Source organism: Nonomuraea sp. K271 (genome assembly GCF_009908215.1).
Lineage (GTDB): Bacteria > Actinomycetota > Actinomycetes > Streptosporangiales > Streptosporangiaceae > Nonomuraea > Nonomuraea longispora.
In genome coordinates, this window is sequence record NZ_JAAAHR010000036.1 from 1 (window position 1) to 56784 (window position 56784).

At 71.8% G+C, this 56784-nt stretch carries 50 protein-coding genes and 3 tRNA genes (1 of these 53 only partly in view); 27 read left to right on the plus strand and 26 right to left on the minus strand.

Annotated elements, in window-relative coordinates:
• Both GUY59_RS15190 and GUY59_RS15195 read left to right on the plus strand, forming a co-directional pair.
• Positions 1-709: hypothetical protein (locus tag GUY59_RS15190; protein ID WP_201760906.1), on the plus strand; the 709-nt coding region annotated here is incomplete at its 5' end.
• Between the two features lie 206 nt (positions 710-915).
• Positions 916-1698, plus strand: a complete 783-nt coding sequence (locus tag GUY59_RS15195) for a hypothetical protein (protein WP_138200437.1) — start codon at positions 916-918, stop codon at positions 1696-1698.
• A gap of 246 nt (positions 1699-1944) precedes the next feature.
• Here the strand turns inward: GUY59_RS15195 and glgC are convergent, their stop codons facing one another.
• Positions 1945-3180 (minus strand): glucose-1-phosphate adenylyltransferase, encoded by a 1236-nt coding sequence (gene glgC / locus GUY59_RS15200; protein ID WP_138200438.1) that lies wholly within the window; start codon positions 3178-3180, stop codon positions 1945-1947.
• Positions 3181-3389: 209 nt separating this feature from the next.
• Here glgC and glgA point away from each other — a divergent pair, with 209 nt between their 5' ends.
• A complete protein-coding gene (glgA, locus tag GUY59_RS15205; protein ID WP_138200439.1) occupies positions 3390-4559 on the plus strand; it encodes a glycogen synthase in 1170 nt (389 codons plus the stop codon).
• Between the two features lie 221 nt (positions 4560-4780).
• Here the strand turns inward: glgA and GUY59_RS15210 are convergent, their stop codons facing one another.
• Positions 4781-5185, minus strand: a complete 405-nt coding sequence (locus GUY59_RS15210; protein ID WP_138200440.1) for a nitroreductase family deazaflavin-dependent oxidoreductase — start codon at positions 5183-5185, stop codon at positions 4781-4783.
• A 216-nt stretch (positions 5186-5401) separates the two neighbouring features.
• Between GUY59_RS15210 and GUY59_RS49995 the strand changes: the two genes are divergently transcribed.
• On the plus strand, positions 5402-11584 hold the full coding sequence (locus GUY59_RS49995) for a CHAT domain-containing protein (RefSeq protein ID WP_138200441.1): 6183 nt from the start codon (positions 5402-5404) through the stop codon (positions 11582-11584).
• Here GUY59_RS49995 and GUY59_RS15220 read toward each other — a convergent pair.
• Positions 11524-11835 (minus strand): hypothetical protein, encoded by a 312-nt coding sequence (locus GUY59_RS15220; protein WP_138200442.1) that lies wholly within the window; start codon positions 11833-11835, stop codon positions 11524-11526. The two genes, GUY59_RS49995 and GUY59_RS15220, sit on opposite strands and share 61 nt — an antisense overlap.
• A gap of 18 nt (positions 11836-11853) precedes the next feature.
• Positions 11854-12366 carry a hypothetical protein gene (locus GUY59_RS15225; protein ID WP_138200443.1) on the minus strand — a complete coding sequence of 171 codons (513 nt, stop codon included), beginning with the start codon at positions 12364-12366 and terminating at the stop codon, positions 11854-11856.
• Between the two features lie 100 nt (positions 12367-12466).
• Here GUY59_RS15225 and GUY59_RS15230 point away from each other — a divergent pair, with 100 nt between their 5' ends.
• The gene (locus tag GUY59_RS15230; protein WP_201760907.1) at positions 12467-12994 is read left to right on the plus strand and encodes a hypothetical protein; all 528 of its coding nucleotides are present in this window, start codon (positions 12467-12469) and stop codon (positions 12992-12994) included.
• Here GUY59_RS15230 and GUY59_RS15235 read toward each other — a convergent pair.
• Together GUY59_RS15235 and GUY59_RS15240 are read right to left on the minus strand one after the other, a co-directional pair.
• Positions 12991-13542 (minus strand): GNAT family N-acetyltransferase, encoded by a 552-nt coding sequence (locus GUY59_RS15235; RefSeq protein WP_138200444.1) that lies wholly within the window; start codon positions 13540-13542, stop codon positions 12991-12993. The genes GUY59_RS15230 and GUY59_RS15235 overlap by 4 nt on opposite strands.
• Before the next feature lie 43 nt (positions 13543-13585).
• Positions 13586-14293: a sirohydrochlorin chelatase gene (locus GUY59_RS15240; RefSeq protein ID WP_252374897.1), complete on the minus strand. Its 708-nt coding sequence runs from the start codon at positions 14291-14293 to the stop codon at positions 13586-13588.
• A gap of 290 nt (positions 14294-14583) precedes the next feature.
• Here GUY59_RS15240 and GUY59_RS15245 point away from each other — a divergent pair, with 290 nt between their 5' ends.
• Positions 14584-15879, plus strand: coding sequence for an MFS transporter (locus GUY59_RS15245; protein ID WP_161714553.1), 1296 nt, complete (start codon positions 14584-14586; stop codon positions 15877-15879).
• Here the strand turns inward: GUY59_RS15245 and GUY59_RS15250 are convergent.
• Positions 15876-16808, minus strand: a complete 933-nt coding sequence (locus tag GUY59_RS15250; protein WP_138200445.1) for an SPFH domain-containing protein — start codon at positions 16806-16808, stop codon at positions 15876-15878. The genes GUY59_RS15245 and GUY59_RS15250 overlap by 4 nt on opposite strands.
• Positions 16809-16875: 67 nt before the next feature.
• Positions 16876-18210, minus strand: coding sequence for an MFS transporter (locus GUY59_RS15255; protein ID WP_165959741.1), 1335 nt, complete (start codon positions 18208-18210; stop codon positions 16876-16878).
• Positions 18211-18312: 102 nt separating this feature from the next.
• Between GUY59_RS15255 and GUY59_RS15260 the strand changes: the two genes are divergently transcribed.
• The 3 genes from GUY59_RS15260 (at position 18313) to GUY59_RS15270 (ending at position 19986) form a co-directional block, all read left to right on the plus strand.
• Positions 18313-18984, plus strand: a complete 672-nt coding sequence (locus tag GUY59_RS15260) for a GntR family transcriptional regulator (protein ID WP_246064151.1) — start codon at positions 18313-18315, stop codon at positions 18982-18984.
• A gap of 9 nt (positions 18985-18993) precedes the next feature.
• Positions 18994-19353 (plus strand): DUF2203 domain-containing protein, encoded by a 360-nt coding sequence (locus GUY59_RS15265; protein WP_138200446.1) that lies wholly within the window; start codon positions 18994-18996, stop codon positions 19351-19353.
• Positions 19354-19416: 63 nt separating this feature from the next.
• Positions 19417-19986, plus strand: a complete 570-nt coding sequence (locus tag GUY59_RS15270; protein WP_252374898.1) for a CGNR zinc finger domain-containing protein — start codon at positions 19417-19419, stop codon at positions 19984-19986.
• Positions 19987-20035: 49 nt separating this feature from the next.
• On the opposite strand, the gene GUY59_RS15275 is transcribed toward GUY59_RS15270, so the two are convergent.
• Positions 20036-21334, minus strand: a complete 1299-nt coding sequence (locus GUY59_RS15275) for an MFS transporter (protein WP_138200447.1) — start codon at positions 21332-21334, stop codon at positions 20036-20038.
• Between the two features lie 170 nt (positions 21335-21504).
• Between GUY59_RS15275 and GUY59_RS15280 the strand changes: the two genes are divergently transcribed.
• Positions 21505-22134, plus strand: a complete 630-nt coding sequence (locus GUY59_RS15280) for an alpha-ketoglutarate-dependent dioxygenase AlkB (protein WP_138200448.1) — start codon at positions 21505-21507, stop codon at positions 22132-22134.
• 79 nt (positions 22135-22213) lie between these two features.
• On the opposite strand, the gene GUY59_RS15285 is transcribed toward GUY59_RS15280, so the two are convergent.
• From GUY59_RS15285 to GUY59_RS15305, 5 genes are all read right to left on the minus strand, one after another.
• Entirely contained in the window at positions 22214-23269 is a 1056-nt protein-coding gene (locus GUY59_RS15285; RefSeq protein ID WP_138200449.1) for a WD40/YVTN/BNR-like repeat-containing protein, read from the minus strand.
• 10 nt (positions 23270-23279) lie between these two features.
• Positions 23280-24188: an alpha/beta fold hydrolase gene (locus GUY59_RS15290; RefSeq protein WP_138200450.1), complete on the minus strand. Its 909-nt coding sequence runs from the start codon at positions 24186-24188 to the stop codon at positions 23280-23282.
• On the minus strand, positions 24185-24448 hold the full coding sequence (locus tag GUY59_RS48680; RefSeq protein WP_236667180.1) for a hypothetical protein: 264 nt from the start codon (positions 24446-24448) through the stop codon (positions 24185-24187). The genes GUY59_RS15290 and GUY59_RS48680 overlap by 4 nt, the downstream gene beginning before the upstream one ends.
• Before the next feature lie 341 nt (positions 24449-24789).
• Positions 24790-25665 (minus strand): D-alanyl-D-alanine carboxypeptidase family protein, encoded by an 876-nt coding sequence (locus tag GUY59_RS15300; RefSeq protein WP_138200451.1) that lies wholly within the window; start codon positions 25663-25665, stop codon positions 24790-24792.
• Between the two features lie 121 nt (positions 25666-25786).
• Positions 25787-26965, minus strand: coding sequence for a glycosyltransferase family 4 protein (locus tag GUY59_RS15305; protein WP_138200452.1), 1179 nt, complete (start codon positions 26963-26965; stop codon positions 25787-25789).
• Between the two features lie 271 nt (positions 26966-27236).
• On the opposite strand from GUY59_RS15305, the gene GUY59_RS15310 reads away from it, so the two are divergent.
• Both GUY59_RS15310 and GUY59_RS15315 read left to right on the plus strand, forming a co-directional pair.
• The gene (locus tag GUY59_RS15310) at positions 27237-27941 is read left to right on the plus strand and encodes a DUF6348 family protein (protein ID WP_161714554.1); all 705 of its coding nucleotides are present in this window, start codon (positions 27237-27239) and stop codon (positions 27939-27941) included.
• Between the two features lie 95 nt (positions 27942-28036).
• Positions 28037-29068 carry a LacI family DNA-binding transcriptional regulator gene (locus tag GUY59_RS15315; protein WP_442938988.1) on the plus strand — a complete coding sequence of 344 codons (1032 nt, stop codon included), beginning with the start codon at positions 28037-28039 and terminating at the stop codon, positions 29066-29068.
• Here GUY59_RS15315 and arfA read toward each other — a convergent pair.
• Positions 29055-30545: an arabinosylfuranosidase ArfA gene (arfA, locus tag GUY59_RS15320; protein WP_138200454.1), complete on the minus strand. Its 1491-nt coding sequence runs from the start codon at positions 30543-30545 to the stop codon at positions 29055-29057. The two genes, GUY59_RS15315 and arfA, sit on opposite strands and share 14 nt — an antisense overlap.
• Before the next feature lie 340 nt (positions 30546-30885).
• On the opposite strand from arfA, the gene GUY59_RS15325 reads away from it, so the two are divergent.
• The 4 genes from GUY59_RS15325 to GUY59_RS15340 all read left to right on the plus strand — a co-directional run bounded on the left by GUY59_RS15325 (position 30886) and on the right by GUY59_RS15340 (position 35682).
• Positions 30886-32220, plus strand: a complete 1335-nt coding sequence (locus GUY59_RS15325) for an extracellular solute-binding protein (protein WP_138200455.1) — start codon at positions 30886-30888, stop codon at positions 32218-32220.
• Positions 32221-32275: 55 nt separating this feature from the next.
• Positions 32276-33199 (plus strand): carbohydrate ABC transporter permease, encoded by a 924-nt coding sequence (locus GUY59_RS15330; RefSeq protein WP_132334703.1) that lies wholly within the window; start codon positions 32276-32278, stop codon positions 33197-33199.
• Complete coding sequence (locus GUY59_RS15335; RefSeq protein ID WP_138200456.1) at positions 33196-34029, plus strand: carbohydrate ABC transporter permease; 834 nt, start codon at positions 33196-33198, stop codon at positions 34027-34029. The genes GUY59_RS15330 and GUY59_RS15335 overlap by 4 nt, the downstream gene beginning before the upstream one ends.
• 315 nt (positions 34030-34344) lie before the next feature.
• Positions 34345-35682, plus strand: coding sequence for an APC family permease (locus tag GUY59_RS15340; protein ID WP_201760909.1), 1338 nt, complete (start codon positions 34345-34347; stop codon positions 35680-35682).
• Between the two features lie 57 nt (positions 35683-35739).
• On the opposite strand, the gene GUY59_RS15345 is transcribed toward GUY59_RS15340, so the two are convergent.
• The 4 genes from GUY59_RS15345 to GUY59_RS15360 form a co-directional block, all read right to left on the minus strand.
• Positions 35740-35814 (minus strand) — tRNA-Val (locus tag GUY59_RS15345).
• 1 nt (position 35815) lies between these two features.
• Positions 35816-35889 (minus strand) — tRNA-Cys (locus tag GUY59_RS15350).
• A 14-nt stretch (positions 35890-35903) separates the two neighbouring features.
• A tRNA-Gly gene (locus tag GUY59_RS15355) sits at positions 35904-35975 on the minus strand.
• A 15-nt stretch (positions 35976-35990) separates the two neighbouring features.
• Positions 35991-36665, minus strand: coding sequence for an ACT domain-containing protein (locus tag GUY59_RS15360; protein ID WP_138200458.1), 675 nt, complete (start codon positions 36663-36665; stop codon positions 35991-35993).
• A 267-nt stretch (positions 36666-36932) separates the two neighbouring features.
• On the opposite strand from GUY59_RS15360, the gene dusB reads away from it, so the two are divergent.
• Positions 36933-38042 (plus strand): tRNA dihydrouridine synthase DusB, encoded by a 1110-nt coding sequence (dusB, locus tag GUY59_RS15365; protein WP_252374899.1) that lies wholly within the window; start codon positions 36933-36935, stop codon positions 38040-38042.
• A 19-nt stretch (positions 38043-38061) separates the two neighbouring features.
• Here the strand turns inward: dusB and GUY59_RS15370 are convergent, their stop codons facing one another.
• Positions 38062-38841: a phytanoyl-CoA dioxygenase family protein gene (locus GUY59_RS15370; protein WP_132342073.1), complete on the minus strand. Its 780-nt coding sequence runs from the start codon at positions 38839-38841 to the stop codon at positions 38062-38064.
• An 86-nt stretch (positions 38842-38927) separates the two neighbouring features.
• Between GUY59_RS15370 and GUY59_RS15375 the strand changes: the two genes are divergently transcribed.
• The gene (locus GUY59_RS15375; RefSeq protein ID WP_201760910.1) at positions 38928-39881 is read left to right on the plus strand and encodes an AraC family transcriptional regulator; all 954 of its coding nucleotides are present in this window, start codon (positions 38928-38930) and stop codon (positions 39879-39881) included.
• Here the strand turns inward: GUY59_RS15375 and GUY59_RS15380 are convergent.
• The 4 genes from GUY59_RS15380 to GUY59_RS15395 form a co-directional block, all read right to left on the minus strand.
• Complete coding sequence (locus GUY59_RS15380; protein ID WP_138200460.1) at positions 39848-40351, minus strand: DUF2087 domain-containing protein; 504 nt, start codon at positions 40349-40351, stop codon at positions 39848-39850. The genes GUY59_RS15375 and GUY59_RS15380 overlap by 34 nt on opposite strands.
• A 401-nt stretch (positions 40352-40752) precedes the next feature.
• Positions 40753-43260, minus strand: a complete 2508-nt coding sequence (locus GUY59_RS15385; RefSeq protein WP_138200461.1) for a DEAD/DEAH box helicase — start codon at positions 43258-43260, stop codon at positions 40753-40755.
• Positions 43257-43808, minus strand: coding sequence for a GNAT family N-acetyltransferase (locus tag GUY59_RS15390; RefSeq protein ID WP_138200462.1), 552 nt, complete (start codon positions 43806-43808; stop codon positions 43257-43259). Before GUY59_RS15390 ends, GUY59_RS15385 begins: the two co-directional genes overlap by 4 nt.
• Before the next feature lie 46 nt (positions 43809-43854).
• A complete protein-coding gene (locus GUY59_RS15395) occupies positions 43855-45135 on the minus strand; it encodes an acyltransferase family protein (protein WP_138200463.1) in 1281 nt (426 codons plus the stop codon).
• 185 nt (positions 45136-45320) lie between these two features.
• On the opposite strand from GUY59_RS15395, the gene GUY59_RS15400 reads away from it, so the two are divergent.
• Together GUY59_RS15400 and GUY59_RS15405 are read left to right on the plus strand one after the other, a co-directional pair.
• A complete protein-coding gene (locus GUY59_RS15400; protein ID WP_138200464.1) occupies positions 45321-46568 on the plus strand; it encodes a sensor histidine kinase in 1248 nt (415 codons plus the stop codon).
• A complete protein-coding gene (locus GUY59_RS15405) occupies positions 46559-47206 on the plus strand; it encodes a response regulator (protein WP_132340193.1) in 648 nt (215 codons plus the stop codon). The genes GUY59_RS15400 and GUY59_RS15405 overlap by 10 nt, the downstream gene beginning before the upstream one ends.
• Positions 47207-47354: 148 nt before the next feature.
• On the opposite strand, the gene mihF is transcribed toward GUY59_RS15405, so the two are convergent.
• On the minus strand, positions 47355-47660 hold the full coding sequence (gene mihF / locus GUY59_RS15410; protein WP_132340195.1) for an integration host factor, actinobacterial type: 306 nt from the start codon (positions 47658-47660) through the stop codon (positions 47355-47357).
• A gap of 638 nt (positions 47661-48298) precedes the next feature.
• Positions 48299-49525, minus strand: coding sequence for an ROK family protein (locus tag GUY59_RS15415; RefSeq protein ID WP_201760911.1), 1227 nt, complete (start codon positions 49523-49525; stop codon positions 48299-48301).
• A 22-nt stretch (positions 49526-49547) separates the two neighbouring features.
• Here GUY59_RS15415 and GUY59_RS15420 point away from each other — a divergent pair, with 22 nt between their 5' ends.
• From GUY59_RS15420 to GUY59_RS15450, 7 genes are all read left to right on the plus strand, one after another.
• Positions 49548-50792, plus strand: a complete 1245-nt coding sequence (locus tag GUY59_RS15420; RefSeq protein ID WP_289513793.1) for an MFS transporter — start codon at positions 49548-49550, stop codon at positions 50790-50792.
• A 154-nt stretch (positions 50793-50946) separates the two neighbouring features.
• Positions 50947-52011, plus strand: coding sequence for a LacI family DNA-binding transcriptional regulator (locus GUY59_RS15425; RefSeq protein ID WP_138200468.1), 1065 nt, complete (start codon positions 50947-50949; stop codon positions 52009-52011).
• Positions 52008-52922: a carbohydrate ABC transporter permease gene (locus GUY59_RS15430; RefSeq protein WP_138200469.1), complete on the plus strand. Its 915-nt coding sequence runs from the start codon at positions 52008-52010 to the stop codon at positions 52920-52922. Before GUY59_RS15425 ends, GUY59_RS15430 begins: the two co-directional genes overlap by 4 nt.
• Positions 52919-53737, plus strand: a complete 819-nt coding sequence (locus GUY59_RS15435) for a carbohydrate ABC transporter permease (protein ID WP_138200470.1) — start codon at positions 52919-52921, stop codon at positions 53735-53737. Before GUY59_RS15430 ends, GUY59_RS15435 begins: the two co-directional genes overlap by 4 nt.
• 9 nt (positions 53738-53746) lie before the next feature.
• Positions 53747-55045, plus strand: coding sequence for an ABC transporter substrate-binding protein (locus tag GUY59_RS15440; protein ID WP_138200471.1), 1299 nt, complete (start codon positions 53747-53749; stop codon positions 55043-55045).
• On the plus strand, positions 55042-56004 hold the full coding sequence (locus GUY59_RS15445; RefSeq protein WP_138200472.1) for an ADP-ribosylglycohydrolase family protein: 963 nt from the start codon (positions 55042-55044) through the stop codon (positions 56002-56004). Before GUY59_RS15440 ends, GUY59_RS15445 begins: the two co-directional genes overlap by 4 nt.
• Positions 56005-56010: 6 nt before the next feature.
• Positions 56011-56784, plus strand: partial view of an ADP-ribosylglycohydrolase family protein gene (locus GUY59_RS15450; RefSeq protein ID WP_138200473.1) — the 5' portion only. It continues 264 nt past the right edge of the window; only the first 774 of its 1038 coding nucleotides appear in the window; its start codon is at positions 56011-56013; its stop codon lies beyond the right edge, outside the window.

Sequence of the window (56784 nt, forward strand, 5' to 3'; positions counted from 1 at the left end):
GTCCACAGGGTCGTCCGAGAATCCCTCCGATGACGCCTTCGCCGGTGGATCCCTCGGCTCGTACGGTACGGCGGCGCGCGGGCCGTGGGTCGTGTCGGGGCGGGCGGCGATGCGGTGGGACGGTTCGGGCTGGCCGGCGTACCGGCTGCCGTCCAGGGCGGGAGCCGTCGGGGGAGAGGGCGCGAACGTGTGGACGGTGAGCGGACCGCCCGTCCCGGGTGAGCCGGCCGCCGCTCGCTGGAACGGCTCGGCCTGGCAGGCGGTCGGCGTACCGGAGCTCGGCTTCCCGCGCGACGTCTCCTCGCCCAGGGTCCGGCTCGCCGACGTGGCCGTGCTCGGGCCCGGCGACGTGTGGGCGGTCGGCGGAGTGTCGTGGCTGGTGCCGGGGAGGTACGACGCGGAGGGGGAGCCGCTGGAGCGGTCGCGCCCGGTGGCGCTGCACTGGGACGGCGGAGCGTGGCGCTGCCGGTGGGGCCCGGTGGGCACCACGTTCACCCAGGCGGAACCGGACGGCGCCGGCGGCATGTGGGTGCTCGACGCGACGGGCTCCCGTCTGCTGCGTCAGGTGGCGGGCCGCTGGACGTCCGCCGAGGTGGACGGCGTCGTCGCGGCGCTGGCGTGGCGTCCCGGCACCAGTGAGGTCTACGCCGCCGGCTCGGTCCCCGGTGACGGCGACCTCACCAGGGCCGCGCTCTGGCGGCACGGGTAGGACGTCCCGCGGCCCGACGGCCAGCCCGGCGCCTCTGGAATCGGCGAGATGGTCACAGCGAGGGGGACGCGGTGACATAAGCGCGATCTTGTCCCAAGACATCCGGCAAAGCGGTGAGACGTTCCTCGCGTGGCGTTACACAACGTTACGAGAGTGACTACATAGAGTGATTGAGCCTTGTCACATCGTGATAACAGGGGGAGATCGTGAGAAGTAAGCTCATAGCCACAGGTGGCGCTCTCGCCACCGCCGCCGCGCTCGTCGCCATAGCCGGTCCTGCCCACGCTGAAGAAGAGGTCACCTGCGGCCTGAGCGTGTCCGACGCCACCCACACGCTTCGCATCGACCGCTGGGGCGTCTACGCGTCCCGTCGCGACGCCGACGCCTGCACCGACCGTCGCGAGCGGAGGGCGTACCGTTACGGCGACACGACGGCCCGTACCGCGGAGACCGAGGAAGCCGCGGAGAGCGGGGAGGCAGCCGAGTCGGAGGAGGCCGCGGAGTCGGAGGACGCTGAGGGCTCCGAGGAAGCCTATGAGGCCGAGGACGCGGAGACGTCGGAGGAAGCCGCTGAGTACGAGGAGGGATGGCACTCCGAGGAGGGCGAGCACGCTCATGAGGCTTGGCATTCCGAGGAGGCTGCGGAGTCGGAGGAGGGGTGGCACGCCGAGGAGGCTGCCGAGTCCGAGGAGGGGTGGCACGCCGAGGAGGCTGCCGAGTACGAGGAGGGATGGCACTCCGAGGAGGGCGAGCACGCTCATGAGGCCTGGCAGTCCGAGGACGCCGAGCACGCTGAGGAGCACGACACCACCGACCTGGAGGCCGTGGAGGACGACAGGTACGCCCAGGACGCCTGGAGCCGTGAGCACGGTGACAGGGCCCACCACCATGGCTACCACCCGTACCACCGTTGGGGCTGGCCGCAGTACGGCTACCGCGCCTGGGGACACCCCTACGCCTGGCCCGCCCCCTGGTACGGCCAGCACTAGGCGGACGATCTGGTCAGGCCGGCGCTGAGAAGGACGGCCCGACGCTGTTCGGGCCTGCTCCGTATGGTCCCGGGTCACCGTTGCGTGGCCCGGGACCGCTTCCCCGGCCTCCTCACCGATCGGCGACCCTGACTGACAACCGACCCCGTGGTACTCGGCCCCTGTGACACCCGTTGCCCGGCGCTCCGGCACCGCGCCGGTCGCCCTCACGGGAACACCTCCGCGGCCGCCTCCGGAATGTTCCGGCTACCGGTCGACGATCTCGTTCTTCCCGATGACCACGACCCCGCCCCGCGTCAGCGCGAACCTGGTGCGGTCGTACTCCAGGTCGAAACCGATCCGCGCACCGTCGGGGATCACCACGTTCTTGTCGATGATCGCTTTGCGCACCACCGCGCCCCTGCCGATCTTGACGTTCTCCATCAGCACGGAGTCCTCCACCAGTGAGTGGGAGTGGAGCACCACTTTGGGCGACAGGACCGATCGGATCGCCGTACCGCCGGAGACGATCACGCCGGGGGAGACCAGCGAGTCGATCGCCCGCCCCACCCGGTCACCGTCGTTGTGCACGAACTTGGCGGGCGGCAGCGGGTCGTGCCCGGTGTAGATCGGCCACTTGTCGTTGTAGAGGTTGAACACCGGATGGGCCGAGATGAGGTCCATGTGGGCGTCGTAGTAGGCGTCGAGCGTCCCCACGTCGCGCCAGTAGCCGCGGTCGCGTTCGCTGGAGCCGGGGACGATGTTGTGCGCGAAGTCGTACACATCGGCGCCGCCCGACTTGACCAGCATCGGTATGATGTTTCCACCCAAGTCGTGTTTGCTCGTGGGGTCGAGCGCGTCCTCGCGCAGCGCGTCGATCATCGACTGCGTCTTGAACACGTAGTTGCCCATCGACGCGAACACCTCGTCGGGAGAGTCGGCCAGCCCCACCGCGTCTTTCGGCTTCTCCCTGAAAGCGACGATCCGGCGGCCCTCGGGGTCGGTCTCGATCACGCCGAACTGGTCGGCCAGCGACAACGGCTGCCGGATCGCCGCGACGGTGACGTCGGCGCCGGAGTCCTCGTGCTGCTCGACCATCTGCTGCGGATCCATGCGGTAGATGTGGTCGGCCCCGAAGACGATCACGTGCTCGGGCATCTCGTCGTAGATCAGGTTCAGGTTCTGGAACAGGGCGTCCGCCGAACCCGAGAACCAGCGCGGGCCGAGCCGCTGCTGCGCCGGCACGGGGGTGACGTAGTTGCCCAGCATCGCCGTCAGCCGCCAGGTGCGCGACACGTGCCGGTCGAGGCTGTGGTTCTTGTACTGCGTGAGCACGACGATCTTCAGGAAGCCGCCGTTGGCCAGGTTGGACAGCACGAAGTCGATGAGCCGATACATCCCCCCGAACGGCACGGCCGGTTTGGCCCGATCCGCCGTGAGCGGCATGAGCCTCTTGCCCTCTCCACCTGCCAGCACGACCGCAAGCACCTTCCGGGACCTCATGTTCTGGACGCTACCCTCAAATGGCCGATCTATCGACGAAAGCCCGCACGGTGGCCTTCGCGCGTGTCCGGATTTGCGGATCAATGTGCCCGCGGGAGTATCCCGGTCAGAGGCTCGCCGACGTGTCGTGGGCCGGCGGAAGCGGTCAACGGTGCAACACTCGCTCCTTGTGGTGGTCCGCCGGACGTGGACCGCCATAAGGTCGTGTCATGCGTGTTGATCTGCTCAGCCGTGAATACCCGCCGGAGGTTTACGGCGGAGCCGGTGTGCACATGGAATACCTGGCCAGGGAGCTGCGGAAACTGGCCGACGTGCGGGTGCGCTGCTTCGGGGCCGGGCGCGCCGAGGCGGGGGTGTCGGCCTACCGCGTGCCGGGCGGGCTCGAAGGCGCCAACCCCGCACTGCAGGTGCTCGGCGTCGACCTGCAGATGGCCGCCGCCTGCGAGGGCGCGGACGTCGTTCACTCGCACACTTGGTACGCCAACTTCGCCGGGCATGTCGCGAAGATGCTGCACGGCATCCCGCACGTGGTCACCACGCACAGCCTCGAGCCGCTGCGGCCGTGGAAGGCCGAGCAGCTCGGCGGCGGCTACACGATCTCGTCGTGGGCCGAGCGCACCGCCCTGGCGTCCGCCGACGCGGTGATCGCGGTGTCGGAGGCCATGCGACGCGACGTCCTGGCCGCCTACCCCGAGATCCCGCCCGGCAGGGTCACCGTCGTGCACAACGGCATCGACACCACGGAATACGCCCCCGACCCCGGCCTCGACGTGCTGAGGATGCACGGCGTCGACCCCGCCAGGCCCTACGTCGTGTTCGTCGGCCGCATCACCCGCCAGAAGGGCCTGGTCCACCTGCTGCACGCGGCGCACTCGTTCGACCCCGGCGCCCAGCTCGTGCTCTGCGCGGGGGCGCCCGACACGCCGGAGATCGCCGCCGAGGTGACCGCGCTGGTGCGCGGCCTCGACCGCGACGGCGTCTTCTGGATCCAGGAGATGCTGCCCAAGCCCGAGGTGATCCAGCTGCTGACGCACGCGACGGTGTTCGTGTGCCCGTCGGTCTACGAGCCGATGGGGATCGTCAACCTGGAGGCGATGGCCTGCGAGACGGCCGTGGTGGCGACGGCGACGGGCGGCATCCCCGAGGTGGTGGCCGACGGCGAGACGGGACTGCTGGTGCCCATCTCGCAGAGCGGCGACGGCACGCCGCACGACCCGGAACGCTTCGCCGCGGACCTGGCCGAACGCGTCAACACCCTGCTCGGCGACCCTGCTCGCGCCGAGGCGATGGGCCGGGCCGGCCGCGCCCGCGCGGTCGACCACTTCTCCTGGTCACGCATCGCCCACCGCACCCGCGACCTCTACGCCGCGCTTGTGTGAAGGTCGAACCCTTCCATCCGGTACGGCGGAGCCGGCGGCACGCCACCCGCCGCACCACGCTGGGGGCCTCCAGGGAGACGGCCTCTGACCCGCACAGGGCCGAGCACCGTAACGGCGCCCGGCGGGCCGCTTCCGTGGTGGGTCGTGGGCCGTGCCGGCGACGCCCGATCACCGGCCGTCCCGGTCATGGCCGGCGGCGGGCCGTCTCCGCGCCTCGCGGGTCAGTGGATGCGTTCGAGGACGACGACCGGGATCTCGCGATCGGTCTGGCGCTGGTAGTTGTCGTAGTCCGGCCAGGTGGCCGTCATCAGCCGCCAGAGCTCCGGCTTCTCCTCAGGGGGCGCCGTGCGGGCGCGGGCCTTGAACCGCTGGTCCTTCACCTGCACGTCGGCGTCCGGGTTGGCGACGAGGTTCTTGTACCACTCCGGATGGTCGGGGTCGCCGCCCTTGGAGGCCACGATCACGTAGGCGTCGCCGTGGCGCTGGTAGATGAGCGGCGTCGTGTACGGCCGGCCCGACTTGCGGCCTTTCGTGGTGAGGAGGAGCACCGTGGTGTTGTTCCAGTCGTGTCCCTCGGCGCCGTCGGTTTCCTGATAACGCTGGACATGTTCCTTGCCGTAGAGCATGCACCGTGACTACCCGCCACCGGCGTGACCTCACCGTTACGCGCCGGGGTCCGTACCAGAAGTTGGCGACGCCGGCACGCTGCGTTTGTGCGGGGCTCAGACGACGGGCCGGTCACGCTGACGTTCGACCTGCCGATGCCGGGCGTCCCCCTGATCGAGCCGACACCGTGATCAGCACTTCTGTACGCGGGCGCACGCTGGTGAGAGCCTTTGGCCATGACCGACCCGGCCGAGGCACTGGCCGCCCGCATCGAACGCTTCGAGCAGGCCGCCGATCCCGACCTGATCTGGGATCCGGCGGCGCTGTCCGAGGCGGAGGAGGCGATGCGCGCGTGCGCCGGCGACCGCTCCGACGCCACCGCATGGCGCCTGATCGGCATGCTGCACCTGGCCCGCTACCGGCTCGACCAGCGGATCACCCAGCACGCCGCGGTCGCGGGCGCGTTCTTCGCCGCCGTGGCGCTGCTCGACCCGGGCCGGCTGCCCGAACGGCTGCGCGGCTCCCGCCTGCCGGCCGGCGACTCCGCCGCCGGCTGGGCCGGGCTGGTCGAGGAGATCTTCCGCATGGTGGATCCGGGCGCATACCCGCACGTGGGGCTGCTGGTCCAGGCCCTGGTCCGGCACGCGATGACACGTCCGGGGGCGGACGAGGTCGCCGAGCGGCTGGGCGAAGTGCTCCTGCAGGAGTCCGTACGCCCGCCCGTCCCGGAAGACCCCGTCGGCTCGGACGCCCCTGAGGCGTCGCCCGGCTCCGTGGCGACGGGCGACCCGGGCGACCCGGGCGACATGGATGACACGGACGACACGGATGACACGGATGACACGGACGACACGGACGACACGGACGACACGGAGGGCCCGCCGGGATCCGGCGGTTCGCCCGGCCCGGCCGACTCACCGGAACCAAGCGGCCCTTCCGGAACGGGCGGTGGCGCGCGGCGGGACGCGCCCGCGCGGGGATCCCGCTCGGGCGAGCGTGTGCGTGCGACCGGCCCCGTGTGGGCGCCCGGCGCGCTGGCCGCGCTGGGCGGCGGACTGGTGCGGCTGCACGAGGAGACGGGTTCGCCCGAGGCCGCCGACGACGCCGTGCACCTGCTGTTCCGCGCGGCCCTCGCCGATCCCGCCACGCACCTGGGCGAGCTGGCGGATGCGCTCAGCCGCGCGGCGCCCGGTGACGAGGACCTGGTCAGGGCCTACCTGAGAGCGGCGCGGAGCCCTGCGGCCAGCCAGAGCAGGTCACAGTCGCTGCGCGCGCTCGTCGACCTCACCCGTGAGCGGGCCGACCGGTCGCTGTCGGACGGCGACCTGCTGGCGTTCATCAGGGTGGGGCAGTGCGCGCTGGACTTCTGGCACGAGCCGTGGGCCACGTCCGGGGTACTGGCCCCGTTCGCGAGCGGGCTGGTGGAGTGGTTCGTGGTCACGGGGGACGAACGCTCGCTCGAAGCCGGCATGGAGATGCTGGAGGCGATGCGCATGACGCCCGGCGAGACGATCCGAGGGCTCGGCGAGGACCCCGTCGCGCGGCTCGTTCTGCTGGGCGAGCGCCGCCGGAGACGCTACGCCGTCACCGGAGACCTCGCCGACCTGGACGCCGCCGTCAAGGCGGCAGGCGAGGCGGCCGCGCTCGCCCCCGCCGGACACCCCGAGCGTGCCCGGCTGCTCGCCGGCCTGGCGAACGCGCTGCTCAAGCACGCCGTCGCCACCGGAGGTGATCCGGCCGAGCCGGTCGCGGCGGCCCACGCCGCGCTCGCCGCCCAGGACCGCTACGACGCGGCCAGGCCCGAGGTGCTGGTGCTGCTCGGCCGCGCGCTGACGCTGCGTCTCACCGCCGAGAGCGCCGACGAGGCCGTCGCCACGCTGCGCGAGGCGCTCGCTGCCGGTGACCGGCCGGCGTTGCGGGCGGAGGCGTACGAGCTGATGTCCGAGGTGCTGCGGTGGCGTGCCACGCGGGCGGGACGGCAGGAGGACCTCGACGACGCCGTCGAGTCCGCCCGCCAGGCCCTGGAGCTCGCCATGAAGAGCGCCCGCGACCCGGCGCCCGCCCAGCACATCCTGGGCGAGGCCCTGCTGGCCCGCTTCTCCGCACGCGGCGACACGGACGACCTGAGCGAAGCCCTGATCCTGGCCACCCCCGCCGACGCCGGCGGGCCGCCGGCGCGGCTCGGGGACCTGCTGGAGGACCTGATCGAGCAGCCGGACCCGGTTCCCGTGGACGAGCGGCTGGCGCAGGCCGCGACCGGGCTGGCCCTGCGCTCGCCGGACGAGGAGCTGGCGGGAAAGCTCCTGCGGCTGGCCGAACGGCAGGCGCGAGCGCCGGAGGAGCGTGGCGAGCACCTGCTCCAGGTGGCGTCGCGGCTCACCGAACTCGGCCGTCCGCGCCTCGCCGGCGACGTGCTGCGGCGGGCCTCCACGGCGTTCGACCAGGCCGGGTCGCGCGCGCGGATGGCGTACGCGCTGTACCGGCAGGGAGCGGGCGAGGAGGACGCCGGCCTGCTCGACCGGGCGCTGGAGTCGTACGAACGCTCGGCCGCGCTCTACGGCGAGCTGGGCGAGCCGAGCTCACAGGCGCGACAGCTCGGCAACAAGGCAGCCGTTCACCTGCGGCGCGGCGATCCCGCGCGTGCCGTCGAGGAGCACCTGCGCGCCGTCGCCCGGTGCGAGGACGCCGGGCTGGCCGCCGAGGAGGCCTCCCATCAGGAGCGCGCGGCCGAGGCCCACCTGGCCGCGGGGAACCCCGCGGCGGCCGTGGTCCGTACGGCCAGGGCCCGCGAGCTGTACCTGGAGCTGGGCGAGACCCAGCGGGCGGCCATGGCCCTGGTGCCCGCCGCCAGGGCGGCCGTCGACCAGGACGACCTCACGGCGGCCGGTGAACGCATCACCGCCTGCGCCATCGAGCTGGAGGCGGCAGGAGCGTGGGAGCGAGCCTGCGGGACGCTCGACGCGCACGCCGTCATGCTGGCCGCGCGCGGCCACCGCGCGCAGGCGGCCGCCTGCGAGACCCGGCTGGTGGAGATCGTACGGCGGAGGGGGCGGCGTCGCGAGCCCGCCGACGAGTGGTACCGCATCGCGCGCCGCCGCCGTGAACGCGGCGACGTCGACGGCGCACGTTTCGCCTTCGAGCTGGCCGGACGCGACTACGAAGCCGCCGGCCACGACGACGGGGCCGGGTCCGTCAGGTACAACCTGGGCGCGCTCGCGTACGCGGAGGGCGAGTCCGTGCGGGCGCTGGAGGGCTTCGGGGCCGCGGCGGAGGCCTTCGCCCGGCTGCGCGCCCCCGCCAAGGAGGCGACGGCCCTCACCATGCGGGCCGCCTGCCTGACCGCGCTCGACCGCGCCGAGGACGCCTCGGCGGACCTCGACCGGGCCATGGAACTGGCCGCCGTCGCGGATGACTCCGAGGCGCTCCTGGCCGCCACTCTGGGCCGGGCCGCTCTGGACGTGCGGCTCGGCGAGCTGCGCGAGGCGGGCGAACACCTGCGCTCGGCGCTCGGGCCGGCCGCGGGAGACCCGCTCAAAGAGGCCGTCGTACGCGACCGGCTGGCGGCGCTGGCCGCGCGCACCGGTGACGTGGCCGCGCAGGTGCCGGCGCTGGAACAGGCCATGGCCGGCTATCGGGACAGCGGCCAGGACCGGCTGGCGGCCCTCGCCTCCGTCAGGCTCGGCTTCGCCCTGGAACGACAGGGCGAGTTCCGCCGCGCCAGGGCCGCGCTCGAGACCGGCCTCACGGAGCTGGAGACGGCCGGGGACGTGGTGGGGGCGCCGTTCGAGGTGATCGCGCCCATGGCGGGGGAGCTGGACGCCGAGATCCTCGCGCGGCTGGCCGCCGTCCAGCTGACCCTCGGGGACGTGACCCGCGGCCGTACCACCCTCACCCAGGCGGTCACCACCCTGCGGGCGGGCGGCACCCCGGATGACAGGGCGGAGCGGTTGGAGCTCTGGCTGCGCGTCGAGGAGGCAAAGGCAGCGGGTGACCTGCGTACGGCCCGCACCCTCGCCGAAGAGGCACTCGCCGCCTGGCCACCCGCCGTCACCTCGGCGGGCGCCGAGGGGGCGGAGGAGCGCTCGTATCTGCTGGCCAGGCTCTCCGCGATCTGCCGAGCCCTGGGAGACCCGATGGCCGCCTACGACCACGCGGAGCGCGGTCACAGGCTACGCGACGGCCGCCGCGCCGAGCACCTGCGGAATCTGGGAGCGGCGGCCGGCGACCTCGGACGCGCGGACGAGTCGGTCCGGCACCTCACCCACGCCGCCGACCTGGCCAGGGCGACGGGATCAGCGCTCCCGGCCGAGCTGGTCCGCACCTTCGACCTGCTCGGCCGTGCCCTCACCGCCCAGGCCCGCTGGCAGGAGGCCGCGGACGCGTTCGACGAGGGTCTCGCCCTGGTCGAGGCCCCGGTATGGCGAGCCCTGCGCGCCCCGCTGCTCGCCGGGCGGGCCGCCCTCCACCTCAGGCTCGGCGAACTGGACGAGGCGGCGGCCCGCTACCGCCAGTCCCTCGCCATCGGTGAGGAACTGGGCGGAGGGACCGGGCTCGCGGACGCCTACGGTGACCTCGCCCAGGTCCACCTGCTGCGCGATGAGCCCGGCGAGGCCAAGCCGCTCGCCGAGCGTTGCCTGGCGCTCGAACGCGCCCGCGGCAGGGGGCACGGCCTGGTGCGCGCCCTGATCACCCTGGCCCGGCTGGAGGGCTCGGCGCGTGCGGTGCTGCTGCTGGAGGAGGCGCTGGCCCTGGCGGAGGAGCTCGGCCACCGTCCCGGCGCGGCGCTCGCCATGAGCCGCCTGGGCGCGCACGACCTCACGACCGGCTCGTACGCCCGCGCCCGCCGCCGGTTGTCCACGGCCGTCGACCTGCTGACCGACCTCGGACACGACCTGGAACTGGGCCTCGCCTGCCACCACCGCTCCCTGGCCGCGGAGGCGCTCGGCGACCTGCCCGCCGCCCTGGCCGACGCCGAACGCGCCTTCGAGCTCGCTCACGCGCCCGCCCGCGGCCGAGCGCTCGACCTCGCCGTACGCCTGCGCCGCGGCCTGACTGCCTGGGCCATCACCGAACGCGCCAAAGCCACCGCCCTGGCCGCTCACCTCGACCCTCCACCGCACGACGACCCGGGACAACGCGACCCCGCCGACAGCGGGCCAGGCCTCGCCCGGCCGGACGGGCCCGTGCGCCCGGTGCGGTGGCCCGCGCCCGGCCCGGTGGCCGGTGAGACGCTGGAGGACGAGCGGCGGGGGCTGGACGCCGTGCGCACGCTCATGACGGCCGCCCGCAACACGCGGGACCCGGAGGAGGCGGCGGCGCTGCTCCGGAGGGCCCGCCAGGCCAGGGCCGGCCTGGAGGCGTTGTGGCGGCGGATGGAACCCCTGGCCCCCGCGCACGTGGCGCTGCGGCGTGGCGCACTCCCCGACCAGGCCGAGCTGGACGCCCTCGTCGCACCCCGCTCACCTGCGGCCTCAGGCGGCGTCGGGCTGCTCGGGTTCTCGGTGGGTGAGGGCAGCGTCACCGTGCTCGCCCACCGCACGGGCTGGGCGGGGCCGCGGGTGTTCCCGACCTCGGCGGGCCGCGACGTCCTGAACGACTTCCTCGAAACCGTGCGCAGGCGGCCCGGGCTGCTGGAGGTCGAGGCCCGCCGGCGCCGCGCGGACCTCTGGCGACGGCTGGCCGATCTGCTGCTGGGGGAGGTGCTCCAGGCCTTCGGCGACGACCTCGACGTCGTGCACCTCCTCCCGCACGCCGAGTTGCACGGCATCCCGCTCCACGCGCTCGCTCCCGACGGCCGCACGCTGGTCGAACGCTTTCCCGTCGCCTACGCTCCGTCCGCCGCCGTCCTGACCCGCCTGGCGCGGCGTCCCGAAGCGGACGAGGGGAGCGCGCTGGTGCTGGGGTTCCCGCAGGAGGCCGAGGCGGAGGAGATCGCCGCCCTGCTCGGCACACGGCCGCGCACCGGCCCGTCGGCCACGGCGGCGCTGCTGCCCGGCACGTGGGACGTGCTGCATCTGGCGTGCCACGGAGTCTTCGGTCAGGGTGACCCGTCCGGCTCGGGCGTCCGGCTCGCCGACGGCCTGCTCACCGCCGGAGGGTTGATGAGCATGAACGTCGACGCCCGGCTCGTCGTCCTCACCGCCCACGAACGGAGCCACGGGTCGGTCGGGAGCGCGGAGGACGTGGCCGCGCTGGGACACGCGTTCCTGCACGCGGGGGCCAGGTCGGCGCTGCTGGCGCTCTGGCCGGTGGCCCCCGAGATCACCCTCGCCCTCCTGCGCGACTTCTACGCCAGGCGGCGCGACGGCGAGGGCGCGGCGCGGGCCCTGCGCTCGGCCGTGCTCGGGTTGCGCGAGCTCTACGGCTCGGCCGAGCCGGAGCTCTGGGCGCCGTACGTGCTGGTCGGCCTGCCCGGCTGATCACCGGTCCACTTCGAGCCGGGCATGAGCGTGACCAGTGCGAGGTGGCCGAAGAATCCGACCGCGAGCCCCACCGCGTAGCCGCCGAACACCTCCGGCGAGCCGAGCAGCGCCGTCACCGCGCCCCCGCCCACGACGGCCAGCACCGCGGAGAGGTCGGACAAACCGGCCGCGCCCGGCCGGTGGCGCTGGGTCGTGCGGGTCAGCCATCCGATCACGATCCCGAAGCAGATGGCACCGATCACCGCCATGCGCGAACCTCCTCGTCGTCAGGCCGCTCCCGTCGAAGGATCTCCGATCACCATCGCACGGGGGAGCCGGGACGGCCAGAGATAGGGACGGGCCGCGCTCACCAGCTCCGCCGCGGCGCCGGGGGTGTCGATGGACAGGGCGTTGTCGGGGGTGCGCTCCCGGACGTCCTGGTCGCGGATCGCGAACACGGCGGGGGCGACGCCCACGTCGCCGTAGCGCTCGGTCACCGCCTCGCCGATCGCCCTGCGCACGTCGCCGACCACGTCACGCGCGGTGTGGCCGGCGCCGGAGGCGGCGAGGTGGCCCAGCATGCCGGCGAAGCGCAGCTCCGTGTCGGCGGCGGGGCGCTGCCCCGGCAGCACGGGCCGGTCGAGCCAGAACACCCTGCCCGCCAGGAACGCCGCGTAGCCCGCGCCGTCGCGGCCGAGCACGCGCGCCGTGCCGGCGAGCAGCTCCCCGAACCCGGCCAGGTCCGCCTCCGGCGGCAGGTCCGTGGTGACGAACAGGGGCACGATCAGCGAGTCGAGCATGGCAGTTTCCCTCCGTGAGGAGGCTCATCGTAGGACGCCCGACCGACAATCACGGATCCTGCCACTCCGCCTGCCCGGTAAGGGCGCTAAGGTCACGAGAATGGCAGAGGCTCTCCTGATCACGGGCACCGTGGGCGTGGGCAAGACCTCCGTGGCCGACGCCGCCGGCGACGTTCTGACGGACGCGGGCGTGCCGAACGCGGTCATCGACGTCGACTGGCTGCGCCGCGCCTGGCCCGCACCGCCCGATGATCCCTTCAACGGCGCCCTGACCCTGCGCAACCTGCGCCCGGTGACGGCGAACTTCCTGGCCGCGGGCGCGCGGCGGCTGGTGCTGGCCGGAGTCATCGAGAGCCACGCCGACCGCGCCGGCTACGCGGAGGCGCTGGGCGTGCCGCTCACCGTCTGCCGGATCCACGCCGCACTCCCAGAAGTCCACAGAAGGCTGGCCGTGCGCCACACTCACGACCCCGGCTCGCTTGACTGGCATCTCAAGAGAGCCGGGGAATTGGCGTCGATCCTCGACGCGGCCGAGGTCGCCGACTACACCGTGGACGCCGCCGCGGGCTCTCCCGCCCAGGTCGCCGCCCAGGTCGTCGAGGGGTGGCGCGTCCAGCTCCGCGGCTAGGAGCGTTCGGCCCACTCGTCGTCGAGGGCCGAGTGCACGATGGAGTCGCGCCAGCCGTGCGGCGTTCGCACGTGGTGGCGGATGCGCCCCTCCTCGACCATGCCGGCCGTCAGCATCGCGAGCTGCGCGGGCAGGTTGGCGGGGGAGCGGGCGCCCCAGATGCGGTGCAGCCCGAGTTGCCTGAAGCCGAACTTCAGCAGCAGGCGTACGAGGTCGGTGCCGGTGCCGCGGCCCCACTGGCCGGGATGCAGCCCGAACCCGATCTCCGCGCTGTGGGGGTGCTCGGCCTCGATCCGCAGGCGGGCCACTCCGATCACGTCGTGGTGCTCGGCGTCGACCACGGCCAGCAGATAGAGGCGGCGCGGCTCGGCGCAGGCGGCCTCCATGGCCTGCAGGACCAGCGCGGAGACCTCGGGCAGGTCGCGCGGGTGGAAGGGCATGTGCTGCGTCGCGGCGGGGTCGCCGTAGACGGCGTGCAGGGCGGCGACGTCGGCCTCCGTGACGTCACGGAGGCCTAACCGTTCACCCTTGCACAGCACACCCCGCATGCGCAGACGGTAACGCGAGTCCCGTGATCTCTACAAGTTGCTGTCAAGTCGCGAGTTGACGTCCGTAAGCTCGCGCGACAAGTTCGGCGACGGCGCTGTGGGAGCCGAGCGGCTCCGCGTGCCCGGCTTCGATCTCCGCGGCCGCCTGTTCGACGATGCCCTCAGGGGCCTCGTGTCCGATCATGCACGGCGCGATCGCGAGGCGCTCCGCGCCGGCTTTGCGCAGTTGCCGGGCGGCGAGGGCGACCCCGGGCTCGCTGTCCATCGAGGCGGCGAGGACCGGCAGGGTGAGCCTGGAGGCCAGGAGCACCGCGGTGGCCTGCACGGCCTGTACGGCCCGCTGGCCGCCCACCGTGCCGAGGATGACGGCGTCGGTGGGGCTGCCGACGTTCAGCAGGCGTACGCGGTCGGCCCTGGCCAGGCCGCGCTCGGCGAGCCGGATGTGCAGCGCCTCGGCCAGCAGCGGGTGCGGCCCGAGCGCGTCGGTCACGGCGGCTCCCGAGCCGGAGGCCGCGACGGCCTTGCCGATCTCCGCCATGACCACGGGGTCTTCCCAGGTGAGCAGCGGGACGACGACGGCGTCGCGGCCGGAGGGCAGCGAGTCCGCCAGGTCGGTGACGCTCTTCAGCCGCACCTCGATCTGCGGGTGGTCGACGCGTACGACCGCCGCGATCTCCTCGGCCACTCCGGTGATCTCGCCGGGGGTCGCGAGCACGAGCAGGGGAGCGTCGGGCGGCAAGGACGTGGGCACGGGACGGCGGTGGCGACCGCCTCCCGGCCGGGGGGAACGTTCACGTACAGGCAGGCTCACAGGCGCGCAGTTTATGCCCATTCAGAGCCGCCCGTTCCGCGAATCGATGGCGATTCCGTCACAACCTGCCATGCCCAGCCACGATATGGACCGCTCCGCTCGCTAAGAGTGGTCGAGATGGGTTTGTGATGGCCGAAAAGATTGACTTGCCGGTACGAAACGGAAACCCTTGAGTAACTAGAAACGCGTTCTAGAGCGACAGTCCCAGGTCCGTCCCCCGGAGGATGGGAATGAAGCCGTTCTATGTCCGCGAACTGAGCGTTTATCCCGTCGGCCGCCGCAGGATCTTCCTGCTCGCGATAGCCGTGCTGGCCAGCCTCGTGGTCAACTTCGAGACCACGATCGCCACCATCCTGCCTCTCCTCATGGACGACCTGGGCATGTCGCTCACCGTCTACGGCCAGATCGCCGCGCTGTCGGTGCTGGTGGGCGGGATCTCGGCCGGGTTCGGCGGCATCCTGTCCGACCGGTGGGGCCGGGTCAAGATCCTCGTGCCGACCCTGACCGTCACGGCCGCGTGCAATTTCCTGCTCGCCACCGTCGACACCGTGGCCGGGCTGTTCTGGATCCGGTGCCTCATGCTGTTCATCGAGGGCGCCGGCATCACGATCACCGCGTCGCTGGTGCGGGACTTCTCGCCGCGGATGGGACGGGCGCAGGCGTTCGCGTTCTGGACGTGGGGGCCGGTCGGGGCCTCGTTCCTGGCCGCGCTCATCGCGGGTTTCACGCTGCCGCTGTTCGGCAACGCGTGGCAGTCGCAGGCGGTCATCATGGGCGTCGTGTCGCTGACGATGTGCGCGATCATCGCCTGGAAGATCGCCGAGCCGTCCGCGGCGCTGCGGGCGCAGGTGCTGGAGGACGAGCAGGCCGTACGGGTCGGGGAGATCCTCGAGCACGGCAAGGTCAGGGAACTGTTCAGGCATCCGCACCTGTGGGCGCACGTGCTCGGCAACACCGGCTGGCAGGTCCTCTACTGGACGTTCGCCATCTTCGGGCAGACGATCCTGACCGGCGCGTTCGGCATGGACGCGGCCGTGGCCAACCGTGTCGTGGCGCTGAGCATCGTGGTCAACGCCCTGGCCGTGGTGGTCGTCGGCCGCATGTCCGACCGGATGCGGCTGCGCAAGCCGTTCATCGCCGTGGGGACGGTGCTGACGGCGGGGGCGATGGCGTACTTCATCGCCCTGATCGGGCCCGGGGTCCCCACCGCCCACGTGACCGTCGTGTACGCGCTGATCCTGCTGTTCATGGGCGTCGCGTACGTGCCGTGGATGGCCAACTTCTCCGAGAACGCCGAGGACGTCGAGTCCCGGCTGCAGGGTTCGGCCCTGGGGCTGTGGGGCATGGTCGTCCGCGTCATGATCGTGGCTCTGCTGGTCGTGTCGCCGATCGTCGTGGAGGCCGGCGGCTGGCAGACGTGGCTGACCGTGGCGCTCGCCGGGCAGGTCGTGTTCCTGCTCTCCATGGCGGCCTTCAAGGGCCGCTGGCGGCAGGAGCGCACGGTCGCGCCGACGATCCCCGCCTAGCGTGCGGGCACGACGACCGACTGCGGGTTGCCAGGGGCGTACACCGTGATGCCCTGCGGAAGCGACTTGAGCTTCTCGATCTCGGCGCAGGACGGGCACTTGTCGTAGCCGTCCTGCCTGGCCCTGTTCGCCTCCGCCTCCGCCTTGGCCTGGGCCACTTTCGCCTGGGCCTCGGAGACGGCCGCGGCGGCGGCCAGCGAGCGGTCCACGGCCTTCTGCACCTCACCCGGCAGCGTCACCTTGACCAGCGTGAAGCGCAGCCCGGTCAGGAAGTCGCCGCCCAGCGTGACCGGAAGGTCACGGGCCAGCGAGGCGTTGACCGCCTCCTGCACCTTGGCGATGTTGGCGTTGCTGTCCTGTGGCTTGAGGCCGGAGCTTTCCAGCAGCGAGCAGGAGGGCACCAGTTCGGCGCAGCGCATCGAGCCGATCCGGCCGCGCAGCGCGTTGTCGATCACCGGCCGGACGGCCTGGCCGAAGAAGGCCGCCCAGCCCTCGTCGCCCTCCCACGGGTGGAGCGAGCTGTCGTCCTGGGCGCGGAACGTGCGCGTCCCGTACTTGTCGTCGAACGTCTTCAGCGTCTCGTGGTCGAGGTTGAGCGTGAAGTAGAGGGTGCCCTCGACACCGAGGTTGACGCCGTCGCTGCTCGGGACCGTCACCACGTCCACCCCGAGCGCGGTCGCCCGCTTGGCGTCCGCGGTGATGGTGTAGAAACGCTGCTGCGCCGGGTAGCGGTGCACGGACGACCACATGCCGGTCCAGGTCACCCCGGAGCCGGGGTCGATCACCTCGCGCACCTTGGTGTCGTCGAGCGGGCCGCCGTCGCGTACGACGGCCACCTCGCCACCGCTCGTGCTCTCCATGCCGCCGACACCCCCGATGAGCAGGGGGATCGCGATGATCGCGGCGATGACGGCCAGGGCGACTCTCATGGGGCTCCTCTCGCGCGGGCGGCGTCGGCAGCCGCCGCCCGCGGCTTTCGCGGCATCGTCGGAGAGGTCAGGCGAACGGCCCCACCTGGCCCGGCAGCGAGGGCTTGGCGGGGACGCCGGGATCGGCGGCGAGGTCGAGGTCGCGGGTCTCCGGGGCGATGGCCAGGCCCACGGCCGTGACCGCCAGGGCGACGACCACGTACACCGACACCGCCAGCGTGGTCTGGAACGTGTGGAAAAGCTGGAGCGCGATGACCGGTGCCAGCGAGCCGCCGACGATGCCGGCCACCTGGTAGCCCATGGAGGCGCCGCTGTAACGCAGGCGGGTGCTGAACAACTCGGCGATGAACGCGGCCTGCGGGCCGTACATGGCGGCGTGCGTGACCAGCGCCACGATGGCCGCCAGCGCGATCAGCGGGAAGGACTTGGTGTCGAGCAGCGGGAAGAACACGAACACCCACACCGCCGCGGCCACCACGCCCGCCAGATAGACCGGCCGCCGGCCGTACCGGTCGGACAACGCGCCGGCCACCGGGATCAGGGCGAGCTGCAGCGCCGAGGCGATCAGCACCGCGTTCAGCGCGTACGAGCGCGGCAGGGCCAGCTCCCCGGTGATGTAGACGATGATGTACGCCGTGAAGGTGTAGAAGGCGACGTCGACCCCGATCCGCGCCGTGAAGGCCGACAGCAGGGCGCGCGGATGCGTGCGCAGCACCTCGACCAGCGGCATCTTGGCCTTGGCGCCGTGCTGCTCGACCTCGGCGAACAACGGCGACTCCGAGATCTTCAGCCGGACCCACAGTCCCACGAAGACCAGTGCGCCGGACAGCAGGAACGGCACCCGCCAGCCCCACGACAGGAACGCCGCGTCGGACATCGTGAAGGACATGACCGTCAGCAGGCCCGTGGCCAGCACGTAGCCCGCGGGCACGCCGACCTGCGGCCAGCTGGCGTTGAAGCCGCGCCGACGGCCGTCGCCGTGCTCCAGCGACATGATGACCGCGCCGCCCCACTCGCCGCCGAGCCCCAGGCCCTGCACGAACCGGAGCAGCGCCAGCAGGATCGGCGCGATCACGCCGATGCTCGCGTATCCGGGCAGCACGCCGATGAGGAACGTCGAGACGCCCATCACCAGCAGCGTGACCACCAGGACGGTCTTGCGGCCCGCACGGTCGCCGAAGTGGCCGAACACGATGCCGCCCAGCGGGCGCGCCACGAACGCCACGGCGTTGGTCGTCAGCGAGGCCAGGACGGCGTTGAAGGGGTCGAGGTCGGGGAAGAACAGCTGGGGGAAAACGAGGGTCGCCGCGGTGGTGTAGAGGAAGAAGTCGTACCACTCCAGCGACGTGCCGATCAGGCTGGCGAGGATCACCCGCCGGGTCTGTTGCGTGGAGCCTGACATCGAACGCTCCCTAGAATTCGAGGGGGGATAGATTCAACGTAAGGATCGTTGAACAATTCGACAAGAGGTTTGCTCCATGATTTCCTGTCGAATGTGGATAACGTGGTTGCCGATCTCTCTCAGGACCGGCCCCGCCTGGGACGCAGCAGCACGGCGGAACGGGTGGCCGACATCCTGCGCGACCGCATCAGCGAAGGCTTCTTCCCTCCCGGCCAGCGCCTGTCGGAGGAGTCCATCTCCGAGGCGCTCGGCGTCTCGCGCAACACGCTGCGCGAGGCGTTCCGGCTGCTCGGCCACGAGCGGCTGCTCGACCACCGGCTCAACCGCGGCGTCTTCGTACGCCTTCCGTCGGCCGCCGACGTCGCCGACCTCTACCGCGTGCGCCGCGTGCTCGAAGGCGCCGCGGTTGGGCACACTCCCGACGACACGGAGCTCGCGACGATCGGCGAGGCCGTGCGCGACGCCGAGCGGGCCGCCGCCAAGGACGACTGGCAGGGCGTCGGCACCGCCAACATCCGCTTCCACCAGGCCCTCGTCTCACTCATCGGCAGCCCGAGGATCGACGAGGCCATGCGCCAGCTGCTGGCCGAACTGCGTCTCGTCTTCCACGTGATGGAGAACCCGCGGGCCTTCCACGAGCCGTTCGTCGACCGCAACCGCACGCTGCTAGAGCTCATGGGATCCGGCAGGCCCGACGCGGCCGCCGCCTATCTCGACGACTATCTCGACCACGCCGAGCGGCTGCTCATCCACGCCTTCGAGCCGAGCCGCTAGCGTGGGCGCATGGACCGGATCTTCACCCTCGACGAGGCCCGTACACTGCTCCCCGGCGTGATCGAGGACGCCGGCGCCGTCATCTCCGCCCGCGCCGACATGGCCGAGATCGACCACGACCGGCGGACGCAGGGCCGCTCCGAGCTCGGCGGCCTGCCCGAGCTGAAGGGGCTGCAGGCCCGCATCGAGGAGATCCTCAGCGGATGGAGCGAGCAGGGCATCGAGGTGAAGGGCATCGCGCCCGTGCTCGTCGACTTCCCCTCCGAGCTCGACGGCAGGTCCGTGCGCCTGTGCTGGATCGAGGGCGAACGCGAGCTCGGCTGGTATCACCGCACCGAGCTGGGCTTCGCCGGACGCCGCCCCCTCTGACGTCGAAGGGCGTTACGCGCGCTACGTGGACGGTCCAGGCCCCGGCGGGCATACGCTGCTGGAGTGGAGGTTCACCCGACCGTTCACTCGACCAAGGCGATGGCCGCGCGAGCCGTCGACCTGTGCGTGGCGCTGCTGCACGAGCAGCCGTCGATCGCGTCGGTGTCACGGATCCTGCGCGACCACGGGGAGATCGGCGAGCTCGATCTCAGCGAGAACGACCTGACGGCGATGCGGGACGCGGCCACCCGGCTGCGCGAGGTGCTGGGCGCACCGAGCACCGGCGAGGCGGCGGCCCTGCTCAACCGGCTGCTCGCCGGCGGAGCCCAGACGCCCAGGCTCACCAGCCACGCGGGCGCGACGACCTGGCACCTGCACGTCGACAGCGGTGACGACGCGCCATGGGGTGAGTGGTTCCTGGCGTCCTCGGCGATGGCGCTGGCGGTGCTGCTCGCCGACCACCAGCGGGTTCCCGGAGGGTTGTGCGCCGCACGCGGGTGCGGGCGGCCGTTCCTCGACCTCGGGGGCGGCAGCCCGCGACGCTACTGCAGCGCCCGCTGCGCCACCCGGGAGCGCGTCGCCGCCCACCGATCCCGCTCCGGCTCCGGGGCCGCGCCGCGCGTACCCGGCTGACCCCCTTCCCGGCGCCCGGCCGCCTTCGGTCACCACCTCCGGCCTCCGGTCACCGTCTCGGGAAGAGCACCGCCACGGCCACCGCCTGCAGCGCCGCTCCGGCCAGCAGGGCCGCACCGGGCGTGTACGCCGCCAGCGGGCCCGCCAGCGCGGAGCCGAACGCGTACGAGGTGATCTTCAGGCTGGCGGCCGTGGTGAACACCTGGCTCCGCAGGAGTGCGGGCGCCTCGCGGTGGCGTACGGAGAACAGCGCGGTGAGCTGCGGACCCTCACCCGCGCCCGCCACGGCGGCGGCGGCCACGGCGACCCAGAACGTCTCCGACACGGCCGCCAGCACCATCCCGGCCCCGAGCACCGCCGTCCCGCCGGCCAGCACCCGGTCCCACCACCGGGCAGCGTCACGGCCGGCCCGCGCCCGGCTCCCCGCGCGTGCCGGGGCGCGGGTGGCGAGGAGCGCGTTCACCGCCAGCCCGCACGCGGCCATGACGGCCAGCAGCAGCGCGCCGTGGCCGCTCTCGCCGGTGAGCCGGACGCCCAGCACGGGCGTCGCCACGACCAGCATGGCCAGCCCGGCACACGAGATCATCGACCCGGCCGTGGCCCTGCGCAGCGGCGGATTCCTGACGATGACGGCGAACCCCGCGACCAGCTCCGCCCTGACGGACCGCCCACCGCCGGACGCCCCCGCCTCGATGGCGGCCGGTGCTTCGACGGGCGGGCGCGTCCCACGGGGCCGCCGATCGGACGGCCTCGCCCCCGTGGGTGACCGGGCTGTGGATGACCGGTCCGTGGGGTTCGTGCCGGGGCGCGGGGGCAGGGCCCAGGCGATGGGAAGGGCTGCGGCCAGGAGCGCGACGCACGCGAGCATTGCATGGGTGGCGCCGCCCGCGGCCGCGAGCGCGCCCACCACGGCGGGACCGGCGAGCCCCGCCACGTTGTAGGTCATGGCGTCGAGCGCGGTGGCCCGGCCCAGCCGCTCGGGCCCGGTCACGAGCGGCAACTGGGCGGTCCAGCCGCCGGTGAGCGCGGGACCGAGCAGGCCGGTCGCGACCGCCACCCCGACGAGCAACGCCTCCGGCACCCGGCCGAGCCCGGAGAGGACCAGCAGGAGCCCGGCCGCGTACCCCGTCAGGCAGCAGGCCAGCAGCCTGCCGGGCCGCCGCGCCCGGTCGAGCAGCACTCCGAGCAGAGGCCCGCCCACGGCGGCCGAGACGGTGAGCCCGGCCAGCAACCACGACGCCGCCACGGGAGACCCTGTGACGGCGAGCCCCGCGACGAGCAGGGCGGGCCCGGACATCTCGTCTCCGGTACGAGCGGCCACGGCTCCGGTCATGTAACGCCATAACATGAGCAAGACGTTACATGAAGGTTCCGTGTGTGGGGGCGGGGTCGCCGGAAAGGGTGCTGGAGGCGCTTCGCGCCCAAGAGCGGCCCGGCCTGTGCGGACTGCGTGCCGCGCAGGCCGGGCGTGTCTCGGTGATCGAATGTGTGTTTGAACGATGACGTACACTCGTGGTCATGACAGCCGCGTTCCAAGCATCTCTGCTCGCCCTCGACGAGGAGCTCGCGATCGGGCCGCTCGGCGACACGGTGCGCAGGACCCACCTCGCCCACGGCGCCTGGATCGACCTCAGACCCGGCTGGCTGGCGGGCGCGGACGAGCTCTACGAACGGCTGGCCGAGACGGTTCCGTGGCACGCGGAGCGGCGGCACATGTACGACCGGGTCGTCGACGTGCCCCGGCTGCTGAAGTTCTACGACGAGCACGAGACGCTGCCCCACCCGGTGCTCGACGAGGCCAGGCGCGCGCTCGACCTGCACTACGGCGACGAGCTGGGCGAGCCGTTCCGCACGGCGGGGCTCTGCTTCTACCGCGACGGCCGCGACAGCGTGGCCTGGCACGGCGACACGATCGGCCGGGGCAGCACCGAGGACACCATGGTGGCGATCCTCTCGGTCGGCGACCCGCGCTCGCTGCTGCTGCGGCCGCACGGCGGCGGTTCCTCGATCCGCCACGACCTCGGCCACGGCGATCTCATCGTGATGGGCGGGAGCTGCCAGCGCACCTGGGAGCACGCGATCCCCAAGACCAGCCGCCCGGCGGGGCCGCGCATCAGCATCCAGTTCCGCCCGCGCGGCGTGCGCTGATCTGCCGGGAAGCGGCACTCCGGCGCGGCGGCCGGCCTCACGCGGGCGCCGCCCTCGAACGCCGGTGTTGAGGGGGAGGTCAGCGAAGGGTCAGGCGTGCGACCCGGCCCTGCTCGCCCGCCGCCCAGCATGACAGGTCCCGCGTGCACGACACGGTGTCGAACGAGCCGTCGTCGAACGTCTTCCAGCTCCTGCCGCCCGTGAACGTCACATCGCTCCCGGAGGGCCCGACCGCGACGGCGGCGAAGGGCGGGAAGGGCAGCCAGGTGACACCCGACCGGTACGCCGGCGGCGGCACGGCGGCAGCGCGCCAGGTCGCCCCGCCGTCCCCGGTGACCGCTCCGGCGCTCGGCGACTGCTGGCCGGGACGGTAGTCGCCGCCGACGGCGATGCCCCTGTGCCGGTCGCGGAAGGCCAGCGCGAAGACGCCGCGGGCCGGGTCGCCCGCCGGGATCGGGGTGTCGGCGACGGTCCACGTACGTCCGCGATCCTCCGAGTGGAACACCCGCGACCGCTCCGCCCCGCCACTGGGCAGCCAGGCGTCCCGGCCGCCCGCCGTCACGAGGCACTGCCCGCTCGCCGCGAACCCGGCCTCGCCCGGCAACGCCTCCGGCATGCCGTCGGAGGGCAGCACCTGCCAGCTCCGTCCGCCGTCCTCGGTCGCCAGGATGCGGAAGCGGCCGTCCACGGGGTCGCTCATGGCCAGCCCGTGCCGCCGGTCGAAGAAGGCCAGGCAGTCGTAGAACGCCTTCGGCTCGTCGTTCCTGAATGTCTCCGTCCACGTACGCCCGCCGTCGTCGGTGCGGTAGACGCGCGAGTCTGTGTGCTCGCCGATGGACAGCGCGACGGCGCTGCGCGCGTCGAACGCCTCGATGTCGCGGAACTCCAGCGCCGCCGCGCCGGGCGGTGCGACGTTCTGCCAGCTCCGCCCGCCGTCCACGGTTTTCAGCACGGTGCCCTCCGATCCGGAGGCCCACACCACGTGCCGGCTGACGGGCGACAGGCCGCGCAGCCGCGCCGTGACCCCGGTCCCCTTGAGCTCCCAGCCCGGCTCGGGTGTGCCGGCCTGGGCGGGAAGCGGGGCGGCGAGCACGAGGGACGCTGACAGAGCGCTCAACGCGATGCGAAGCTTCATGTCGGGCAAACTAGCCCAAAGGATCACCAGCGTCCATCGTTGCCTGCCCCTCGCCGAGGAACTCGCCGATCAGCGCGTTGACCCGGTCGGGGACCTGGCGGCTGGACCAGTGCCCGACGCCGTCAAGCAGGACGAACCGGCCGCCGGGGATGAGCGCGGCGGCGGCCCTGCTGCGGGCGGCGTTCACCCCCGCGTCCTTGTCCCCCTGGACGAGCAGGGCGGGGCAGGTGATCTCGCCGAGGTGCCGCCTGAGGTCGACGCGCATCCGCAGCGGGCCGATGGAGGCGTTCTGCCAGTCGGACGAGCCGGCTCCCGCGACCCGCACCTCCGCCATGATCTCGTCCACGACGTCGTCGAAGTCGTCGACGGGGCCGGCGAAGAGCGCACGCCTGGCGAACCGGGCGACGCTTTCTCGGCTCCTGAGCATGGCGCTCGGCAACGTCCTGCTCAGCAGCGGCAGCTTGGCGACGAGCCAGAGCGCCTGGTGCACGACGGGCGGGAACGACAGGATCCCGGCCGGGGCCAGCGCCACGATCCGGTCGACGCGGGAGGGGTGTTCGACGGCGTACGCGAGGGCGAGCGCGCCGCCCTGGGAGAGGCCGGCCAGGGCGGCCGAGGGCAGGTCGAAATGGTCGAGCACCTGGGTGATGGCGGCCAGCAGGCGCTCGTGGGTGGCCTGCCCGTTCCAGGGCCGGCTCCTGCCCTGCTTCGGCCAGTCGAGGGCGAGAACGCGGTGCCGGGAGCTCAGAGCCGGGATGAGGTGCCGCCAGCTGAGCAGCGCGTTGTCGATGCCCGCCCCGCTCAGCAGCAGCACGGGGGAGCCCCGGTCGCCCGCGCTGTAGACGTGCAGCCGGCCCTCCGGGCAGGTGAGGTAGGTGCCGCGGAGCCCGGACGGCTCCGCGGCCGTCCCGCCCGTCACCTGGTGCCCTTTTCCGTGCTGCCGGCTGCGGAGGACGTTCCCTCCCCGGCACCGGCGTCTGTGGCGGCGGCGTCTGTGGCGGCGAGGTACGCCTCCCACCGCTCCCACAGGGCCGGCAGCTCCTGTTCGAGGAACTGGTAGAGCAGGTGGACCCCGGCGAGCCGCTCACGACGCTCGGGCGCGCTGCCGGCCAGCATCCGCAGGCCGACCTCGGTCAGTTCACGGAACGCGGCCGTCTTCGCGTACCGGATGGCGACCATGCGGCTCCACCCGTCGGCGGCGATGCGGAAATACTCCTGCCGCTCGCCCCTGCGGCGGACACCCTGGACGAGACCGCTGGGGTGAGCAGCCGGGTGGCGCTGCTGATGGAGCTGCGGCTGACCCGGAGGACGTCCGCCAGCTCCGCCGCGCTCTGCTCCGGCGGGTCGCAAATGAGCAGCCATCCGACGACGCGGCCGGCGATCAGCGGCAGTCCCTCGCGGGCGAAGAAGACCGCGACGTCGTCGACGAACTCGTGCTCGGCTTCCGTGGGGGACTCATGTGCCGGACATTACCGTCATTGCAGTAATGACTGCAATGACGGCAGTGGGGGCATAGTGGCTCAGGCGGACACGCGGGACCCGCCCCACGACAGCAGGGTCTCGGCAGTGCTGAACCGGCGGCTGGAGACGGACTCGTCGAGCAGTACGCCGACCAGCCGCCGCCCCTCCACCTCGCCCGCGAACGCCAGGCAGTAGCCCGCCGCCCGGGTGAAGCCGGTCTTCAACCCGATCGCGCCCGGCGTCCCGAGCAGCCTGTTGGTGTTGCGCCAGCTGTAGGCACGGTGGTCGCCGGTGGCGGCGAGCGTGTGCCGCCGCGTACCGGCGACCTCCTTGATCAGCGGCACCTGGAGGGCCTTGGCCGCCAGCAGGGCCTGGTCCGCGGCCGTGGAGTAGCCGTCGCCGCGCGGGGTGGGAAGGCCGTCGGCGTTGACGTACTCGGTGTCGGACATGCCCAGCTCGCGGGCGGTCGCGTTCATCTTGGCGACGAATCCCTTGACTCCGGGGCCGTATGTGCGTGCCAGCGCGTGGGCGGCGTCGGCGCCCGAGGGGAGCATCAGGGCGTACATCAGTTCGCCGACCGTGAGGCGGTCGCCGGGGCGCAGGTCGGCTGTGGTGCCGCCGCCGTCCTCCGCGTACGCGACGTCCTCCGCCTTGATGCGGACCACGTCCGTGGGGTTGGTGGACTTCATGACGACATATGCGGTCATGGTCTTGGTCAAGCTGGCGACCGGCATCCGTTCGCCGGCATCCTTGCTGAAAAGCACGTCGCCGGACTCGGCGTCGATCAACTGGGCCGCGCGGCCGTACACCGCGGGGGCGTCGGTTTCGACGGTGGCGACGGCGGGCGGCGCCTGGGCGCCGGCAGGAGCGGTGACCCCGGTGACCAGGGCGGCTGCGCCTGCCAAGGCGACAAGAGGGGCTTTCCTGATACGCATGACGACAGGGTGCCGCCCTTTTTGGCATGCTGTTGACGGAATACAAGAAATCTTGTGACTGATGGCCAGAAGGCCCGATATTTCGGGGCTTTTCGTTAGGTAAATCTTTTACCGGAAACGCCTATCGATCGTGCCAGAACGTCTCTGTGATCCGTTCACCGTGCGCCAGCGCCGCGAACAGATCCTCCCAGAGTGGCATCACCTGCTCCGGCCCGTAGGCCCGTGCCGTCTCCGCCGCCGCTTTGCCCATGCGCACCCGCAGGTCCCGGTCGGAGACGACCCGGTTCAGGGCGTCGGCCAGCGCGCTCACGTCCCGAGGCGGCACCAGCACCCCGTCCGTCCCGTCGGTCAGCACGTCCTGGGGACCCGTCGGGCAGTCGAACGCGACGACGGGCAGCGCGTGCGCCATGGCCTCGATCATCACCATGGGCAGGCCCTCGAACCGGGAGCTCAGCGCGTACACGGAGGCGTTCGCCAGCTCCAGGTCCAGCCGGTCGGCACGCCCGGCAAGCGTGACGTGCCCGCCCAGGCCGAGGCGCTCCACGAGCCCGCCGAGCTCCGCCCTCCTGGCTCCCGTGCCGAAGATGCGCAGCCGCCATTCCGGATGCTCGGCCACCACCCGCGCGAAGGCCTCGATGAGCAGGTCGAACCCCTTCTGCGGGGTCAGCCGCCCGGCCGCGACCACCACGGGGTTCACCTGCCGCGACGGCTCACGTTCCACCCGGTGGACCGCGTTCGGGATCTGCACGATCGGCGCCCCCGGCAGCAGGCGCTCGTACGCGTGGCGGTTCGTGCGGGTCGGTACGGCGACCGCGTCGAGGCGGCCGTAGTGGCGGGCGATCTGCCTGCGGATGGTCTCGGGATAGGCCGACAGGTTCATGTGCTCCTGCGCGACCGTGAGGACCCCCTTGGGCGCGCGGCGGGCCGCGATCAGGCTGAGCGCGGGCCTCGTGGTCACGAGGACTCCGTCGCGCAGCGAGGCCACGTAGCCGATCGCGGCGCGCTCCACCCGTTCGGTGAAGTACGCGGCCGCGAACTCCCCGCGCGGCACGATCTTCCCCCGCAGCCGGCGCCACGCCCTGCGCCCGAGCGGGTCCGGAAGCCTGCCGCCGCGCTGGTCCACGAGCGTCACGATGGGCACGCGCGGATCGAGCCTGAACCGGGGCCGCTCGCATCGCCGTACGAGGCTGACCACCTCTACGTCGTGACCCGCGGCGGCCATCGCGTTGGCGTGGTTGACGACCGTGCGGATGGTGCCGCCCATGCCGTAGGCGTGCAGCATGAAGTAGCGGATCCTCATGGGGCGTGCTCCCGGGTCCGGCAGCCGTGTGCCCGCGTGTCCGGGGCGGGCGGCACGCGTGCGGCGGGCGCGCGTGAGGGGGCGGGACCGGACCTGGCCAGCGTCGTGCTAGATGTTCGCTGCCGGTTCATGCCGGTGCAGAGTAACGACCGTTCCTGGCAGTTGCCTGGCAACGGCGGCACGCAGGGCGGGGCGCGCGTCCGCGCACATGATGATCAACACTCGCTAGGGTGGCCCGGAGCGGTGCCCGGCGAGGTCGAGAGGGATGAGCATGGACGAGGTACGCCCGGAGGACGACGTGATCCTGGGCATGATCGCCGATCGCCTGAGTGCGGCCATGGGCAGGCCGTGGCAGGTCGAAGGGGGCGTCGCAGGGGTCATGGCCAAGGGGCCGGGCACGCTCGCCGTCATGCTGGGGGACGACCACTCCGGCGGTCCGCGCCACCTCGACCTCGACTTCGTGCTCAACGTCGACCGCCCGGGGGACACCACGATCAGCGACTGCGTGGCGGGCTACGGCGGCACCCCCGAGGAGGCGCTCGACCGGGCCGTCCAGGTGTGGCTCGGCACGACCGGCAGCGCCCTGCTCGAACTGCTCGTCCAGGACGGCTCGCACGCCGGCCACTTCGGCCCCGGCGACCCCGACGGCTTCCCCGGCTGGCACGCCATCCATGGCGGCATCATCGGCTGGGGCACCGGCGACGACCACGAGGCCGTCCAGCGGTGGGCCGTCCAGCACGTGCTCCTGCCGCACCTGGCCCCCGCGCTGAAGGGCACATTCGAACGCGAGGGACTGATCGGCGTCAAGGCGTTCTTCGGCGGGGGCGAGGGCACCGAGACGGCCGAGGTCCGCGTCAACGGCGCCTACCACGAGACGGGCTCGCGCGCCCTAACCGAGCTGGACTGGCCACGCCCCGAGCAGGGCCTGTCGTACGCCCGCACGTTCGTCCTGCTCGTGCACGACGAAGCCGGCTGACCGCCGCCCGCCCGCGCCCGCCGCGGCCAGGGCGTCCACCGGCCGCGCGCTCGCCCCCTCCGCCTGTTAGCGTTACCGCCAGGGGGTGAGCCGCGGTGAGATCCAGGAATGGCAGGCCTGCGGTGCTCATGGACGTGGCGGTGCTCGCCGGTGTGTCGGCCATGACCGTCTCGCGAGTGCTGAACGATCCCGACCGGGTGCGTGCCGAGACCCGTGCGCGGGTGCTGGCCGCGGTCAGGGAGCTCGACTACCGGCCCAACCAGGCGGCCCGCCAGCTCGTGACCGGCCGCTCCGGCGTGCTCGGCGTGGTCAGCATCGACACCACGCTCTACGGCCCCGCCACCACCCTCTACTACATCGAGCAGGCCGCGAGAAACGCCGGCTACAACGTCAGCATCGCCAGCCTCAGCTCGCTCAACCGCAGGTCGATGGAGGATGGCGTGCAGCGGCTGCGCGCCCAGGCCGTCGACGGTGTGATCATCGTCGCGCCGCACGAGTCGGCCTCCGAAGGGCTGCGGCACCTGCCGCCCGAGATGCCGGCCGTGGCGGTCGACGCCGGCGACGACATTCCCGTGCCCGTGGCCAAGGTCGACCAGCGGGCCGGAGCCGTACGCGTGACCAGGCACCTGCTCAGCCTCGGCCACCGCACGGTCTGGCACGTCGCGGGCCCGGCCGACTGGCTCGACGCCAACGGCCGCATCGAGGGCTGGCGCGGGGTGCTGGAGGAGGCCGGCCGGCCGGTGCCCGACGTGGTGCGCGGCGACTGGAGTGCGCGCTCCGGCTACCGGCTCGGGCGCGGCCTGGCGCAGGAGCCCGAGGTAACCGCCGTGTTCGTGGGCAACGACCAGATGGCGCTCGGCGTGCTGAGGGCGCTGCGCGAGGCGGGGCGGCGAGTGCCCGAGGACGTCAGCGTGGCGGGCTTCGACGACATCCCCGAGTCGGCCTACTACTGGCCGCCGCTGACCACCGTACGCCAGGACTTCGGCGAGGTCGGCCGGCTCGCCTTCCACATGCTGCTCGATCGGATGGCGGGGGCCGACACCGACGGGCGGCGCCTGGTCGAGCCGGAGCTCGTCGTCAGGGAGAGCACCGGCGCCGCCCCCGGGATGAGCGTCAGGCCAGCCTGATCACGTTCCACGACACCGGCGGCAGCAGGACGCGGGCCGGGTCGTGCTCGACGTCGGGGTTCGGCCTGGGCGCGATCCGGTCGGGGGCGTCGGCCGTGTTGCGGGCGTAGACGTCGGCGTCGGTCAGGGTGGTGGCCTCGACGATGCGCCGCCCGCCGAGCGCCCGCGCGTCGATGGTCAGCGACAGCGGCGCGTCGGTGGAGCGGTTGACCGCGAACAGCGTCGTGCCCTCCTCGGCGTGCGTGGCCACGGCGTGCAGCAGCGGCACCTCGCCGTACTCCTTCGTCTCGTACGACGGCGAGACCGGCTCCACCCGCAGCACGTCGCCCGCCGCGTGCCTGGACGCCTGCGCGAACGGGTGGAACGTCGTCTGGCGCCAGGCCCGCCCGCCGGGCTCCGTCATGATCGGCGCGATGACGTTCACGAGCTGGGCCAGCGACGCGGCCGTCACCCGGTCGCTGTTGCGCAGCAACGTGATCAGCAGCCCGCCGAACGCCACCGCGTCGGCCAGATGGTAGTGGTCCTCCAGCAGCGGCGGCGCGACCGGCCAGTCCTTTGGCGGCTCGGCGTTCTGGAACCGCGACAGGTACCAGACGTTCCACTCGTCGAAGGAGACGTCGATGCGCTTGCGCGACTTCAGCCGTGCCCCCACGTGGTCGGCGGTGGCCACGACCGAGGAGATGAAGTACTCCATGTCGGTCGAGCAGGCCAGGAAGCTGCCGAGGTCGCCGTCCTTCTCCTCGTAGTAGGCGTGGCAGGAGACGTAGTCGACCACGTCGTACGTCTCCTCCAGCACCGTGGCCTCCCACGCGCCGAAGGTCGGCATGCCCGAGCCCGAGCTGCCGCAGGCCACCAGCTCCAGGTTCTTGTCCATCGTGCGCATCGCGCGGGCGGTCTCCGCCGCCAGCCGGCCGTATTCGCGGGCCGTCTTGTGGCCGGTCTGCCAGGGGCCGTCCATCTCGTTGCCGAGGCACCACATCCTGATGCCGTGCGGTTCCTTCGAGCCGTTGGCGACGCGCAGGTCCGACAGCGTGGTGCCGGAGGGGTGGTTGCAGTATTCGAGCAGGTCGAGGGCCTCGGTGATACCGCGGGTGCCGAGGTTGAGCGCCATCATGGGCTCCACGCCTGCCTTGCGGCACCAGCGCACGAACTCGTCGACGCCGACCTCGTTCGTCTCGGTGCTGTGCCAGGCCAGGTCGAGCCGGCGCGGCCGCTCGGCGAGCGGGCCGATGCCGTCCTCCCACCGGTAGCCGGAGACGAAGTTGCCGCCGGGGTAGCGGACGGTGGACACGCCCAGTTCCCTGGTCAGGTCGAGCACGTCGCGGCGGAAGCCGTCGCCGTCGGCCTCCGGGTGGTCCGGCTCGTAGATGCCGGTATAGACGCATCGCCCGAGGTGTTCGACGAACGTGCCGAAGGTGCGCCGGCGTACCGGAGCCACCTTGAACGCGGGATCGAGCGTGATTTCTGCCTGGTGCACGGAGAGGACTCCTGGTGTCGCGCGGGCATGACGTCGTTTGAGATTGTTAGCGTTATCAGTAGGTGGGGTCAAGGGTCGGGCTCGCTCCTCCCGTCCCGGCAAGCGGTTTCCGCGGAGGCCTTGACATGCCAGGTGTTACCGCTAACACTCGGGTAACCCCAACGAAACTAGGGGTCTGCGCGGCGACCCCGCAACCCGGCGGATCGCCACCGTCGCCTGCGACGCGGTGCGGCAGGTTGGTTCGCGGGTGCCCTGAAAACCTCTGTTGTTAACGAGAACATCAGCGAGCACGGCCAAGCATCGGCACGGCCAAGCATCGTCTCGGTAGGAAGAGGCCACTGTGCACGGTCCCCCCGTCATCTCGCGCCGGCATCTCCTCGGCGGCAGCCTCGCCCTGCTCGGGGCCGCCGCCTCCGGCTGCGCCATCCCCGTGGGACTCGGCTCCTCCCAGACACGGGTCCAGTACTGGCATTTCCTGGGCGCGAGCGACGGGATCATCATGAACAACATGGTGAACGCGTTCGCCGCGAAAGCCCCGGAGATCTTCGTCGAGGAGAACGTGCTCGCCTGGGGCGAGCCGTACTACACGAAGATCGCCATGGCGGGCTCCGGCGGGCGATCGCCCGACCTGGCCACCTTCCACCTGGCCAGGCTCGCCGGGATCGGGGCCGGCCAGATCCTCGACCCCGTCAACGAGCGCCTGCTGGAGGAGGTCGGCCTGCGTGGCTCCGATTTCAGCCCGCCGATCTGGGAACGCGCTCACATCGACGGCGTCCTGTACGCCATTCCGTTCGACGCCCACCCGATGGTGCAGTACTACAACACCGACATCTGCGACAAGGCCGGGCTGCTCGGCTCCGACGGCAAACTGCGGCCCACCAACGGCGTCGACGAGCTGGTGGAGCAGCTGACCAAAGCCAAAGAGGTGATGGGCGGCAAACCGCCGCTCGCCTTCGACTCGCTCGGCCTGGGCACGGTCGGGCCGTGGCGCGTGTGGTGGTCGCTGTACCCGCAGAGCGGCGGCACCCTGCTGTCCGACGACGGCACCACGATCACCATCGACGACGCCAAGGCGCTCGAAGCGCTGCGGTTCATGCAGCGGCTCGGCAAGGAAGGGCTGTGCGACTGGCGCACCGACTACGGCGCCTCCGTGGCCAACTTCACCAACGGCCAGGCCGCCTTCCTGTGGAACGGCGACTGGGAGACCACCGGGCTCAAGGACCGCAAGACGCCGTTCAGCATGACCCGCTTCCCCCCCGTCTTCGGCACGGGCTCGGCGCAGGCCGACTGCCACGCGTTCGTCCTGCCGCACCAGCGCGACCGCGACCCAGAGGTCGAGCGCGCCACGTACGAGTTCATCGCCTACCTCGTCAAGAACAGCGCCGAGTGGGCCGTGGCCGGCCACGTGCCCGCGTACCTGCCGACTCTCGAACTGCCCGAGTATCTCGCGCTGGAGCCGCAGTCGGAGTACCGCTCGGTCATCACCGAGGTCGCGCTCGATCCCCAGGTGTGGTTCGCGGGCTCAGCGTCCCGGTTGTGGATCGAGTTCGGCGAGGCGTTCTCCCCCGTCATCAGCGGTGAGCGGACGCCGGAGGAGGGCCTGGCCGCGGCCAAGGCCTCGCTGAACCGGCTGCTGTCCGCCCCGAACCCCTTCCCCGACGAGAAGCGCCCATGACCGGGATCACCGAGGACCCCGGCATCTTGGTCATCCGAGCGACGAAGGAGCGCCCATGACCACCACCGTCGCGGCTCCCGCGACCTCCTCCGGCCCTGTCGCGAGGGCCAAGGTCCGGCGCGGCTGGACGCAGCACGGGCTGCTGTTCGTGGCCCCGTTCCTGCTGATCTACGTGGTCTTCCTGGTCTGGCCGACGCTGCTCGGCTTCCGGTTGAGCCTGTCGAGCGTCAACATCGCCGGCGGCAACGACCACCTCGTCGGCTTCGCGAACTACGCCGAGGCCTTCGGCGACCCCCGCATGTGGCGCTCGTTGTGGAACACACTGGTCTTCACCGTGCTCAGCACGATCCCGCTGGTGCTGCTCGGGCTGGCCTTCGCGCTGCTCGTGCACCACCTGCGCTTCATGCAGTGGTTGTGGCGGCTGTCGTTCTTCGGGCCGTTCCTGCTGCCGTCCGCCGTGGTGTCGATCCTCTGGCTCCAGATGATCTACCCGCCCGACTACGGGCTGCTCAACGGCACGCTCGGCACCGACGTCCTGTGGCTCGGCGACCCGTCCACGGCCATGTGGTCGGTGGTGCTGACCACGGTCTGGTGGACGGTCGGCTTCAACTTCCTGCTCTACCTGGCCGCCCTCCAGGCCATCCCGCACCATCTCTACGAGGCCGCCTCGATCGACGGCGCCACGGCCTGGGACAAACTGCGCTCCATCACGCTCCCGCTGCTCGGCCGTACGACGGCGCTCATCGTGGTGCTGCAGCTGGTCGCCTCGCTCAAGGTCTTCGACCAGATCTACCTGATGACCGGCGGCGGCCCCGAGGACGCCACCCGGCCCATCATCGAGTACGCCTACGACGTCGGCTTCACCGGTTACCGCATCGGCTACGCCTCGGCCGTCTCGTACATCCTGTTCGTCCTGATCGTCATCGTCTCCCTGGCGCAGCTCCGGCTGTTCCGCAAGCGCGAGGAGGTCGCGTCGTGACCAAGCGGTTCAGCGTCAGCCAGGCCGTCCTCCTGCTGGTCGCGCTCGTGCTTGCGGCGATCTGGCTCGCCCCCATCGCCTGGGCGGTGGCCACGTCGCTCAAGCCCGAGGACGAGACCACGGTGACCCCGCTGCAGTGGTTCGGCAGCGAGATCACCTTCGACTCGTACGCGCTGGTCCTGGAGACCGGCGGCATCCTCAAGTGGGCCGTCAACTCCACCGTCACCGCGGTCATCGTCACGTTCCTGACCGTGCTGTTCTCGGCCATGGCGGCGTACGGGTTCGCGCGCACCCAGTTCAAGGGGCAGCGGGTGCTGCTGGCGCTGATCCTGGCCGGCATCATGGTGCCGCCGCAGGTGCTCATCGCGCCGCTGTTCGCCGAGATGGTGGCCTTCGGACTGGTCGACACCTGGTGGGCGATCATCCTGCCGCAGGTGGCCGCGCCTCTGATCGTCTTCATCCTGTTCAAGTTCTTCCAGGACGTGCCGCCGGAGCTGGAGCAGGCCGCGTTCGTGGACGGGGCCGGGCGGTGGCGGGTGTTCTTCACGATCGTGCTGCCGCTCTCACGGCCCGTGCTGGCCGCGGTGTCGATCTTCACGTTCATCAACACCTGGAACAACTTCCTCTGGCCGTTCCTCGTCTCCACCGACCCGAACACCATGACTCTGCCGGTGGGCCTGGCCAACGTCGTGCAGGGAACCTTCGGCCTGCGGTACGCGCAGATCATGGCCTCGGTGGTGCTGGCCGGGCTGCCGCTGCTGGTCGTGTTCGTGTTGTTCCAGCGGCAGATCGTACGCGGCGTCGCCCACAGCGGCCTGGCCGGCCAGTGACCCGCGCGAACCTGAGCCGCGCCGAGGTCACGGCCACCACGGCGAGGACGGCGGCGACCAGACCGACGACGACGCCGGGCACACGCAGCACCGGCAGCAGCGTCGCCGCCGCACCGACCAGTCCGAGCACCAGCGCGACGACCCCGATCACGGGAGTGGGAGGGGCGGGGGCCAGGCGACTTGGCGCGCTACGCCCTCCGTGGTCCGCCGGCCGATCCCTCGGCATGATCACCTCGCCGATCGACCTGTCACGGCTCGGCCGCTGCTTGTAGTCGAGACCAGTGTCAAAAACCGTGATCGGGGAACGATATGACCATGACAGGCGCCGCACCCGAGGCCGGCCCCGTTTCCCTCAAGCGCGCTATCGGCCCCAAGCTTCTCGTCCTGTTCATCATCGGTGACATTCTGGGCACCGGCGTCTACGCCCTGACCGGCACCGTGGCCGGTCAGGTCGGCGGCGCTCTGTGGCTGCCCTTCCTGCTCGGCTTCGTCATCGCGATGCTCACCGCGATGTCGTACGTCGAACTGGTCACGAAATACCCCAAGGCGGCAGGCGCCGCGCTCTACACCCAGAAGGCGTTCAAGCGACCCTTCTTCACGTTCATGGTCGCGTTCACGGTCATGTGCTCCGGCCTCACCTCGGCCAGCGCGGCGGCCCGCGCGATCGGCGGCGACTACCTGGAGGCGTTCTTCACGCTGCCGAGCGTGGTCGTCGGCATCGTCTTCATCGTCGCCGTCGCGGCGCTGAACTACCGGGGCGTCTCCGAGTCGGTGAAGACCAACATCGTGTTCACACTGATCGAGCTCACCGGCCTGCTGGTGATCATCGCGATCGGCGTGTACACCGTGTTCACGGGCGCGGGAGAGCCGTCGAGGCTGGCCGAGATCGACACCGAGCAGGCGGGCGGGCTGATGTACGCCCTGCTCGGCAGCACCGCACTGGCCTTCTTCGCGTTCGTGGGCTTCGAGGACTCGGTGAACATGGCCGAGGAGACGCGAGACCCCGCACGGAACTTCCCCCGGGCGATCTTCCTCGGTGTGACGATCACCAGCATCGTCTACATCCTCGTGGCCATCACCTCGTCGCTCCTCGTCAGGCCCGAGGTCCTGGAGGAGTCGTCCGGCCCGCTGCTCGAGGTGGTGAAGGCCGGCGGGCTCAACTTCCCGCCGCAGTTGTTCGCCGCGATCGCCATCTTCGCCGTCGCCAACACGGCCCTGATCAACATGATGATGGCGTCCCGGCTCGTGTACGGCCTGGCGAACGAGCGGGTGGTGCCACGCCGCCTCGGCTGGGTCGACCCGCGCCGACGTACGCCGGTGATCGGCATCATCTTCACCACCGCGCTGGCCATCGCGCTCATCTCGACGGGGGAGATCGCAGGGCTCGGCGACACGACCGCGTTCCTGCTGCTGTGCGTCTTCACCGTCGTCAACGTGGCCGTGCTCGTGTTGCGCAAGGACCGGGTGGAGCACACCCACTACCGCACGCCCACGGCCCTGCCGGTGGTCGGCGCCGTGCTGGCCTTCATCCTGGCCAGCCCGCTGACCGGCCGGCCCGTCGAGGTCTATATCCGGGCCGGCGTGCTCCTGGCCATCGGACTGCTGCTCTGGCTGATCAACTGGCTGGTGGTGCGCCGCCAGAGCGAATCCTAGGCACAGGCGGAAACGAACGAACCCCGGCTGCGGCGCAGGCCGGGGTTCGCTCGTCGATGGTGGACGATACTGGGATTGAACCAGTGACCTCTTCCGTGTCAGGGAAGCGCTCTCCCGCTGAGCTAATCGTCCATGGAGGTGGCGACGGGATTTGAACCCGTGTGGACGGCTTTGCAGGCCGCTGCCTCGCCTCTCGGCCACGCCACCGAGCCCAAACTCCGAGCGGAAGACGGGATTCGAACCCGCGACCCTCACCTTGGCAAGGTGATGCTCTACCACTGAGCCACTTCCGCGTTGCTCCGACAACTCTAGCGGGTTTTTCGACCAGATGCTTCCGGTCCTTCGTCGTGGAGCAGCCGGGCCATGCTGCGCTCGGTCGCGGGCAGGGTGAAGAAGATCTCCAGGATCCGCGTCAGGCGGTGCACCTCGATGCGGTGGAAGGAGGGGCCCTCGGAGCGGGCCAGCACCAGGGACAGCGCCAGTGGCGGCAACGGGGCGTGGACGACGTGCAGGCCGTCGTCGAGGGTCAGGGCCATCGGGCGGGCCGGAAAGCCGGCCGGCATGGCGGGCGGCTCCTCGGGGGCGCGCCAGCTCGCGTAGACCACCCGCTGCTCGGCCGTCGTCGTGGCCGCCCAGTCGGCGCTGAACAGCACGGGGAGCGAGTCGACAAGCGTGGTCAGCGCCCGGTCGCCCGCCGTGGTGATGTATTTGAGTATCTCCAGCTCGGGGTAGGTGCCGGGAGCCTCCCGGGTGGTCCAGATCCCCTCGACCGTCACACCCTCGACGCCTTCCAGGCTCTTGACCAGCGTCTGCCTGGGCGTGCCCGCCGGGTTGAAGATCGTGATGTCGTCGACGGCCCGCCCGTCGCCCCGGTCGAGCACAGTCACCTGCGTGATGTCGGCCCCCGCCGCACCCAGGACCCTGGTCACCTGGGCCAGGGAACCCGGCCGGTCGGGCAGCACCAGGCGCACTCGAAGAAGCATCCGTGTCCCTTCGCATGAAGATGCCGGTTCCCAGTTTATCGGTGAGGGGTGCGGCGATCTGCCCTTTCGACGCCGCTTCGCTGAGTGTCCGACGCCCGCGAACGTGTCCGGCTTGGCCGGCCGCGCTGGAGACGCTGAGGACGTGCTGACGCGGCGCAGGACGAAATGGGGTCGCGGACGTTCGTCCAGGGAGGTGCGGGGCCCGCGCAGCAGTCGCACCCCCGGGCGAATACCGCTCGCGGCCTGACCTGCGCTACAACTGAGCGGGTGAAGATTGGGCCGATCGAGGTGTGGCCGCCGGTGGTGCTCGCGCCCATGGCGGGCATCACCAACGCGCCGTTCCGGGTGTTGTGCCGGCAGCAGGGCGCGGGGCTGTTCGTGTCCGAGATGATCACGACGCGGGCGCTGGTCGAGCGCAACCCCAAGACGCTCAGGATGATCCGCTTCGCCGGGTCCGAGCGGCCCAGGAGCATTCAGCTTTACGGCGTCGACCCCGCCACCGTCGGCCGGGCGGTCCGGATGGTCGCCGAGGAGGGCCTCGCCGACCACGTCGACCTCAACTTCGGCTGCCCGGTGCCCAAGGTGACCAGGCGCGGGGGCGGGTCCGCGCTGCCGTACAAACGGCATCTGCTGCGGCGGATCCTGCGTGAGGCGGTCGCGAACGCCGGCGCGCTGCCCGTGACGATGAAGATGCGCAAGGGCATCGACGACGACCACCTGACCTACCTCGACGCGGGGCGCATCGCGGCCGAGGAGGGGCTCGCGGCGATCGCCCTGCACGCCCGCACGGCCCGCCAGCACTACGGAGGCGTGGCCGACTGGGAGGCCATCGCGCGGCTCAAGGAGGCCGTGCCCGAGATCCCCGTGCTGGGCAACGGCGACATCTGGTCGGCCGGCGACGCGCTGCGGATGGTGGCGCGCACCGGCTGCGACGGCGTGGTCGTGGGGCGCGGGTGCCTCGGCCGGCCGTGGTTGTTCAAGGACCTGGAAAACGCGTTCAACGGCAGCCCCGAGCGGGTCAGGCCGGCGCTCGGCGAGGTGGCCGAGACGATGGCCCGGCACGCCGAGGGGCTGACCCGCGTCTTCGACATCGAGCGCTACGCGGTGGCCGACTTCCGCAAGCACGTCGGGTGGTATCTGAAGGGCTTCACGGTCGGGAGCGAGCTGCGGCGCGAGCTGGCCACGGCGGAGTCTCTCGACCAGCTGCGCGCGGGCCTGGCCAGGCTGGAGCACGACCAGCCGTGGCCGGCCAACACCGACACGCCGCGCGGCAAGTCGGGTGAGCGGTCCAAGGTGCTGCTGCCCGAGGGGTGGCTGGACGATCCGTGGGACTGCGTGGTGCCGGAAGAGGCGGAGTCGGACGTCTCGGGCGGATGAGCCGATCCCGGGCCGGCGTTCAGTGCGGACCGGTGATCTCGGTGCCGCACGGTCCGCCGCCCACGGCGGGCTCCAGCCGTACACGCTCACCCGACATCGTGAGCGTCGGGTAATACTCGGCGATGCGCTCGGCCGAGCGGCCGACGTAGTGGCAGATGAAGCTGCGCCTGAACCGGTCGCTCGTGCTGTTGGGCTCCGAGCCGTGCACCAGGCTGCCGTTGAAGAACAGCACGTCGCCAGGGGCCATGTCGACCGGCACCCGTTCGAGGCCGGGCGGCGGCGGCACGTACTCTCTGGTGAACGAGGTGCCCTGGTCGGCCTCCTCCGGGCAGAACAGGTCCATCAGGTGCGTCCCCGGCACGACCTCCAGGCCGCCGTTCGCCCGGTCCACCCGGTCGAGCGCCACCCAGGCGGCCACACAGGTGCCCGGCTCGACGCGGAGGTAGAAGTTGTCCTGGTGCAGGGCCTGGCCCCTGGCACCGGGAGGCTTGAAGTAGAACATGCTCTGGGCTGCTATCGGCTCCTCGCCCAGGAGGTCGTGGAGTATCGCGGCGATGCGCGCGTCGAGCAGGAACCGCAGGGCCACGTCGTTCACCTGGTGCGGATGCATGATGCGCGGATAGTCGCGCAGGATGTCGTACGGACGGCCGGGTTCCTGCGGCTGCGGGGCGAAATGGCCGGGGATCGGCCCTCCGGCGTGCAGCGCCATGAACTCGTCGCGCAGTTCGGCCGCCTCCTCTCCCGAGAGGAGGGCGGGAGCCAGCATGAACCCCTGGTCGTGAAAGTCGCTGAGCCTCATGCAACTCACGCTAGGCGGCACGTTCGTGGGACGGTATGCCTGTGAATGCTGCGGACCTGTCTGTTCCTGCTGCCGAACTGTTGATCGTGGGCCACTACGACAAGCTGCCCGGCTACGCGACCCGCCGTCCCATCGGGTCGCCCAGTTGGCTGCTGGTGTGGACGGAGGCGGGGGAGGGGCTCGTCGAACAGGGAGGTACGTCCTTCACGATGGGCGCGGGGGATCTCGCGGTGCTGGCGGCGGGGGTGGCGCAGCACTACCGGGTACGAACGGGAGCGCGACGGTGGCGGTTCTGGTGGGTGCACTTCCAGCCGCGGCCAGGCTGGGCGGCGTGGCTGGCGCCGTACGCGGAGGGCGACGGCTGCCATCGGGTCGCCGGGGTGCCGCCGTCCGTGCACGGGCGCATCGGGCAGGCGTTCCAGCGGGCGCTCCAGGACGCCCGCTGGGCACCCGGACTCACACCCCCGTCCCTGGCCGAAGCCCCTGCCCCGGGACGGGGCATGACGCGGGATGCCGCACCGGGCGGGGTGCCGGCTGGGGTGCCGGGTGAGGTGTGGGTTCCGGCGCTTGCCGTGGGCGGGCCGGCGCGGGAGCTGGTGCTGGGCGCCGTCGAGGAGGTGCTGGTGCTGGCCACCGCGTCCGCCCGCCCCGAAGGGACGCGTACCGGCGAGGAAGGCGACGCGCGCGTACGTCGGGCCCTGGCGATCATCGAGGCCGAGCCCGGCGCCCCGCACTCGGTGGCCTCGCTGGCCCGCGCCGTCGCGCTCTCGCCCTCCCGCTTCGCCCACCTGTTCGCCGAGGCGACCGGTCAGACGCCCATGAGGGTGGTACGCCGGGCGCGGGCCGTCCACGCCGCGAGCCTGCTGGAGGTGACCGACCTGGACGTCGGCCAGGTGGCGGAGGCGTGCGGCTTCGTCAGCCCGTTCCACTTCAGCAGGACCTTCAGCAAGGAGTACGGGATGCCGCCCCGTGACTATCGCGCCCGGCTGAGGGACCGGGGGCCCGCTCAGACGTCGACCGGGCCGCCGCTGCGCCAGTAGACGTTGCCCTCCCTGGACAGCAGCCCCTCGTCCACCAGGTAGCGGCGCAGCGCCGCGTGGTCGTCGTGGAAGGCGCGCAGGGCCACGTTGACGTCCTTCTCCGGATAGCGCACCCCCGGATCGAACACTCGTACGATGTACCGGAGCACGACGAGCCGTTTGTCCCGGCGCATCGCCGTGGTCGTCAGCCGCCCGCCCACCAGGAACGTCCGTAGCACCCGCTCCTCCGGGTCGAGCTCCTCCGCCGGTGCGGCGTGGGCGCGCAGCAGTTCGCGGAAGCGCTCGGGCGTGGCCTGCCATTTGCCGTCGTCGTCGCGGGCGGCCAGGCCGCCGGTGGCCAGCTTGTGCAGCGTCTTCGGGGACAGGTCGCCGGGGAGCCCGAGCACCAGGGCAGCGAAGGCGCGCAACGTGTCGTCCTGGGCGAGCAGCCCGAGGACGCGCCGGAGGTCTTGGTCGTTCACCCGGCCCATTTTGTCCTATGATCGAAGCGCGGCCTCCTGACTCGCTGTAACCGCGCATGTCACGAAATGTCTCGATCTTGAGACATGGTGATGACACGACCTCGACGCTCCGGACCGGACACTTAATCGACAGGCCTGTGCCGGGGCGCCCTTGCCAGTCCGTTCCGGCACAGGGCTTGTCGCTTTTCTGAGACCGGCCGGCCCCCACGCCGGTGCGAGACCGGATCACGGCGGCATCGGCCCGGGTCCTCGTCAGAGCCGGAAGATCCAGTGGCGTGCCGCTCGGGCTCGCTCACGCGCTCACCGAGCCGGACCCCGAGCGACGCCGCTGGGTGACGGGCGCCCGGCTCTGGCGACGCCGGCCTCCAGCGGCCCGCCGCGCAGGGGACGGCCGGCGACCTCGACGGGGATCAGAGCCGGTTGAGCCCGATCACGTGGAGCACCGCCCGGCCCTCCTCATCGGATGCGGCCAGGTCGACCTGGGCGTCGATGCCCCAGTCACCGTCGCCGGCCGGATCCCTGATCGTCTGCCTGACCTTCCACAACCCGCTCTCCTCCTCGATGCGCAGCAGCGCGGGCCCCCGGGCGTCGGCGTCGGTGAGGATCTCCTCGTGATCGTCGTAGTAGGCGTCCAGCGCCGCGCCCCAGTCGACGTCGGGGGCGAGCTCCTCCAGCTCGTCCTCCTTCTCGATGGCGGAGAGCTCGACCAGCCGGAACATGGCGTTGCGTACCAGCACCCTGAACGCCCGCGGGTTCGCGGTGACCGGGCGCACCGTGGCTTCGAGCTGGTTCTGCTGCTCCAGCACCGCGGCCGGGTTGGTCAGCTTCTCCCATTCGTCGATCAGCGACGAGTCGACCTGGCGGACCAGCTCGCCGAGCCACTCGATCAGGTCGACCAGGTCGTCGGTCTTGAGGTGCTCGGGCACCGTGCGCGACAGGGTGCGGTAGGCGTCGGCCAGGTAGCGCAGCACCGTGCCCTCGGACCGGGCCAGCTCGTAGAACTGGATGTACTCGGCGAACGTCATGGCCCGCTCGTACATGTCGCGCACCACGGATTTCGGGCTGACCGTGTAGTCGCCCACCCACGGATGGCCGCGCCGGTAGGTTTCGTACGCGCCGAGCAGCAGGTCGTCCAGCGGCATCGGATACATGACCTCGGCCAGCTGCTCCATCCGCTCTTCGTATTCGATGCCGTCGGCCTTCATCTGCGCGACGGCCTCGCCCCTCGCCTTCTTCAGCTGGGCCGACAGGATCTGGCGGGGGTCGTCGAGAATCGACTCCACGATCGACACCACGTCGAGCGCGTAGGACGGAGACTCGCGGTCGAGCAGGTCGAACGCGGCCAGCGCGAACGTCGACAGCGCCTGGTTGAGCGCGAAGTCCTCCTGCAGCTCGATCGTCAGCCGGGCCCGCCTGCCCTGCTCGTCGGGCTCGGCGAACTGCTCGACGATGCCGCCGGCCAGCAGCGAGCGGTAGATCGCGATGGCCTGGCTGATGTGCCGCCGCTGCCACTTGCGGTCCTCGTGGTTGTCGGTCAGCAGGTGCTTCATCGCCTGGAAGCAGTCGCCCGGCCGGTTGATCACGGCGAGGAGCATGGCGTTGCTGACCTTGAAACGCGAGTTGAGCGGCTCGGGCTCGGCCTCCTGTAGCTTGACGAACGTGTCCTCGCTCCAGCCCACGAAGCCCTCGGGCGGCTTCTTGCGGGCGTAGCCCCGCCGCCGCTTCGGATCGTCGCCGATCTTGGCCAGCGCCTTGGCGTTCTCGATGTCGTGCTCGGGCGCCTGGCAGGCGACGTAGCCGATCGTGTCGAAGCCCGCACGGCCCGCCCGCCCGGCGATCTGGTGGAACTCGCGGGCGCGCAGCCGGCGCACCTTGTTGCCGTCGTACTTCGACAGCGCCGTGAACAACACCGTCCTGATCGGCACGTTGACGCCGACGCCCAGCGTGTCGGTGCCGCAGATGACCTTGAGCAGCCCCGCCTGCGCGAGCCGCTCCACCAGCCGCCGGTATTTCGGCAACATGCCGGCGTGGTGAACGCCGATGCCGTGGCGGACCAGCCGCGACAGGGCACGCCCGAACCGGGTGGTGAACCGGAAACCGCCGATCATCGTGGCGATGGCCTCCTTCTCGGCCTTCGTCGCCATGTTGATCGACATCAGGGCCTGGGCGCGCTCCATGGCCGCGGCCTGCGTGAAGTGCACGACGTAAACCGGCGCCTGGCCGGTGCTGAGCATCTCCTCCAGCGTCTCGTGCAGCGGGGTCATCCGATAGGAGTAGACCAGCGGCACCGGCCGCTCGGAGTGCTTGACCACGGACGTGGGCCGCCCGGTGCGCCGGGTCAGGTCGCGCTCGAACATCGACACGTCGCCGAGCGTGGCCGACATCAGGATGAACTGCACGTTGCGCAGCTCCAGCAGCGGCACCTGCCACGCCCATCCGCGGTCGGGCTCGGCATAGAAGTGGAACTCGTCCATGACGACCTGGCCGATGTCGGCCGCGGCCCCGTCGCGCAGCGCCACGTTGGCCAGGATCTCGGCCGTGCAGCAGATGATGGGCGCGCCGGGGTTGACGCTCGCGTCGCCGGTCATCATGCCGACGTTCTCGGTGCCGAAGACGGCGCACAGGTCGAAGAACTTCTCGGACACCAGCGCCTTGATGGGCGCGGTGTAGAACGTGCGGAGGTCACGGGTCAGCGCGGTGAAGTGGGCGCCGGCGGCGACCAGCGACTTTCCCGAGCCCGTCGGCGTGGCCAGGATCAGGTTGCTGCCGGAGACCACCTCGATGAGGGCCTCCTCCTGGGCGGGATAGAGGGTGAGCCCCCGCTCGGCGTTCCAGGCGACGAACGCGTCGAAAATGGCGTCGGGATCGGCGTCGATGTCATCTGGCAGGCGGTCAACGAGTAGGCTCACGCCCTCTATCCTGCCGAAGTTTGCCCGATGGTCGAACCGGCTCCGCCCCGATCAGGCCGAACTTCCAGGTCGAGCTGGAACAGGACGGTGTCGATCCAGCGCCCGTGCTTGAAGCCCACGGCCCGCAGCCGGCCTGCATCGGCGAAGCCGTACGCCTCGTGCAGCCGCGCCGACGACGGGTCGCCCGAGTCGGCGATCACCGCCACGATCCGGCGGGCGTGCGTCCGGCGCGCCGCGTCGATCAGCTCGCCGAGCAGCAGCCGGCCGAGCCCGCGCCCGGTCATGCCGGGGGCGAGGTAGATGGTGTCCTCGACGGTGTGCCGGTAGGCGGGCTTGGGACGGTATTGCGTGAGGTAGGCGTAGCCGGCGATCCGGCCGTCCACGTCGGCCACCAGGAACGGCAGCCCGGCCCCCGTGACGCCGGCCGCCTTCACGCGCCAGTCGTCCACCGACGGCGGCGTCTCGTCGAACGTGGCCACGCTGCCCGTCACGTAGTGCGCGTAGATGGCGGCGACGGCGGGCAGATCGGCATCGGAGAGGGCTCGGACCTTCGTCATGCCCCCATTCTGAGCACCGGCGCGTTGCGCCCGTGTTTCCCCGCCCTCACGTCCTGGCGCGCGGCGCCGTCATCAGCAGCCCCCCGAGCAGGGCGATCACCGCCAGGAACGGGCCGCCGCCGGGCGCGAACCCGCACACCGTGAGGGTCAGCACCCCCGCGCCGACCAGCCCGGTCGCCCCGAGCACGGTGCCCCAGCCGGCCTCGCCGTACGGCAGCTTGGGCGGCGTCTCGAACCTGGCGAACCCCTTCAGCAGCGGCCACAGCACCAGGGACAGCAGCCCGAACCAGAGCGGCCATCCGGCGAACCAGAACGCGCTGCCCGGCGCCGGCGTGCCGATGCCCAGCAGGACCACCACGACGCCCGTGACCGCGAACAGGGCCGGCATGTGCCACAGGTACACCGTCATGATGCGCGGTCCCGCCCAGTCCAGCAGCCGGCCCGTACGCAGGCGCAGCAGCCATGGGCGCAGCAGCACGGCCAGCCCGATCTGCCCCGAGGAGACGGCCAGCATGACGAGGGTGGGCGGGGCCATGTTCGACATCTCGGCGCCGGGGAGCCCGATCATGCTGCCCGGGTAGGGGCCGTACGCCACCAGCAGCGCCGCCGCCCCGAAGCCCGCCACCGCCAGCGCCCACGCGTGGCGCAGCCGTCCCTCGGCGTAGAGGAAGCCGAGCTGGTGCACGGCCAGCCAGACGAACACGATGTTCAGATAGCCGAGGGCGTCGAGCCCGGTGGAGAAACGTACGACGTCCGTGAGCACCGCGCCGGCCGCCAACGCGGCGGGGACCCGCATGCCGTACCTCTCGTGCAGGCGCAGCGCGTACGGGGTGGCCGTGACGGCGATCAGATAGACGGCGAGGAACCACAGCAGCTGCCCGGTCAGCTTCGCGCCCACCTCGAGCGGCTGCGCGGGGACGCCCAGCGTGAGCAGGATGTGCGGCAGCGGGATCCACACCGCGGCCAGCGGCAGCAGGGGCCAGGCCAGCCGGCGCAGCCGCACCGCCAGCCACCGCGGCGCGCTCGTGCGGCGCCGCCCGAAGCTGATCGCGTTCGCCGCGCCGCCCGCGAAGAACACCAGCGGCATCACCTGGCTGATCCAGGTCACCACCCACACCCCCGGCGTGGACAGCGCGTTGCCCGTGGTCAGCCGGACGCCGTCGTACGACAGCACGGGGATCGTCCAGTGTTGCAGCACGATCAGCGCCATGCCGAACACGCGCAGGAGGTCGATGAACGGATCCCGCGCCGCCGCGCGCACGCCGGCCGCGCGGGACGGCCCTGTGGTCGTGGCTGTGGCCGTGGGGCGGTCCAGCAGGACGGTCATGGGGGAGCCTCGATTCGCCCGGGGACGGATGACTCAAGGCTTCCGTCAGGGGCGTCCGCGCACATTGCCGCCGTCCACCCTGTCCTGGTCAAGATCGCACCACCGGCGCCGGTAGGGCTGGCCCTACCCCCGGACACCAGTGCACCCGCTCGTCCGGAACGACGGGACGAAATACCGTTGAGGCCATGCGCTCCCTGATGAGGCGGGTCCTTCTCGACACTCGCTACACGCTGGTCGGCTTCCCGACGACCGTCATAGGTTTCGTGCTCATGGTCGCCGGGTTCTCCGCCAGCGCAGGAACCTTGGTCGTGTGGCTCGGCGTGCCGCTCCTGGCCGGCACGCTGATGATGGCGCGGGGGTTCGCCGACGCCGAGCGCGGCTGGTTGTCGGACGTGCTCAAGCGCCCGCCGGTGCGGCCCCGCTACAAGCCGGCCCCGCCCGGCGCGGGCTGGTTCCGCCGCCTGGTCAACCCGATGACCAGCGGGCAGTCCTGGCTCGATCTGCTGCACGGCATCATCAGCCTGCCGTTCGCCATCGTGGCGTTCGTGCTGACGGTGGTCTTCTGGGTGATCCCCCTGGCGGGGCTCACGTGGCCGCTGTACGGCATCATCACCTCGCGGATCCCCGGCAACATGGAGCTGCCCGAACTGCTCGGCCTCGGCGACGGCTACGTCGTCAACGCGGTCTTCTACGTCGGCGTCGGCCTGTTCTTCGCGCTGCTCATGCCGTTCATGGTGCGCGGGGCCGCGTTGCTGCGGGCGGGGCTCGGCCGGGCGCTGCTGACCACCGTGGCCGAGCTGCACGAGCGCATCGACGACCTGGCCGAAGGCCGCGCCGCCGCCGTGTCCGCCGAGGCCAACGCGCTGCGCAAGCTGGAGCGCGACATCCACGACGGCCCGCAGCAGCGGCTGGTCTCGCTGGCCATGGAGCTGTCCAGGGTGCAGCGGCAGATCGCCAAGGACCCGGAGGCGGCGCAGACCACGCTCAGGTCGGCGATCGGCGCCACCCGTGAGACGCTCGACGAGCTGCGCGCCCTGTCGCGCGGCATCGCCCCGCCCATCCTGTCCGACCGCGGTCTCGCGCCCGCGCTCGCCGCCCTGGCCGGGCGCTGCACGGTCCCGGTGGACCTGGACGTGCAGACGGCCGAGCGCTATCAGGCCTCGGTGGAGAACGCCGTCTACTTCGTCTGCGCCGAGGCGCTCACGAACGTCGCCAAGCACAGCCGTGCCACCGTCTGCACGGTCCAGCTCATCCGCATCGGTGACGGTCTGATGCTCACGATCGGCGATGATGGTGTCGGCGGCGCGAGCGTCGCCAAGGGACATGGTCTCGCCGGGCTGGCCGACCGGCTCCGCGCTGTCGACGGGGAGCTGACGGTCCACTCGCCCGAGGGCGGGCCGACAGCGATCGTAGCGGAGGTGCCGTGCGCGTAGTCGTGGCCGATGACGCGGTTCTGATCAGAGAGGGCCTGGTCAGGCTGCTCGAAGAGTTCGGCTGCGAGGTGGTGGCGGCCGTCGGCGACGGGCCGGGCCTCGTCGAGGCGGTCGCCGAGCACAAGCCCGACGTGTCGGTGGTCGACGTGCGCATGCCGCCGTCGTTCACCGACGAGGGGCTCAGGGCGGCCGTGGAGGCCCGGCGCAGGGTGTCGGGGGCGCCCGTGCTCATCCTGTCGCAGTATGTGGAGGTCTCCTACGCCGACGACCTGCTGGCCGACGCGCGCGGCGCGGTGGGCTACCTGCTGAAGGACCGCGTCGTCGACGTCGACGAGTTCCTCGAGGGCCTGCGACGGGTGGCCGCCGGCGGCACCGTTTTCGATCCGCAGGTGGTGTCACAGCTGATGGTACGCAGGCGCAAGGACGATCCGCTGGCACAGCTCACGCCGCGGGAGCGCGAGGTGCTGGGGCTGATGGCCGAGGGGAAGTCGAATCCGGCCATCGGGCGGCAGCTCGTGATCAGTGACGGGGCCGTGGAGAAGCACATCAGGAGCATCTTCAGCAAGCTGGGCCTCTACGCGGAGGACAGCGACCAGCATCGCCGGGTGCTCGCTGTGCTGACCTACCTGCGGTCCTGACCTTTATGTCGTTGTCGGTTCGCTCGCACCCCCGGCCCCGGCCCGCCGGCGAGCGGGGGCGGCTCCGCTCTCCGGTCCCTCCTCGGCCGCGCTGAGGGGTGGCTGGCCGGTCCGCGCGACGCTGCGCGCGGACCTGGCCGCTCGGGTGTCAGCCGAGCGCGTCGACCAGCTTCTTACGCTGCTGGGCGCCCAGGCCGCCGAGACGGCGCTTCTCGTCGACGCCAGCCTCCTCCATCAGCGCGGTGGCCTTGGCCGGACCGACGCCCTTGACGGCGCGCAGCGCCTGGGAGACCTTGATCTTCTTCGCGATGTCGTCCTCGCGCTCCAACAGCTGGGCGAACGTCAGCTCACCGGCCTTGACCTTGGCCAGCAGGGCGGTGCGAGCCGCACGCGCCTCGGCCGCCTTGGCCAGAGCCGCTTGACGCTGCTCGGGGGTGAGGGTGGGAAGTGCCATTTCTGTTCTCTCCTCGGGGAGTTTACGTTCGGGTTCTGTTACCCGTGGTGCAGTGGCTAATCATGGCGGATACCAGCGGTTCGTGTTGCGGAAAGCGCCCGGCTCAACCTGTCGCCACCCGTCGCGGCCGCTTCGTGGCACGCCACGCGCCGCGCGAGCAGGCCTTCGCCGCCCCCCATGCCGCTGACCACGCGTTCTCCCTCACCGTAGCCCCACCAGAGCGGAATGCCACCTCGGCGGCGGGCGGACCGGCCGTCCCCAGGCCCGGGGGACGTGCCCCCAGGAGCCGCCCATCCGGCCCGGTCAGGGGCACCGCCGCACGGGGCCGCCGCGGCAGGGGCGCCGCCCGGCGCGAGCACACCGCCGCACCCCCCGTACGCTGCGAAGATGCGGATGTCACGTCGCGTCCGCGACGGTGACGCAGACCGTGGCGCATTCCCGGACCGCGCGGGTGACGGGCGTCCCGTCCGTACCGGGCACGGGCATCCGGTTCGCGTGTTCCGCCGCCCGGATCATGGTGCTCCGGCTGGTCGGAGGGTTTGCCCGTACGGGGTGGCTTGCGGGGGCGTGCACGGCCGGAAATCTGTGCGGGTGCGCAGCGCGTTATAGCGGCTGATCTCCCTTCGGGGTGGAATGCGTCACATTTCGCCTGCCGGGCGTGTCGCTACCCTGGTCAGGGTGGTTTTCCGCCACCTTTCGAGCCCTTCGGGGGTCAGGAAAACGTCGAAGACCGACTCCATGGCGCCCAGCAGCGCCCCGCGCCAGCCCAGCGCCGACCCCTCGATCCTCGGCGGGTGCTCGCGGCGGATCGCCATGAGGCGCGGCTCGCAGGCCCGCAACAGCGTCTCACCCGCCCGCTCGGCCAGTTCCGGGCCGTGGCCTGACAGGGTCACCACCTCGGGGTCGTGGGCGTTCACGAGCGCGGCGATGCCCCGGCCCAGGGCGGCGGCGCAGGCAGCCACCGCCTCCTCGCTCGTGGCCAGCACACGCTCGGCCTGCTCGCGTCCCCGCCCTCCGCCGTACTCGAGGCCGGCGTGGCGCAGCAGTGCGTTGGCGCCGACGTCCATGCCCCAGCAGCCGGTCGCCCCGCACATGCAGGGCCGGTCCCTGAACGGGCGGCTCGCGTCCAGCGGCATGTGCCCGAACTCGGCGCCGGTGCCGCTCGCGCCGCCCAGCGGACGCCCTTCGACGACCAGCACGCCGCCCAGGTCGAAGTCCACGTGCAGGTGCAGCCCCACCCGCACGTCGCGCAACCGGCCGCGCCGCGCCTCGGCCAGTGCGGCGAACGCGGTGTCGTTCCCGAGCGTCACCCCGTCGGCACCCGCGCCGGGGGCGGGGCGGGGCAGGCCGAGGAGGGCCGGGACGTCCACCGAGCGCCACCCGAGGTGGGCGATGTCCGCCAGGCCGCCGAACCGCACCGGCCCCGCCAGGGCGACGCCGACGCCGATGACCCGGTGCCCGAGCCGGGACGTGTGGGCGGCGACCGCCTCGCCCAGCGGCACGAGCGCGCCCTCCGGGGTGCCGTCGTGCGGGCGTACGTCCAGGACGGTGACGCGGCCGCCCAGCTCGCACGCGGCGAGCTCCCACGCGTCCTCGCGCACGTCCGCCGCCAGCGCCAGCGGTCCGCGCGGATGAGGGCCCGGCACCTGGGTCGGCCGTCCCCGCCCGTGCTCCGGGGCGGGCTCCTCGTGCAGCAGCTCGTCCTCGGCCAGCCCGGCCACCAGCACCGACGCCGTGCCCCTCGCCAGCCGAAGCTCGCGGGTCAGCCGCGACCGGGTGGCGGCTGACCCGCCGTCGTGCACGGCGCGCAGCAGCCGGACCCGGTTGTGCGCGCGGAGTTCGCCGCTCGTCGTGGCTCCGTTCACGGACACATATTATGCTCTAGCCGTGAACAAAAGCCTCATTGAAGCCAGACGCGCTCGTGCCGGAGTTTTCGGATATTTCATTCTCTGCGGTTTCGTCATGGGTCTGTGGGCGGCCGGGCTGCCGTCCCTGAACGACCGGCTCGACCTCGGCTTCGCCCGGCTGGGCAGCATCCTGCTGCTGATCTCCGGCGGCGCGCTGGCGTCGATGCTGGTGGCGGGATCCCTGGTGGACCGGTGGTCCAGCAGGCGGGTGTGCTGGTTCGCCGGGCCCTTCTCGGCGCTGGTCCTGCTCGGCCCCGCCCTGGCGCCCTCGTACGGGGCCCTCGTGGCGCTGGCGATCGTGTTCGGGATCGGGCTGGGCGTGACCGAGGTCTCCATGAACGCCCACTCCGTCGAGGTCGAACGCCTCTACGGCCGGCCGATCATCTCGGCCTTCCACGGCACCTGGAGCCTGGGCGGCGCGGCCGGCGGCGGGCTCACCTCGCTCGTCCTGAAGGCGGGCCTGGACGCCCAGTGGCTGCTGATCGTGGCGGCGCTGGTCGTGCCCTTCCTGTACGTGCCCGCGGCGCGGCTGTTGCTGCCCGACCAGCCCGGGAACGCCTCGCCGCAGCCGGGGGCGCAGAAGGGCGGCGGATTGAAGTGGGGGCTGATCGCGGTGCTCGGGCTGGCGGCCTTCGCCGGGCACCTCAGCGAGGGCGCGGCCATCGACTGGGCCGCGTTGCACGCGAGCACGGTGCTGGCGACCGATCCTGCCATGGCGCCGCTGGCGTACACGGTGTTCTCCGTGGCCATGACGACCGTCCGGCTGCTGGGCGACCCGATCAGGGCGAAGCTCGGGTCCGTGCGCACCATCCAGCTCGCCGGGCTCTTCGCCACCGCCGGCTACGTGCTGATCCTCCTGTCGCCCTCGCTCGTCGAGCCGCTCCAGGTGGCCTGCGCGTGGACCGGCTGGGCCCTGGCCGGGGTCGGGCTGGCCACGGTCGTGCCGGTGCTGTTCAGCGCCGTCGGGGCGGTCGGCGACCGGGTCGGGCGGGCGCTGGCCATGGTGACCGCGTTCGGATACAGCGGGCTCCTGCTGGGGCCCGCCGTGCTCGGCTACGTGGCCGAGGCGTCCTCCCTGCCGGTCGCGCTCGTCATCCCGACGGTCCTCGCCGCCGTCGTGGCGCTCGCGGGCGCGCCCGCGATCCGTTCGCTGCTCAAGGTCTCCGGCGCCGGGCCCGGCCAGGGAGTGGTCCTCGCGCCTCAACCGGAACCCGCACGGGACTGACCTCCGCCCGTGCCGGGCACTATTTGCGGCAAACGCCTCCGACCTGGCGTTATGCGATCGTGACTTGACCGGTGGGTTGCCGTACGGGTTTCATGTGGCGCACGCGGTAAACGTTTACAGCAATCGATCGTCAACGCCACCGGGAAGGACAGCCGTGGCCGACGGACCCACGATCAACACGATCGCCGAGCGCGCCGGCGTCTCGATCGCCTCGGTCTCGCGGGTCCTCAACGGCCTGCCGACCAGGCAGGAGACCGTGCGCAAGGTGATGGCCGCCGCCGAGGAGCTCGGCTACGTGCGCAACGCCGTGGCGAGGTCGCTCAAGTCGCGCCGCACCCACCAGGTGGCCTTCGCCATGGCAGACGTCGGCAACCCCGCCTACCTGGCCATGCTGCGCGAGATCCAGCCGGTGCTGAAGGCGGCGGGCTACCGGCTCGTGCTGCACTCCACCGACGCCGTCGTGGCCGACGAGATCGACGTGCTGCACAGTCTCGGCGAACGGTACGTGGACGGGCTGATCATGAGCCCGCTGCGGGTCACCGGGCAGCACCTCGAGATGCTGGCCGCCGCCAGGGCACCCGTCGTGATCATCGGTTCGGTGCCCGAGGGCACGCGGGCCGACAACGTACGCGCCGACTCCCGCACCGGCGTGCGGCTGGCCATCGACCACCTCTACGCGCTCGGCCGCCGCAGGATCGGCATGATCAACGGCCCGCTCGACACGGTGCCGGGAGCCGCCCGCGGCGCCGCGTACCGGGAGGCGCTCGCCGACCTCGGCCTGCCCTACGACGAGGACCTCGTCCGGATCGGCGACTTCTACCGCGCGGAAGGGGGCCGCGCGGTGGCGGAGCTGCTGGACAGGGTTCCCGACGTGGACGCGCTGATGTGCGCCAACGACCTGATCGCGCTCGGCGCGCTCGACGTGCTGCGCGCGGCCGGCAAGCGGGTGCCCGGCGACGTGGCGGTGGTCGGCATGGACGACACCGACCTGGCCGCGGCCTCGTGGCCGGCGTTGTCCAGCGTCTCGCTCGGTTCGGCCGAGCGCGGCAAGGCCGCCGCCGAGCTGCTGCTCGACCGGCTGCAGGGCGGCGACCGCGAGCCGCGGGTGGTCACCGTGCCGCCCCGGCTCGTGGTCCGCGCCAGCACGGCGGGACCGCCGGACGCCACTGCCGGGCACGGCAGTGCGGAACGTACTGAAGGAAAGGAGGGCGGCGCGTGACGGCGACCGTGACGAAACCGGCGCCGCCGCGCAGGCCGCGCGCCAGACGCCGCCACACCTCGCGCCGGACGCGCGAGATGTGGCTGCTGATGCTGCCCGCGCTGGTGCCGGTGCTGCTGTTCAGCGTCGGGCCGCTGCTGTACGGCATCGGCCTGGCCTTCACCGACGCCCGCAACACGCGGGTGCACGAGACGAGCTTCGTCGGCCTGGAGAACTTCACCGACCTGCTCGCCGACGACGACTTCTGGGCCTCGTTCAGGATCGGCGCCATCTGGGCGGTCTCCGTGACCGTGCTGCAGTTCCTGGCCGCGCTCGGCCTGGCCCTGCTGCTCAACCAGAACCTGCGCTTCAGGGGCGTGGCCAGGGTGCTCGCCGTGGTGCCGTGGGCGATGCCGCCCGTGGTCATCGGCCTGATGTGGAAGCTCGTCTACCATCCGGACGCCGGCATACTGAACGACCTGCTCGGCACGGACATCAACTGGCTGGCCGACTTCTCGCTCGCGCTGCCCGCGATCATCGTGGTCGGCGTGTGGACCGGTATGCCGCAGACCACGATCGTGCTGCTGGCCGGCCTGCAGAACGTGCCCAAGGAGCTCTACGAAGCCGGCGAGATGGACGGCGCGGGCCGCTGGCGGCGCTTCTGGAACATCACGCTGCCGCAGTTGAGACCCGTGATCGTGGCGATCACGTCACTCGACTTCGTGTGGAACATCAACCAGTTCGGCCTCGTCTACGTGCTCACGCAGGGCGGGCCCGGCGGGCAGACGCGGCTGCCGATGTTGTTCGCCTACGAGGAGGCGTTCCGCTACCGGTTCGCGGGCTACGCCTCGATGCTCGGCCTCGCCATGGCGATCGTCGTGCTCGCGGTGCTCGGGTTGTACCTGTGGCGGCAGATGAGGGAGAACCGATGAGACGCCTTCCGCAGTACGCCGCGCTGGCCGCGTACATCGTCTTCCTGGCGTTCCCGCTGCTCTGGCTGCTGTCGACGGCGCTCAAGACGCCGCAGGAGATGGCGCTGACCGAGCCGACGTGGGTTCCGCGCGAGCCGACCCTGGCCAACTTCACCGACGCGTTCGGCGAGCAGGACCTGGTGGGCGCGGCGGTGCGCAGCCTGATCGTGGCGCTGTTCAGCAGCGTGATCACGGTGCTGATCTCGCTGCCGGCCTCCTACGCCATGGCCCGCTACCGCAGCCTGCTCAACCGGGTCGCGCTCGGGTGGGTGCTGGTCAGCCAGGTGTTCCCGTTCATCCTGATCATCATCCCGCTCTTCATGATCCTGCGCGAGATGGACCTGGTGAACACGCTTCCGGGTCTGGTGGCCGTGCACGTGACGTTCACGCTGCCGTTCGCTCTGTGGATGTTGCAGGGGTACGTGCGCGCGGTCCCGCCCGAGCTGGAGGAGGCGGCGGCCGTGGACGGCGCCTCCCGGCTGCGCTCGATCGCGTCCGTGGTGGCGCCGCTGCTCGCGCCGGGCGTGGTGGCCACGCTGCTGTTCGCGTTCATCTCGTCGTGGAACGAATTCATGTTCGCCCTCGTGATCCTGCAGAACCCCGATGTCATGACGCTCCCGCTGACGCTGGTGAGATTCACCGGCCCCGAGGGGGTGGCCAGGCTGGGCCCGCTGGCCGCGGCGTCGCTCATGGCGACCATCCCGAGCCTGATCTTCTTCGCAATCATCCAGCGGCGCCTGAAGTCCGGCCTGATGGCCGGCGCCGTCAAGGGCTAGGAGGCTCATATGCGTATCAAGTCCGCTCTGGCGGTGGTGGCGATCGCCGCGCTCACCACGGCGTGCGGCGGGGGAGGAGGCGGCGAGTCCTCCTCGAACGAGCCGGTGAAGATCGATTTCCTCAGCCTGGCGTGGCAGAAGGAGTCCGTGGCCGCCAACAAGCAGCTCGTGGAGGAGTGGAACAAGGCCAACCCCAACATCCAGGTCACCTACGTCCAGGGCAGCTGGGACAACGTCAACGACCAGCTCGTCACCCAGTTCGCCGGCGGCACGGCCCCCGACGTGATCCACAACGACTCCCCCGCGCTGGCCGGCTTCGCCACCGACGGCTACCTGCTCGACCTGCGCGACCAGCTGTCCGCCGAGCTGAAGAACGACATCCCCCAGTCCGCCTGGGACACCGTCACCTTCGACGGCGGCAAGGGCGAGCAGGGCGTCTACGGCGTGCCGTTCCTCCAGGAGTCGCAGGTCATCATCGCCAACAAGAAGCTGCTCGACGCGGCCAAGGTGCGCATCCCGACGGCGGACGCTCCGTGGACGTGGGACGAGTTCTCCGCGGCGGCCAAGAAGATGACCAAGGGCGACACGTACGGCGTGGCCTGGCCGATGAAGTCGCCGGTCAACAAGACGCTCAACCTGGCGCTCAACTTCGGCGGCACGTTCTTCCAGACCGCCGGCGGCAAGACCACGGTCAAGGTGGGGCCCGAGGAGCGCGAGGTGCTCCAGCGCATCCACGACCAGCTGTACAAGGACAAGTCGGCCGACCCCGCCGCGCTCGGCCAGGGCACCGCCGACCCGCTGCCCGCCTTCTACAAGGGCAAGTTCGCGCTGCTGCCCGCCGGGGTCTACCTGCGCCAGCAGGTCGCCGAGCAGGCGCCGGACGGCTTCGAGTGGGTCACCCTGCCCGGCCCGAAGGGCACCACCGCCCAGCAGGGCGCGGTCTCGCAGACGTTGTCGATCGCGCAGGAGAGCGAGCACCCCGACGAGGCCATGAAGTTCATCTCGTTCTTCCTCAACGGCTCCAACCAGGCCAAGCTCGCCAAGGGCGACTGGCTGCTGCCGACCTCACAGAAGGCCGCCGCCGACCCGGCGATCACGACCGAGGAGAACGGCTGGGACGTGGCCACGGCCTCCGCCAAGAACCTCGTCGAGGCGCCGTTCCTCAAGGTGAACGGCTTCGACGAGTGGAAGAGCAAGGTGGCCACGCCGGTCCTGCAGGAATACTTCGCCAACAAGATCACCATCGACGAGGTGGCCAAGAGGCTGGTCGAGGACGGCAACAAGGTGCTGGAGCGGTACCAGCGGTGACTCTTCGTGACCGGGCCCGGGGGTGCCTGCTCGGCCTGGCGGCCGGCGACGCCCTCGGCGCCCCCGCCGAGAACCTGATGCCGTCGGAGATCCGGCGCAGGTGGGGACGGCTCACCGAGATCGAGGGCGGCGGCACCGACGACACCGAGTACGCGATCTTCGCCGCCTCTCTCCTCGTCCGCCACGGCCATGCCCTGACCAGCCAGGACGTCGCCGCCGCGTACCGGCGGGAGATCCTGCCCGCGATCGCCGGGCCGATGCGCGGGGCCGGGTTCTCCGAACTGGGCACCGTGGAGGCGCTGCGCCGGGGCCTTGAGCCGCCGCTGACCGGGCTCGTGCACGCGCACGGCTGGTCGGACGGGCTGGCCATGCGGGCGGCGCCGTACGGGATCTTCTGCCCGGGTGATCCGGCGGAGGCGGCCCGGCTGGTGGAGCAGGACGGGCTGGTCAGCGCGGCCGGTGAGGGCATCCTGGGCGGCCGCGCCGTCGCCGGCGCGGTGGCCGCCGCCATGGGCGGCGCCGCCCCTGACGCGGTCGTGGACGCCGCGCTCGCGGTCGTCCCCGCCGACTCCTGGACCTCCAGGAACATCGTCCGCGTACGCGACGTGCTCGACGCCGAGGCGGCAGGACCGGGCGTCGTCGAGGCGCTGCACGAGGCCGTGGTCGTACGCCACTACCCCTGGACCGACGTGGCGCCCGAAGCCGTGGCGCTGGCGTTCGCGGCCTTCCTCGCGGGCGGCGGCGACGTGGAGGCGTCGGTGACGTTCGGGGTGAGCCTCGGCAGGGACGCCGACACGATCGGCGCGATCGCCGGGGCCGTGGCGGGAGCCGGGCGCGGAGAGCACGGCGTGCCCCGGCGGTGGGCCGGGAGGATCGGGCCGGTGACGGGCAAGTGCCTGCCCGTCGTGGCCGGGAGACATGTGCGGGACGTCGCCGACGAACTGGCGGAAAGGCTGTAGATCACGATGTCGGGGGACAGGATCAGGGGAGCCTTCGCCGGGCTCGCCGTGGGCGACGCGGCCGGATGGCCCGCCGCCAGGCACCGGGCGGCGCTGCACGCGCCCTGGAGCCGGCGGCTGCACAGGGAGCTGGACACGTTCGCGGAAGAACACGGCGTGACCACGCTGCCGGTGCCGTTCGCGCTGAACCAGCCGGTGGCGCCGCTGCGCGTCGGCCCGTCCGACGACGCCGAGTGGCTGGCGTGGACGGCGCTCACCATCGACCGGCCGCGGGCCGAGGCGTTCAGGGGCCTCATCGACCCGCAACCGGGAACGGCCGGTGAGGGTGCGGCCTCCGCCTCGGGAGAGGCGGGCGGCGGCGGTTCCGTCAGGGCGCGCATCTCGGTGGCGACCGCGCTGGACAACCTCGCCAAGGACGTGGAGCCGCCCGCGTCCGGGCACGACAATCCGCACTTCTTCGACGACGCCGCCGCCGTCAGGGCCGTCGCGTTCGGGGTCCTGGGCAGGGACCCGACGCCGGACGCGGAGGTGACGAACGCCGGCGACGGCCTCCTCGGCGCCAGGGCCATGGCCGCCGCGGTGGCCGAGGCCGTGGCCTCGGGTTCGGCGGCGGGCGCCGTCGAGGCCGCGCTGGCCGTGCTGCCCGGCGGCACCGCCATCGGCCACAACGCCCGCCTGGCGGTCAAGGCCGCGCGGGCGGCGGGCGACCCGTTCGCCGCCGTACCGGCGCTGGACGCGGCGCTGCTCGACCACGTCTACAGCTACGGCGTCGGCGCGGCC

What these genes read in the sequence shown, in the direction of transcription:
- glgC (WP_138200438.1), bottom strand. Translation starts at nt 3,180, where the DNA reads ATGAGGTCCCGGAAGGTGCTTGCGGTCGTGCTGGCAGGTGGAGAGGGC.
- glgA (WP_138200439.1), top strand. Translation starts at nt 3,390, where the DNA reads ATGCGTGTTGATCTGCTCAGCCGTGAATACCCGCCGGAGGTTTACGGC.
- GUY59_RS15210 (WP_138200440.1), bottom strand. Translation starts at nt 5,185, where the DNA reads ATGCTCTACGGCAAGGAACATGTCCAGCGTTATCAGGAAACCGACGGC.
- GUY59_RS49995 (WP_138200441.1), top strand. Translation starts at nt 5,402, where the DNA reads ATGACCGACCCGGCCGAGGCACTGGCCGCCCGCATCGAACGCTTCGAG.
- GUY59_RS15220 (WP_138200442.1), bottom strand. Translation starts at nt 11,835, where the DNA reads ATGGCGGTGATCGGTGCCATCTGCTTCGGGATCGTGATCGGATGGCTG.
- GUY59_RS15225 (WP_138200443.1), bottom strand. Translation starts at nt 12,366, where the DNA reads ATGCTCGACTCGCTGATCGTGCCCCTGTTCGTCACCACGGACCTGCCG.
- GUY59_RS15230 (WP_201760907.1), top strand. Translation starts at nt 12,467, where the DNA reads ATGGCAGAGGCTCTCCTGATCACGGGCACCGTGGGCGTGGGCAAGACC.
- GUY59_RS15235 (WP_138200444.1), bottom strand. Translation starts at nt 13,542, where the DNA reads ATGCGGGGTGTGCTGTGCAAGGGTGAACGGTTAGGCCTCCGTGACGTC.
- GUY59_RS15245 (WP_161714553.1), top strand. Translation starts at nt 14,584, where the DNA reads ATGAAGCCGTTCTATGTCCGCGAACTGAGCGTTTATCCCGTCGGCCGC.
- GUY59_RS15250 (WP_138200445.1), bottom strand. Translation starts at nt 16,808, where the DNA reads ATGAGAGTCGCCCTGGCCGTCATCGCCGCGATCATCGCGATCCCCCTG.
- GUY59_RS15255 (WP_165959741.1), bottom strand. Translation starts at nt 18,210, where the DNA reads ATGTCAGGCTCCACGCAACAGACCCGGCGGGTGATCCTCGCCAGCCTG.
- GUY59_RS15265 (WP_138200446.1), top strand. Translation starts at nt 18,994, where the DNA reads ATGGACCGGATCTTCACCCTCGACGAGGCCCGTACACTGCTCCCCGGC.
- GUY59_RS15275 (WP_138200447.1), bottom strand. Translation starts at nt 21,334, where the DNA reads ATGTTATGGCGTTACATGACCGGAGCCGTGGCCGCTCGTACCGGAGAC.
- GUY59_RS15280 (WP_138200448.1), top strand. Translation starts at nt 21,505, where the DNA reads ATGACAGCCGCGTTCCAAGCATCTCTGCTCGCCCTCGACGAGGAGCTC.
- GUY59_RS15285 (WP_138200449.1), bottom strand. Translation starts at nt 23,269, where the DNA reads ATGAAGCTTCGCATCGCGTTGAGCGCTCTGTCAGCGTCCCTCGTGCTC.
- GUY59_RS48680 (WP_236667180.1), bottom strand. Translation starts at nt 24,448, where the DNA reads ATGGTCGCCATCCGGTACGCGAAGACGGCCGCGTTCCGTGAACTGACC.
- GUY59_RS15300 (WP_138200451.1), bottom strand. Translation starts at nt 25,665, where the DNA reads ATGCGTATCAGGAAAGCCCCTCTTGTCGCCTTGGCAGGCGCAGCCGCC.
- GUY59_RS15305 (WP_138200452.1), bottom strand. Translation starts at nt 26,965, where the DNA reads ATGAGGATCCGCTACTTCATGCTGCACGCCTACGGCATGGGCGGCACC.
- GUY59_RS15310 (WP_161714554.1), top strand. Translation starts at nt 27,237, where the DNA reads ATGGACGAGGTACGCCCGGAGGACGACGTGATCCTGGGCATGATCGCC.
- GUY59_RS15330 (WP_132334703.1), top strand. Translation starts at nt 32,276, where the DNA reads ATGACCACCACCGTCGCGGCTCCCGCGACCTCCTCCGGCCCTGTCGCG.
- GUY59_RS15340 (WP_201760909.1), top strand. Translation starts at nt 34,345, where the DNA reads ATGACAGGCGCCGCACCCGAGGCCGGCCCCGTTTCCCTCAAGCGCGCT.
- GUY59_RS15360 (WP_138200458.1), bottom strand. Translation starts at nt 36,665, where the DNA reads ATGCTTCTTCGAGTGCGCCTGGTGCTGCCCGACCGGCCGGGTTCCCTG.
- GUY59_RS15370 (WP_132342073.1), bottom strand. Translation starts at nt 38,841, where the DNA reads ATGAGGCTCAGCGACTTTCACGACCAGGGGTTCATGCTGGCTCCCGCC.
- GUY59_RS15380 (WP_138200460.1), bottom strand. Translation starts at nt 40,351, where the DNA reads ATGGGCCGGGTGAACGACCAAGACCTCCGGCGCGTCCTCGGGCTGCTC.
- GUY59_RS15390 (WP_138200462.1), bottom strand. Translation starts at nt 43,808, where the DNA reads ATGACGAAGGTCCGAGCCCTCTCCGATGCCGATCTGCCCGCCGTCGCC.
- GUY59_RS15395 (WP_138200463.1), bottom strand. Translation starts at nt 45,135, where the DNA reads ATGACCGTCCTGCTGGACCGCCCCACGGCCACAGCCACGACCACAGGG.
- GUY59_RS15400 (WP_138200464.1), top strand. Translation starts at nt 45,321, where the DNA reads ATGCGCTCCCTGATGAGGCGGGTCCTTCTCGACACTCGCTACACGCTG.
- mihF (WP_132340195.1), bottom strand. Translation starts at nt 47,660, where the DNA reads ATGGCACTTCCCACCCTCACCCCCGAGCAGCGTCAAGCGGCTCTGGCC.
- GUY59_RS15435 (WP_138200470.1), top strand. Translation starts at nt 52,919, where the DNA reads ATGAGACGCCTTCCGCAGTACGCCGCGCTGGCCGCGTACATCGTCTTC.
- GUY59_RS15440 (WP_138200471.1), top strand. Translation starts at nt 53,747, where the DNA reads ATGCGTATCAAGTCCGCTCTGGCGGTGGTGGCGATCGCCGCGCTCACC.